The organism is Clostridium sp. OF09-36 (assembly GCF_003481985.1).
Taxonomy (GTDB): domain Bacteria; phylum Bacillota; class Clostridia; order Lachnospirales; family Lachnospiraceae; genus Brotaphodocola.
This window is the reverse complement of the sequence record NZ_QUMD01000008.1, coordinates 57,672-114,039: the sequence shown is the minus strand read 5'-3', so window position 1 is coordinate 114,039 and position 56,368 is coordinate 57,672. Positions and strand designations below refer to the sequence as shown.

Below are 56,368 nucleotides of genomic sequence, written 5' to 3'. Positions count from 1 at the left end.
CCGAAGGCAGCGACAAACCGTTAAAGGTTGTATACCTGTGCAACGGAAGCCTTGGTGATAAGGGCTTTAACGATTCTGCTGAGAGCGGCATGCAGATGTTAAAAGACAAGCTGGGTGCTGAAGTCAAAACCGTAGAGATGGGCCGTGACGAGACAAGCTACGAAGGCAACTATCTGGATGTATCCGAGCAGGATTGGGATATGATCGTTTCCGGTACCTGGTCTGTAAAAGAGCTGGCACAGGATATTGCTGCACAGTTCCCAGATAAAAACTACCTGATCTTCGATGCTTCTGTTGACCGTGATGTTGTAAAAGACAACAACATGATGGGCTTAAATTACTACTCAAACCAGGCTGCTTACCTTTCCGGTGTACTCGCAGCAAAGATGTTAGAGTCCGGCGATGCAAAGATCGATGCCTCCCAGAAGGTTCTCGGCTTTGTTGGTTCCATGGATACCGCAAACATCAACGATTTCCTGGTAGGTTATCTGGAGGGTATCCAGTATGTTGATCCGGAGATCAAGGTTATGACTTCCTATGTTGGTTCCTTCGAGGATGTTTCCAAATGTATGGAGATGACCACCCAGCTTTACAACCAGGGTGCACAGATCGTATACGCACCGGCATCCCAGTCTATCCTTGGTGCAGCAACCGCAGCACAGAATGCAGACAAATATCTGATCGCATGTGACCAGGATCTGTACTCCGAGCTGGCTGAGTCTGATAAGGACCTTGCAGCAAATGTTCTTTCCTCCAGCTTAAAGAATGTTGGTGAGTCGATCTACACCGCAATCGAAGGATGGCAGAATGGCGAGATGAGCCTGGATCAGGATTACACCCTTGGTCTTGACAGCGGAGCAGTAGGTCTTGCAAAGAACGAAAACTACAAAGCAATCGTTCCGGAAGATATCCAGAAATTTATCGATGAGACCGAGCAGAAAGTCATCGATGGTGAAATTACCGTTGGTACTGCATTTGATATGAGCACAGATGAAGTTGCAGCACTGCGTGACAGCATGAAACCGTGATGTAAATGATATTTACAGCCGGAGGGCCGGCCCCTCCGGCTTTTTTCTATTAAAAAATAAAAACACAGGGAAACTGGTTGCAGGTGAGGTGTTGAGAATGGCGGAAGAAGCTTTAAGAATGTCCCATATTGTCAAAGTCTATTCCAATGGCGTTATGGCAAACAAAGATGTGACATTGTCAGTAAACCGTGGTGAGATCCATGCTCTTTCCGGTGAGAACGGAGCCGGAAAATCCACGCTTATGAAAATCCTGTTTGGCGAAGAGCAGCTACATCAGGAGAAATTTATATCAATGGGAACAAAGTACATATGACATCCCCGCAGATGGCGATCAAGCTGGGCGTGGGCATGGTCCATCAGCACTTCATGCTGGTACCGTCCCTGACTGTAACAGAAAATATCATCATGGGAATGGAACCGGTAAAAGGAATTCGGGTTGACCTGGCGTATGCCAGAAAACAGGTAGAGGAGATGGGCAAAAAGTTTAACCTCTATGTGGATCCGGATAAAAAAGTAGAAGATCTGACGGTAGGACAGAAACAGCGTGTTGAGATCCTGAAGGCGCTTTTCCGTGGTGCGAAGATCCTGATCCTGGACGAGCCGACAGCCGTGCTGACACCTCAGGAAACGCAGGAACTTTTTGATGAACTGCTTCATCTGAAACAGAATGATTACACGATCATTTTCATTTCGCATAAGCTCCAGGAGGTCAAGCAGATCTGTGACCGCATTACCATCATCCGCCGCGGTGTCACCATGGGCGTGCATGAGGTTGCTTCCGTGACCGAGCAGGACATTTCCAGACTGATGGTAGGACGTGATGTCATCCTGAACACGGAAAAAGCTCCGTGCCATCCGGGAGAAACCCTGGTAAAGATCAAAGATCTGGTGATCCTTGGTGAAAATGGCAAACGGGCGGTGGACAGAATTTCTTTTTCGTTAAGGAAGGGGAGATCCTTGGCATTGCCGGTGTGGAAGGAAACGGTCAGACAGAACTGGTAGAAGCACTGACCGGAATGGGCGGTTATGCATCCGGTACGATCGAAATTGCCGGGAAAAATATTAAGGGAAGTTCCGTTGCTGCGATCCGCGGCATGAAGGTAGCCCATATTCCGGAAGACCGCATGACGATGGGAATTGCCCCGAAGCTGTCGCTGACAGAAAATATGATCGCGGATAAGTTGAACTGGAAAACGTTTTTCCGGCACGGGATCATCAACCGGAAAGCAGTTCGAAACTACGGAGATGAAATGGTAGAGCAGTATCAGGTACTGTGCAAATCCCAGGATGTTTCGATTGACAGTCTGTCCGGCGGTAATATCCAGAAAGTGGTGCTGGCAAGAGAACTGTCCGGTGATCCGCAGGTGATCATCGCAGATCAGCCGACCCGTGGTGTCGATGTCGGTGCAACCGAGTTTATCCGTAAACGGCTGGTGGAATCCAGGGATGCTGGAAACGGCGTCATTCTGGTAACCTCCGATCTAAATGAGGTCCTGGGACTCTCAGACAGTCTGCTGGTATTTTATGAAGGTAAGATCGCCGCTTATATCAAGGACACTGCCAGCATAACCGAGGAAGAGCTTGGAACCTATATGCTTGGTATCCAGAAACAGACAGAGGAAGAAATCCGGGAGGCGTGCCATGAACAGTAATAAAAAAATCAATTTGCTGGTAGATGCGGTCAAGCTGGCGCTGATCATTTTCATTGCCTGTGCGCTGGTTTCCCTGATCGTTCTGATCGTCAGCGATGATCCGATGACGGCCATCACCAGTTTCTTTATCGGACCATTTACTTCACTGCGAAGGATCGGAAATATCATAGAGGCAGCAGCACCGCTGATGTTCACGGCGCTTGCGGTTATCATCATTTTTGGTTCCGGTCAGTTTTCCATGATCGCAGAAGGCTCCTTCTTTATCGGAACCTCCGGAGCCATGATCGTTGCGATTGCCTGTAAGCTTCCGGGCGGGCTTCATCCGGCTGTGGCAATTTTGTTTGCCGGTTTTTGCGGAGCGATTGTTTCCATGATCCCGGCACTGTTGAAAATGAAATGGAATGTCAGTGAGCTGGTAACCTCGATTATGTTAAACTATGTTGTGCAGTTTTTTGCCATTTACCTGGTCAGTTACCATTTCCGCGAAGTGAGCAGCTCCAGCCTGGCTTCCTTAAAATTTGAAGAAACTGCAGGACTTCCGGTGGTGATTGCCGGTACCAGAATCCATGCGGGAATTGTTCTTGGAATCATTCTGTGTGTACTGGTGTGGTTTTTCCTGTACCGCACCTCATTTGGTACAAAGCTGCGTATTACCGGTGAGAATCCGCTTTTTGCAAAGTATTCCGGATTAAAAGTTACCGGTCTTATGGTTGCGGCCCAGGTTATCGCAGGTGCCATTGCCGGAATGGGTGGCGGTGCAGAGATCCTTGGCATGTATAACCGGTTTAAATGGACGACTTCCCCTGGTTATGGCTGGACGGGTATCGTTGTTGCACTGCTTGCAAGAAGCAATCCGCTTCTGGTTCCGCTTGCAGCAGCGTTCATTGGTTATCTGAATGTAGGCGCAGATATCATGGCCCGCAGCAGTGATGTGGGACGTGAGGTCGTGGATATTATCCAGGGTGTGATGATGTTTCTGATCGCGGCAGATGCCCTGTTAAAGGGCTGGAGACAGAGCCTGATCGTGAAAGCAGCAAAAGAAGAGGAAAAGGAGGCGGCAAAGCAATGAAAGTTTTAAGTTATATTGTCAGCCCGGAATTTATTTATATGTGGATTCGTGTGGCGACTCCGATCATCTTTTCTTCGCTTGGCGGCGTGATCTGTTCCAGAGCCGGAGTGGTAAACCTGGGATTGGAAGGCATTATGCTGATTTCCGCACTCGCCGGAGTGCTGGGAAGTGCCTTTGGCGGCAGTCTTTTCTGGGGCATCGTGGCAGGCATGGCAGCTGCCCTGGCTGTGAGCGCGCTGTTTGCGTATTTCCACCTGATCTTAAAGGCGAATAACGTACTTTGCGGTACGGCGGTCAATACCATGGCTTCCGGCTTAACTGTATTTGTACTGCAGCTGGCTACCGGTGAAAAGGGAAATTCCTCTTCTTTAAAGAGCTTCTCTTTCCCGCAGATCAACATTCCTGTGATCAAAGATATTCCGGTGATCGGAAGCATTCTTTCCGGTCACAATGCGTTAACGTATTTCGCGCTGATCATGGTTGTCGTGATCTGGTTTTTCCTTTACAAAACCCCGATGGGACTGCGGATGCGTGCGGTGGGCGAGAACCCGAATGCAGCGTCCAGTGTCGGACAGAATGTGACAGCGATCCGTTTCCTGGCTATTTTACTCTGCGGAGTGCTGACCGGACTTGGCGGCATGTACCTCTCCATGGGTTACTTAAATATGTTTGTGCGTGATATGACTGCAGGACGCGGTTTCATTGCCCTGGCAGCATGTTCCATGGGACAGTCAACGCCGGCAGGCGCATTGCTCTCTTCCATGATCTTCGCATTCTTTGATGGCATGTCGAATATCCTTCAGGTACTGAAAATCCCGTCTGAGTTCATCCAGATGCTTCCGTACCTGGCAACGATTGCAGGTTTGACCATTTATTCTATTCAGAAAACGATGGCTGCTGAGAAAAAACTGAAAAATATAGAGGAGGCATGATCATGGCACTTGATAAGGAAAGTAAGACACTTGGGAAAAAACAGTATCATATTCATCTGAAACCAGGTGATATCGGAAAATATGTCCTGCTCCCGGGCGATCCGGCGCGTTCTGACCGCGTGGCAAAGTATCTTGACCATGCAGAACTGGTGGCAAACAACCGGGAACACCGGACGTTTACCGGATATTATAAGGGCGTAAAAATCTCTGTTACCTCGACCGGCATGGGCTGCCCTTCCACTGCGATCGCAGCGGAAGAGCTGATGAACATCGGAGCAGAATGCCTGATCCGGATCGGAAGCAGTGCAGCATTGCAGGAGGGAATTAAGATCGGCGATCTGATGATTTCCACCGGTTCCATGAAGAATGAGGGAACCAGCCGGTTTTATGTGCCGGACTGTTTCCCGGCGGTACCGGATTTTGATCTGACCCGTACCATCATTGACACGGCAAGGGAGATGCAGCCGGAATTAACGGGCAAGGTTTACTATGGAATTAACGCATCCGATGATGCATTTTATGGAGAGACCCAGGAATGGATCGAGAAACTTTCTTCTTATGGATGCCTGAATGTAGAGATGGAGAGCTCTGCGCTTTACACGGTATGCACCCGCCGGAAGAAACGCGCTGCCATGATCAGTGCGGTATCCGGCAATCTGATCACGGGGGAAGTGATCTATGAAACCGCAAACGAAGGACTGGCAAACGGCTGGGACGAGGAGATCAAGGTGGTTCTGGAGGCCATTTACCGCTTTGAAAAAGAGCAGGGAGGGGAAAAAGAAGCTTAATCCGGCTTCGTGAAATGACAGACTGCGGATTGAAAACAACAATATGCAGCAGAAAGTGTGGAGGGTGTAATATGGCAGAAGCAAAAACTATGCATTTGGGGGTAACATCGGATCAGGTTGGAAAATATGTGTTCCTGCCCGGCAGTGTGGAGCGGGCAACCCTGATCGCAAACCATTTTGACAATCCGGTGAAGATTGCCCATCATCGGGAATATCTGACGTATACCGGGACTCTGGAAGGAGTTCCGGTTACGGTAACCAGTACCGGCATCGGCGGACCATCTGCCGGAATCGCGATCGAGGAGCTTTATTCCTGCGGAGCCCATACGATGATGCGGATCGGTTCTGCGGCTTCCACATCCCCGAAGGTGAAACTCGGAGATGTCGTGATCCCAAACGGTGCAGTGCGCATGGAAGGAACGGGCAATCATTATCTGCCGTTTGAATTTCCGGCAGTGCCGGATTATGAAATGTTAAAAGCACTGGAAGAAGCGGCAAAGAAGCTTGGCTATCCGTACAACATCGGCGTGACCATCACAAAAGATTCCTATTATACCGAAGCAGAGCCGGAAACGAAGCCGGTTTACCATGAACTGAAAGAAAAGTGGGATTCTTACTTAAAAGGCGGCGCCACGAATACCAGCATGGAATGCTCCATCCTGTTTTTGATCGGGGCATCATTAGGCATCCGTACTTCCAGCGTCATGATCAGCGCTACCAATTTTGGAGAGTACTCCAATGACGCCGATGATTATCCAAGCGGCTGGGAAGAGCGCGCCATTGAGGTAGGGATTGAGGCGATGAAGATCATGATCCGGAAAGACAGACAGGCCGCTGCTTCTGTATAGCTTCCGTATAGAAAGTTTCCCTGAGGGAGCGTTCTATCGGTGAACCGAAGGGTCTATGCCGATCCGGACCATGGACGTGAAAGTATCATCATTAAAGTAAACATCAAATTCGTCTTCGGGGCGGTTCAGGATGCGCTGGATACTCAGCATCCCGAGCCCCCCGTCTTTTTTACTGGAAAGGATTTTTCCGTTTTTCTCCTGAATTTTTCCGTTATATGCGTTTTCTACCAGCATCAGCAGATGATCTCCTTCCATGCGTGCCTGGATGCGGATGAAAGGATTTTCTGTCATTTTTTTCGAAGCCTCCATGGCGTTTTCCAGCAGATTCCCGATGACGATACACAGAGTCAGGTCATCAATCGGAATATGGGCGGACAGATCCAGCCGCGCGGTGAACGCAATTCCGGCTTTGTCTGCCCGGCCTGCGTATTCCTGGATTAGGCCGTTTACTGCCTGGTTTTCGCAGAAAATCTGCTGCTCGGCATTTTCCAGTTCTTTTTGGAGATTTTTCAAGTATTTTACCTGCTGTTCCTTGTCCATGTAGAGCAGGGCATGGATATGATGCCGGAAGTCATGCCGGATGATCCGCACCTGTTCGATGTATTCAAGGGTCTGGTTATAATGTTCGCGCTGTTTGTTGATCATCTGGCGGGCAAAGGTAAGTTCTTCCTCTGTCTGTTTGCGCTTTACGATCTGTGCGGTACTGTTTAACGTGAGCACATAGAGTAAGAGCAGGCTGACGCAGAGAATCAGGAAGAACAGAAGCAGGCTCTGGCTTTGACCGGATGGAATGCCATGCGGGAAGAGCGCACGCTCACCGGTGAACTGGATCAGCAAAAACAAAGCCGGGTAAGCAGCTAAGAGCAGGGAAAATCTTGGAGAAAGACTTCGGAATATTTCCCTGGCCCGTTTTTTCATCCAGAAGAATACAAAGGTACCGCAGAGCGTGGCATTGACCAGCGAAATGATGGTACAAAGCTGTTCCATAGACAAAGGAATCAGGCTTTTGAAATACCAGGCAGAAAAACGGTTTAAAAAGGAAGACAGATCTGCGAGCATCCAGCAGACAGATAGAAAAACAGTTTTTCCACTGCAGCGCCCTGAAAAAAGACCAGTAAAACCAGGAAAAACAGACACGAAAAAAATCCCTGGAAGAGCCAGAACGTCCGATCCGGGATGTGAAACAGAGACTGGGTGAAAATCATGATAGCCCACAGGTAGACAGAGCAGGCTGCAATGGTCTCCCGGTTTTTGTCTTTCGGTTCCAGGCAGAGAAAAATCGGCATCATGCGTACGGAAAGATTGATCAGATCCTGGAAAACATGGCAGGCTGTGTCATTCATAAGTAAAAATCTCCTTTGTTTCTGTGAGATGCAAGTGTATTGCTGTGCACATCGTGCGAACCGGGAATGCGGCTTGCACTAGCGCAGGCGGTAATGATAGTAAGCATTTTTGGCTTCTTTATAGAAAGCACGGGAAATTGGGATGGAAGTGCCGTCTTCCATCTGAAAGCAGGAGTCTTCCAAAGTGCGGACATGCGTCAGACTGACAATGTAGCTTTGATGGCATCGCAGAAATACCGGCTGCCCCGAAAGCTCCTCTAAAATTGTGGAGAGCTTCTGGCTTACGGCGATAACGCTGCCATCGGTCAGGGTGGCGTAGACCTTGTGGAGCCTGTTCTCAAAGCAGGAGATCCGGTCCAGGGAAAGCTGCACAGGAACCCGGTTCACGATAACCGAAAGGTATGCTGCAGGCGGTGTCAGTTTTTGTGCGGATACCCGGTCCATGGTTTCTTGAAAGTCCTCCCAGTGTACCGGTTTTAACAGGAAACCAGATGCGCAGACACGGTAGCTGTCCACCGCAGATTCCAGGGAGGATGTAATGAAAATGATAACTGGATCGGAATAAAGCTTCAGGAGGTCGGCGGCGCCTGAATCCCGCTTTTTCCCGGCATCAGGACATCTAAAAAATAAAGATCGTAAGCAATGCCGGAATCCAGAACAGCCTGCATGGAATCGTAAACGGAAAAGCGGACCGGACAGTTTTTTTCTTCAAAATAACGCCGGGCCAATGCGCATACCAGTTCCCGTTCTTCCGGTGTATCATCACATATGGCAATGTTCAGCATGGTATTATCCTCCAGGTTACAGATTTGGTTGTGTTTTTTCATATTTGGCAGTTTTGCACACACAAAACCTGTGCTAAACTTAAAACATAAACAATTTATACAACTTTTTCGCGAAGTTGTCAAACACGATAGGAGGGTATGTGTATGGGTACAAACATTATAGTTACAGCAATCGTTGTCGTGTATCTGCTGTTCATGCTGTGGATTGGCTGGTATTCTTCCACGAAGATTACCAATAACACGGATTTTATGGTAGCGGGCAGACGTTTGGGACCGGTATTAATGGCCGGTACACTGGCAGCAACTGAGATTGGCGGAGGAAGTTCCCTGGGCGTTGTTCAGAATGGTATGTCAGGTTATGGTTTAAGTGCAGCCTGGTATATCATCACCATGGGTATTGCATTTGTCATCTTAAGTTTTGTAGCACCGAAGTTCCGTGCGGCTACAGTTAAGACTGTTCCGGAATATTTCCGCAGACGTTACGGCAAAGAGTGTGGTCTGATCACTGCGATCATCATGCTGCTTCCGCTGATTGGTGTAACGGCTGGTCAGTTCATTGCATCGGCAGTTGTTCTTTCCACCATGTTAAACATTGATTATCAGGTGGCTGTTATTATTGTGGCAGTGGTTGTTACCGTTTACTCGATCATGGGCGGTCTGTGGAGCGTTACCCTGACCGACTTCGTACAGGTATTCTTAATTGTCATTGGTATGATCATCGCGGTTCCGTTTGCCATGAACTATGCAGGCGGCTGGGGCAATGTTGCAGCAAATGTTCCGGAAGGACCATGAATCTGTTCCAGGGTTACAGCCCGTTTGGTGTGATTTCTCTTGTTATTATGTATGTGGCTACTTTCTCTGTAGGACAGGAAGCAGTATCCCGTTTCTATGCAGCAAAGGATGAGAAAGCAGCAAAGGGCGGTGCATGGCTGGCAGCTCTGGTAAACTTTATTTATGCGTTTATCCCGACGGTTCTGGGTATCATCACCCTGGCTCTGATCAACATGGGCAAGTTCAGCTCCGACCAGTTCGCATCCGTAGGCGCACGTTATGCACTTCCGGTTCTGGCTATGAATACCATGCCGGCTCTGATCTGCGGACTGTTGTTTGCAGGCATCATTTCTGCAACCATGTCCAGTTCTGACTCTGACCTTCTGGGTGCAGGATCCATTTTCGCAAATGATATCTACAAAGCTGTATTAAAACCGGATGCATCCAGTGAGTCCGTTATGAAAGTCACCAAGATTGTTATGTGCCTGGTAGGTGTTTGCTCCATGTTCATTGCGCTGTTTAACACCCAGAGCATCGTAACCATCCTGATGTTCTGCTTTACCTTAAGAGCAGCAGGCTCCTTCTTCCCGTATGTCATGGGACATTACTGGAAGAAAGCGTCCACTGCAGGAACCATTGCTTCCCTGATCGCAGGAACCATCGTAGTGGTTTACTTAGAGCATGTTTCTAAAGGGGTACTGTTCGGAATCAAATTCAGCCAGTCCATTATCCCGGGTCTGGTTGCAGCATTCATTGCATTTATCGTATTCTCCAAGCTGATGCCGCCGAAGGTAGAGACTACCGAGCTGGCACCGGTGGAAGATGATTAGCAGTATAACAATATAAGTATATGACAAGGGCCGTGTGAGCTGCCGAAAGGCAACTCACACGGCCCTATTTCTTAGTGTTCTAATCCTTATAAGCAATCTTTCCACCGCAGATGGTGTATTTCACCTTGCCGTAAAGCTCTTCTCCGATGAACGGAGAGTTTGCAGCCTTGGATTTAAACTCTTTTACCGTCCATTTTTCTTCCGGGTCAAAGACGACCAGATCTGCATCTGCACCGGCGCTTAAATGCCCTTTGTTCTTTTCAAGATGATAAAGGATAGCCGGGTTTAAGCTCATTTTTTCCATGAGCTGCGGCAGAGTCAGGACATTTTCCCGGACCAGGTTGGTGACACCCAGTGCCAGAGCGGTTTCCAGGCCGATAATGCCGCTCGGTGCTTCGGTCAGCGGTTTTGCTTTTTCTTCTGCGCTGTGTGGTGCATGGTCGGTGGCGATGATGTCGATCACGCCTTCTTTTAATCCGCGCAGGATTTCTTCTTTATCTTCCAGAGTGCGCAGCGGCGGGTTCATCTTTGCCAAAGTGCCGTGCTTTAAGACAGCGGCTTCATCGAGACTGAAATGGTGCGGAGTCACCTCTGCCATGACATGGGCACCAAGCTGTTTGGCCAGTTCGACCATGCGGACAGAATGCCCGGAGCTGATATGCTGGATGTCGATGAGGGCACCGGTGTGCAGGGCCAGCATGCAGTCGCGTGCAACCAGAACATCTTCTGCAACAGCCGGAGAGCCGCCAATGCCGAAATGCTCGGAAACGGCGCCGCGGTTGATGCCGTTGTTCGTGATGAGGGCCGGATCTTCTTCATGAAAGCTTAACGGCACGTTTAAGCGGACAGATTCTTCCATTGCTTTTTTTACCAAAGCAGTATCTTTTAACGGGATGCCGTCATCGGTAAATCCGGCTGCACCATGAGCTTTTAACGCTTCCATGTCTGTGAGCACTTCACCTTTCATGCCGATGGTGATATTGGCAGCGCTTAAGACATTGATCGGAGTTTTTTTGCCTTCGGCGAGGACATATTCCAGAGTTTCCACGTTATCAATCGGCGGTTTCGTGTTGGCCATGCAGACTACCGTGGTGAAACCGCCAGCCGCAGCAGCGGCTGCGCCGGTATGAATATCTTCCTTATAAGTAAGTCCCGGATCGCGAAAATGCACATGTACATCAATAAGGCCCGGGGCAACAACAAGACCAGATGCGTCAATCCTATCTGCATCCGAATATTTTTCCGTTAAGTGTTCTCCGAGTTCCAGAATTTTTCCGTTGTCGGTCACCAGATCCATGACCTGGTCAAGATTGGATTTCGGGTCGATGACCCGTCCGTTGTGAAGTAACAGCATGGTAAATCCTCCTATTATTTTTTTCTGTATTGCATAACAAGAAAAATGTTTCTATACGTTTTGTTTGTTTCCAATCCGAAATGCAGCCTGCGGGATCTCGAAGACAAATACAATCCCAAGTACAATGGCAACGGCCATTTTTAAAGCATCAAAACCTGTCTGGGCCGCCAGATAAAGCTGGTCCGTAACGGCGTAATAAGCTGCCCGGTAGATTCCAGCACCCGGGACTAGCGGGATGATGCCGGAGATCAGAAAGATTGTGACCGGACAGCGTTTCCGCACCGCAAACCAGCGCGACATGAGAATCACAATGACCGTGGCAGCAAAGGTGGCAATGGTCACGGAACTGTAAGGAACAAGCACAAGATAAGCAAGCCAGCTGACTCCTCCGATCAAGGCACAGCTGGGGTAATAGCGCGGTGGAACGCCAAACAGCAGGGAAAAACCGACTGTGGCGATCGCAGCTGAAATGGTCTGTATCAGTAGATGAAGCATGAGAACCTCCATAAAGTATCTAAGTCGGGAAAACGATCCAGAAAGTCATGAGAAAATCTGGAGCGTTTCGAAATGATCAGGGCAGTTCAGAAGCAGTCCGGAAATCTTCGAAGTGATCAGGGCAGCAGTGGTGCACCTGCCAGAATCCCGTACAATGCAATGACAAAACCAACTCCGATCGCGATGCAGAAAAAGCCCAGCATGGCATCCATCATCCGGACGGACCCGGCAATGTAGTCACTGTCGGCCATATCGCGGATGGCGTTGGTAAAGGCAACTCCCGGTACCATAAGGATAATGCCGCCAATGATCATGGCATCAAAATTCTGCCCCGGACCGAACCGGTAGCAGAGAATGCACAAAAAGGTGATCCAGCACTGCCGAGGATGCTGCGCACGATCCGCCCAAAGTGCGGATTTCCCAAATACAAAGCATAAGCCTGGTAAAGGCTCCCGATGACAATGGAACAAAAAAAATCCCATGGAGTTCCGCCAAACATGACGCTGAAGCAGGCACCGGAGACTCCGGCAACTGCAATCTGCAGGGCCGCAGGAAAACCGGGCTGTTCCTCTATGCGCTTCAGTTCCCGGCGGACCGTTTCCAGATCAAGTCCATCATCTTCAATGCGGCGGGAAAGCTGGTTGACTTCTGCTACCCGGCGCAGATTGGTATTGTTTACCGGAATCTGCAGGACTTTGGCAAACTGTGGTTCGTCCTCATCACCGCAGCTTAGGAAAATACCATTGCTCAGGACAAAGGTATTAACAGAGTGCAGGCCATAAGCGCGGCAGATATGCATGATCGTATCTTCCACCCGGAAAATTTCAGCTCCGTTTTCCAGCTGGATCTGTCCCGCTTTCATGGCGAGCAGCAGGATTTCCTGTGCGGGATCGGCTCCTGCCCCGGAACTGGTATTCCAAGTCATCATGAAAGAACTCCTGTTTCATCATGGGACGGAGCCTCCGGATACCAGAAGCTTTCTCCTTCTTTGGAAAGGTTCACAATGCGGTCTCGGTAATCGGCACTGCATTCCATACCCTTCAATCTGTCAATCACACTGAAGTCTTCCCAGAAATGCATCGGAAGTACCATATCCGCTCCGACTGTGCGCATAAAATCATCGAGCCCCAGGTAAAACAGATTTTCCTGCCGGCCATCCAGCGGAACCATGGCGACATCCGGGTGGAACCCGGCTGCTTGATCTTTTCCAGTTCCCGCTGGTAATTGGTACTCATGTTGTTGTTCCAGGCAAGTGGTTCGCCATTCCAGCGCCAGTTGTTTAAGTCACCGGCGTGGTAAATGGTGAAGTGTTTCTGGTTTGTCAAAGCGATTTTTTGTTTCAGTCCAGAATCCGTGCTCGAATCGGCGCCGGAAGAAAAAATCCCGGTTTCCACAACAAAAGCAACCCCTTCATCGGTAGACTTAAATGCAGTAACGCGGATACCGCCGCCTTCTTTAAACTCCCGGACCTTTCCGGGATCCACAAACCAGGTCAGACCATGCAGATGCTCCGGAACCTTGTTCTGCCAGATGTCATCGGAAAGGATGAAGTGGATTTTGGGATGAGAAACTGCCAGATTGAAAATCTTTGGATTAAAATGATCTTCGTGGCGGTGGCTGACAAATACGAACAGGTCTTTCTCTGGAGCTAAGGGTGGCAGGGTACCTTTCCAGAAATCGAAAAGCAGCAGTGCCTGATCGCTTTCCAGAAGATAACCGCTGTGTTTTATGTATGTAATCTTCATCGCAGATTCCTCACTTTCTGAGTAACTTTTCAAGGGAAATGTAACTTGTGAATCTGCATTCATCATAACATAAGCAGAAGAAAAGTGGAAGCGCATTCACGCTTCCACCTCTCCGGTTTTCATATAGAAACTAATAAGATATAGTCCACAAAGACCGACGAGGGCATAGATGATCCGGGAAATCCAGGTCATGCTGCCAAACAAAAATGCAACCAGATTAAAATTGAAGAATCCGATCAGTCCCCAGTTAACGGCGCCGATGATGGTAAGTGTCAGCGCGGTGCAGTCCATAGCTTTGTTGTTCATGAGATTTCCTCCTTACAAGAGTAAGTTTGCGCAGGAAAAGAAAAATTATACCTAAAAAGTGTTGACAAACTGATGGACCTGTGCTAAATTAATATCAGTAACAATTACTAATATTAATGAAGAGACAAAAGTTAGAATATCACACATCAAATGAAGAAAAGGAGAACTGAGTTATGAAGAAATGGGTTTGTACTGTATGCGGATATGTTTACGAGGGAGAGGCTGCACCGGAGTTCTGCCCGGTTTGTAAGGCACCGGCTTCCAAATTCAAAGAGCAGGAAGGTGAGATGACCTGGGCTGCTGAGCATGTTGTAGGTGTTGCACAGGGTGTCAGCGAGGACATCTTAGCGGATCTTCGCGCAAACTTCGAGGGCGAGTGCTCTGAGGTTGGTATGTATCTGGCTATGGCAAGAGTTGCACACAGAGAAGGCTATCCGGAGATTGGTCTTTACTGGGAGAAGGCAGCATTCGAGGAAGCAGAGCATGCAGCAAAGTTTGCGGAGCTGTTAGGTGAGGTAGTTACCGACTCTACCAAGAAGAATCTGGAGATGAGAGTTGCTGCAGAGCACGGTGCAACCGAGGGCAAGTTTGACCTGGCTAAGCGCGCGAAAGCTGCAAATCTTGATGCAATCCATGACACCGTTCATGAGATGGCAAAAGACGAGGCAAGACACGGAAGAGCATTTGAGGGCCTGTTAAAGAGATATTTTGGCTAATTCATATAGCATGATGTGAAAAAGGTGGTTTCGTATTTCATTCTATGGAATACGAAACCACCTTTTTTGATAAGCGCATATCATTTTTCTACCGTTCTTTCACAAAGTTCAAAAACTTTTCCACACTTCCATTGATATATTTTCCTTTTTTCCACACAATACCGATTTCCTGCTGGATAACCGGGTCAATCGGAATTCCTTTTACCCCATTCATATGCTTCACCAGAGAAGAATAGAGGACAGCGCCACAGTTTCCACTATGTAAAAAGCGTTCGATCGTATAGAGCTGGCTGGCATGTAAAATGACGTTCGGGGTGATCCTGCATTTTCAAAGCGCGAATTCAGGGTAGTGTTCTGCACGGAATCTGTATTATACATGATGATGGGCTCGTCCCGCAGCATTTCTATTGTCACTTCTTTTTCTTTCGCCAGACGGTGTTCTTTGGAGACGCAGAATACCAGATGTTCGGTTTGGATGCGGAAGGTATTCATTTTATCGATATCATAAAAGTGCATATTGACCAGGGCCAGATCCAGCGTTTCCTCCTGCACCAGGGATGCAGCGCGGATGGAACCGTATTCAAACAGCTCTACCGGGATATCCGGGTACTGTTTCTGGAAATCCAGAAGCATTTCCGGGAAAAAGATCGTGCTTAAAAGCGGGGGAATGCCGATGCGGATCGGTGGAATCTGTTTTCCCAGATCGTAAAACTGCTGGGTAGTCTGTTTGATGGACGCAAGAAGTTCGCTTGCTTTTTGATAAAACAATTCGCCCTCGGTAGTCAGGGTCAGGTGATTTTTGGAGCGGACAAAAAGACTGACGGAAAATTCCTTCTCCAGCTCCTTGATGGCGTTGGAAATCGCAGGCTGTGTGACATAGAGCTTCTGTGCTGCCTGGGTAATACTGTGGTACTGGCTCACTGCGCAGAAGTATTCTAATTGGACAATTTTCATAAAGCGCCAGATTCTCCTTTTCACGAAATTTCCCGGGTAATTAGGAAAAATACACCAAAACCCGGTCTTAGATGACAAAAATTATACCATGAAATTAGGGGATTGTGCCGAAAAACCGAAAAAAGCCTTAACCTTTTTTTATGGGGGTATCATTTTTAGTAAATGTACAATCCGAAATACAATCGATATAATGATGCCATAAACAACAGGTAATAACGCGGCCGCCTCATTACGTTACTGTTTACGTGTTGCGCAAACAGCAACCTTATTACTCTTAGGTTTCACAAGGAGTGTAAGTTTCAAAAGAATATGTTTTGAGAGTATGGGAGGTAAGAATGAATCCAACAACAATCACATTACTGTTTCTTCTCTTTGCGGTAGTCATGTTCGTATTTGAGAAGATACCGCTTGGAGTGACATCCATGATCGTCTGTTGCGGACTGGTCGTGACTGGGGTTTTAGATGTAAAGTCGGCATTTGCCGGATTCATCGACAGCAACGTCATTTTGTTCGTTGCTATGTTTATTGTCGGAGGTGCGTTTTTCGAGACCGGCATGGCGAACAAGATCGGCGGGATCGTAACAAAGTTTGCAAAGACAGAGAAGATGCTGATCATTGCCATTATGGTGATCGTAGGACTGATGAGCGGTGTCCTTTCTAACACCGGAACTGCAGCAGTGCTGATCCCGGTTGTGATCGGAATCGCCGCAAAATCCGGATATTCCCGTTCCAGACTGCTGATGCCGCTGGTATTTGCGGCAGCCATGGGAGGCAACTTATCCCTGATCGGTGCGCCGGGAAACCTGATCGCACAGAGCGCCCTGGAGGAGATGAACCTGGGATTTGGCTTTTTTGAATATGCCATTGTCGGAATGCCGATCCTAATCTGCGGAATCCTCTTTTATGCGACGGTTGGTTACCGCTTGCTTCCGAATAAACAGGTAAGCGGCGATGCCGGAGTGTTTGATGACACAAAGAATTTCGATGATGTACCGAAGTGGAAGCAGACTCTGTCCCTGGTGATTCTGGTGCTGACCCTGCTTGCCATGATCTTTGAGAAGCAGATCGGCATCAAGCTTTGCATCTCAGGATGTGTGGGAGCGCTGGCACTGATCCTGACCGGAGTCATTTCCGAGAAAGATGCACTGAAATCGATTGACTTAAAAACGATCTTCCTGTTTGGCGGCACTTTATCTTTGGCGTCGGCCTTATCCCAGACAGGAGCGGGTGCCATGATCGCGGAAACCGTTATGGGAGCGCTGGGAGAAAATCCTTCCCCGTATGTGCTGACCTTTGTGGTATTTATCCTCTGCTGTGTGATGACAAACTTCATGTCCAACACAGCAACCACAGCCCTTATGGTTCCGATCTGTCTCTCTATTGCCCAGGGAATGGGCGCGGACCCGAGAGCAGTTCTGATGGCCTGTGTCATCGGCGGTTCCTGCGCTTACGCAACCCCGATCGGCATGCCGGCAAACACCATGGTAGTGGGAGCCGGAGGATATACCTTTATGGATTATGTCAAATCCGGATTACCGCTGATTGTTATTGCAACGATCGTCAGCATGATCATTTTGCCGATTGCATTTCCGTTTTTCCCGTAAACGGAATTGGAATAAATAAAATTATAAACACAACATATTCACATGAATTTATGTTTCACAAGAAAGGAGATCAAAACGATGAGCAGCAAAGAAAAACAGGTTGAGCAGCTTACCACATATATGGCGAATTTTGTATCCCATATCGGTAAGGTACTGCCGGACGACATCATTGCCAAGTTAGACGAACTGGCAGAGAAGGAGGACAGCCCGCTGTCCAAAGTAATTTATGAGACCATGAAGAAGAACCAGGTACTGGCAAAGACCTTAAACCGTCCGAGCTGCCAGGACACCGGTGTGCTGCAGTTCTGGGTAAAATGCGGAACAAAATTCCCGCTGATCGGTGAGCTGGAGGCGCTGTTAAAAGAGGCAGTGGTAAAGGCAACCTTCGAGGCACCGCTTCGTCACAACAGTGTAGAGACTTTTGATGAGTACAACACCGGAAAGAACGTAGGTAAGGGTACCCCGACCGTGTTCTGGGATATCGTTCCGGACAGCGACAAGTGCGAGATCTACACATACATGGCAGGCGGCGGCTGTACGCTTCCGGGTAAAGCTATGGTCCTGATGCCAGGTGCCGGTTATGAGGGCGTGACCCGTTTCGTTATGGATGTCATGACTTCCTATGGTTTAAATGCATGCCCGCCGCTTCTGGTTGGTGTCGGCGTTGCAACCTCTGTTGAGACTGCAGCACTGCTTTCCAAGAAAGCGCTGATGCGTCCGCTGGGAAGCCACAACGAGAACGAGCGTGCCGCTTCCATGGAGAAGCTTCTGGAAGATGGCATCAATGCGATTGGTCTTGGACCGCAGGGTATGGGCGGCAAGTACTCCGTTATGGGTGTACATATCGAGAACACCGCAAGACATCCATCTACCATTGGTGTGGCTGTCAATGTAGGATGCTGGTCCCACCGCCGCGGACACATCATCTTTGATAAGGATCTGAACTATACCATTACTACACATTCGGGGGTGACTTTATAATGTTAGAACTGAAAGATGGAAAGAAAATTTTGACGACTCCGATCTCTGAGGAGGATTTAAAGGATATTCATATTGGTGATATCGTATACTTAAATGGAAGCATGACAACTTGCCGTGACGTGGCACACCGCCGTCTGGTAGAGGGGGGCCGGGAGCTGCCGGTGGATGTACGCGACGCAGCAATCTTCCACGCAGCCCGATCATTCGTCCGCTGGAGAATGATAAGTTCGAGATGGTTTCTGTAGGCCCGACCACTTCCATGCGTATGGAAAAATTCGAGAAAGAATTTGTTGAGAAAACCGGTGTCAAGGTTATCATCGGTAAGGGCGGTATGGGTCCGAACACCGAGTATGCCTGCAAGAACTACAAAGCAATCCACTGTGTATTCCCGGCTGGAAATGCTGTTGTGGCAGCAACTGAGGTAGAAGAGATCGTCTGCGCAGAGTGGAGAGACTTAGGTATGCCGGAGACTCTGTGGAACTGCCGAGTGAAAGAGTTTGGCCCGCTGATCGTATCCATCGATACCGAGGGACGCAATCTCTTTGAAGAAAACAAAGTTGTTTTCAACGAGAGAAAAGAAAAAGCGATCGAAGAGATCTGCAAGCATGTAAGCTTCATTAAATAAGCTTTACCCGATCAAGAATTCATTTCAACCAAATGTAATGTCCAAATTTTGCCGAAAAAGAAAACAGGCGCTGCAAAACTCCCTTCTTTGCAGCGCCTGTTTTTGTGTTCCCTTTACCTGCGATTGACAAAAACCGATTTTTCAGTGTATATTAAAGTTTAGCAAATCACAGTGATAAAGATAATGAAAGATGGTAAGCTTGCCACTATAAAATACAGCTGTGAAGGTGTTAAATTCTTGTGGGAAAATGAGGTAAACGCATATGGAAAATCTGATGTTTAGTCTGAATGCGACCATGCCGGTCTTTTTGCTTATGGTACTTGGCATGGTGTTTCGGAGAACAGGAATCTTAAGAGAAAATATGATCGACGGACTCAACCAGTTTGTGTTTAAGGTGGCGTTGCCGGTGCTGCTTTTCGGAGATCTTGCAAAGCAGGATTTTGCAAGTGCCTGGGATGGGAAATTTGTAGCGTTCTGTTTCTCGGCTACTATTTTAAGTATCTTGATCGCAACACTGCTTTCCCTGACATTGAAGGACAAATCCCTGCGTGGCGAGTTTATTCAGGGCACATACCGCAGCAGCGCGGCAATTCTGGGCATTGCATTTATTACTAATATCTATGGGAATTCGGGCATGGCGCCACTCATGATCATCGGAAGTGTGCCGCTTTATAACATTATGGCAGTTGTTGTGCTCTCCTTTACAAAACCAGGACAGGATGGTATGAGTCCGGCACTGGTGAAAAAAACGCTGAAGGGGATCGTGACGAATCCGATCATTCTGGGTATCGTATTTGGTGCGCTGTGGTCAGTCCTTCATCTTCCTACACCAGCTATTTTTACGAAAACCGTATCGAACCTTGGAGGCATGGCAACCCCGCTTGGGTTAATGGCAATGGGTGCTGCCTTTAACTGGAAAGAGGCAAAAAACGGTATGGGACCGGCATTTCTGGCAAGTTTTATGAAGCTGTTTGGCTTGTGCACCATCTTTCTTCCGCTGGCCGTGCTTCTGGGCTTCCGGGAGGCGAAACTGATTGCGATTCTTGTCATGCTTGGTTCTAGCACAACGGTCAGCTGTTACGTTATGGCCCGCAATATGGGACATGCCGGAGTACTGACCTCCAGCATCGTGGCACTGACAACCTGTGCGAGCGCATTTTCATTGACCTTCTGGTTGTATGTGACAAGGACACTGGGGTTGATCTAGTCTGCAAAATCAAGTTGTAAAAATGCCTTTCCGCCATTCTGCTATGGTGGTGTCAAAAAGAAAGCGATTCGAAAAACTTTTCGTGTAAAGGAGATAAAACTATGGATAAAAAGGTGTTCAAAAAGGGGGAAGTGATCTTTTCCAAGGGCAGACCATCGGACTGCATGTACGGCACTCCGAAAGATTTTGATGACTATTTTAAGACAAAGCCGGCTAAGGTCATGCTGATCCTGCGGAATATGAGCTCCCGTCTGCGTGAGCAGACAGAAGAAGGCTGGAAATTGAGATTTACTTCAACACCACCGGGATTTGATGACTGGTGCCGGGAAGTTATGGTCCCTGTTCATGGATAGGGATTTCCTGAACGGAAAATTCCAATATGACATAGTTTTGGTAGCTGATTTGGAATGTAAACAATCAAAAAAGGAGCTTTGCACTGAGACTTATTCATCAGTGCGAAGCTCCTTTTTTTCATGGAACTGAGTTCCTGGGAAATCAAAATTGTTCCGCAGGATGCACAATTTTGGTCATGTCTGAAATGGAATTACTTAGATTTTACTTCCTTCCATGCTTCGTTGTAGATCTCGTCCACATCGTCGCCAAGGTACTTCAGAACCTCTGCATTCTTGATGGAGTCGATGTCCGGGAAGATTGCCTTGTTGTTCTGCATATCTTCGTCTAACAGCTCGAATGCGCCCTTGTTCGGGGTGGAGTAGGTGATGTACTCAAAGTTCTTCTTTGCGATGTCCGGTCTGCACAGGAAGTTGATCCACTTCTCTGCGTTTTCCTTGTTCTTTGCATTTTTCGGGATGACCCAGCAGTCGATGAAGAGGTCGGTGCCTTCTTCCGGGATCACGTACTGGAGATTGTCGGTGCCGTCCTCGCCCTGGATGTAAAGCATCTCACCGGAGTAGATGATGCCGACTGCAGCCTCGCCGCCGATCATCTTATCTCTTACCTGGTCTACAACGTAAGCCTGTACCAGCGGCTTCTGGTCGATCAGGTCCTGCTTTGCCTTGTTGATCTCATCCGGATTGGTGCTGTTTAAGGAGTAGCCGTTTTTCTTTAAGCCGGTCATGAAGGCACTGCGGATGCTGTCCTGCATGAGGATTTCACCGCTTAAGCGCTCATCCCACAGGTCGGACCATTTGGTCGGCGGCTCTACGCCAAGTTCCTGCAGGCGCTCTTTGTTGTAGAGGATGCCGATGGTGCCCCAGGTATACGGAACTGCGTATTTGTTTTCCGGGTCGAAGGATTTGGAAAGCTCCATGTAAAGCGGATCGATCTGGTCGATGTTCGGCACGTTGTCGAAGTTGATCTCGGCTAAGAGGTCATGCTCGCGCATCTTCTGGATCATGAAATCGGATGGGCATACCGCATCGTAAGCAATGCCGCCGGCTTCGATGACCGGATACATCTCCTCGTTGGTCTCGAATAAATCGTAGACAACCTTAATGCCGGTTTCTTCCTCGAATTCATCAATGACACTCTCGTCAATGTACTCGCCCCAGTTGTAAACGTAGAGCTCACCGGCATCGCCGGAGCCAGAGCCCTCAGCCGGAGCAGTGCCGGAAGCGGAAGCTCCGCAGCCGGTTACAGTAAGTGCCGCTGCGGATAAAGCCGCAGCAGATGCGATCCATCTTTTTTTCATTTTCTCAATCTCCTCTGTCTTTTATTTTTAGTTGGATTTTATTTCTTTCCACAGTTCGTTGTAGATATTGTCGGTCTCATCGCCGAGATACTCGTAAACCTCAGAATTGTTCAGGGAATCGATATCCGGGAAGACTGCCTTGTTGTTCTGCAGGTCTTCGTCTAACAGCTCGAACGCGCCCTTGTTCGGGGTCGGGTAGGTGATGTACTCAAAGTTTGCTTTTGCAATCTCCGGACGGCATAAGAAATCGATCCATTTCTCTGCGTTTTCTTTGTTCTTCGCGTTTTTCGGAATGACCCAGGAATCCAGCCACAGGTTGGTTCCCTCTTCCGGAATGACATATTCCAGTTCGTAATCCAGTCCCAGGTTTGCAACCTCGTCCTGGATGTAGAGCATCTCGCCGGAGTAAATGACACCGACTGCAGCCTCACCGCCGATCATCTTGTCTCTTACCTGGTCGATGACGTAAGCCTGAACGAGCGGTTTCTGGTCTACCAGATCCTGCTTCGCCTGCTGGAGCTCGTCCTCATTTGCACTGTTCATGGAGTAGCCATCTTTCTTTAAGGCAACCATGAAGGCGTCGCGGACACTGTCCTGCATGAGGATCTCGCCGCTTAAGCGCTCATCCCACAGATCTGCCCATTTGGTCGGAGCCGGTACGCCGAGCTCGTCTAACAGCTTGGTATTGTAAAGGATGCCTACGGTTCCCCAGCAGTAAGGAACGGAGTATTTGTTCTCCGGGTCAAAGGACTTGGACATTTCCATGTAAGCCGGGTCAATCTGGTCGATGTTCGGCACATTGTCGAAGTTGATCTCAGCAAGCAGGTCGTTCTCACGCATTTTCTGGATCATGTAATCGGACGGGCAGACAACATCATAGTTGACGCCGCCGGCCTCGATGACCGGGTACATCTCCTCGTTGGTCTCGAACATATCGTAAATAACCTTGATGCCGGTCTCATCCTCGAACTGGGAAATGACATCCTCGTCAATGTACTCGCCCCAGTTGTAAACATAAAGCTCGCCTGCGTCAGAACTGCCGGAATTGGCAGCAGAAGTGGAACCTCCTGCAGATCCGGATGCACCGCAGCCGGAAAGAAGAGTGGAAGCGGCAGTCAGACCTGCCATGGAAATTGCAAATACTCTTTTTTTCATAGTCATCTCCTCTTAGTGGTGTGGTTGTGTGCTGTCTATTTGACATTTCGCAGAGCAGCAAATGGTGTTTGGTGAATCAAAAAAGGTCAGACATCCTGCCTGTTTTGTTTGGTAAATCAAAACGTGTCAGGCTTCCTGCTTTTTCTTCGGTGCAAAATTGCTGATGAGCAGCAGTGCCAGTACCACCGCAAAGATCACGGTGGAGAGCGCGTACATAGACGGCTTGATGCCGCGGCGAACTTCGCTGTAGATCAGGGTGGACAGGGTGTTGATGCCTGCGCCTCTGGTAAAGTGGGTGATGATAAAATCATCCAGAGACATGGTGAAGGCCAGCAAAAAGCCGGACAGCACACCCGGTAAGATATCCGGGAACACGACTTTGAAGAAAGCGCGGATCGGGCTTGCGCCGAGGTCCAGGGCCGCTTCATAGGTGTAGCGGTTGGTCTGCTTGAGCTTTGGCATGACGCTTAGGATCACGTACGGGATATTAAAGGTGATGTGCGCGATCAGCACGGTCTTAAAGCCAAGGGAAATACCGAAAGCAAGGAAAGCCAGCATCAGGGAGATACCGGTTACGATATCGGCATTCAGCATCGGAATGTTGGTGATCCCCATGACGATGGTCTGGGGAATCTGTTTCATGCTGTTGATCGCGATGGATGCCGCGGTGCCGATGATGGTGGCGATCAGCGCGGACAAGAATGCGATCAGCAAAGTATTCTGCAGGGCAGCCATGATGTTGCGGCTTGCAAACATCTGGGTGTACCACTGCAGGGTGAACCCGCCCCACTGGGTACGGGATTTGGAACTGTTAAAGGATAATACCACCATGGTGGCAATCGGCGCGTACAAAAACACCATGATGATCACCAGGTAGAAGTCCTGCAGGATACGCCGGAAATTCTGTCGGATCTTACTCATTAGAATGTACTCCCTTCGCCGTTTTTATCGTATTTTGCGATCAGCGCCATGCTGATCAGAATGAAGACCATAAGGACCAGGGAGAGACCGGAGCCTAAGTTCCAGTTGCTGCCCTTGGTGAATTCCTGCTCGATGACATTACCGATCAGGAGGATCTTGCTGCCGCCCAGTAAGTTGGAAATTACGAAAGTGGTCAGGGACGGTACGAACACCATGGTAATGCCGCTGATGATGCCCGGCACGCTAAGCGGAAGCCATACCCACAGAAGTGTCTGGGTAAAGCTTGCGCCAAGGTCTCTTGCCGCGTTGATAGTGTTATCATCGATCTTGCAAAGCACGTTGTAGATCGGAAGGACCATAAACGGCAGGAAGTTATAAACCATACCAAGCACGATCGCGCCCGGGGTATTGATCAGGTTCTGGTTTGGCAGGTGCAGGGCACTTAAGATGCCGTTGATCACACCGCTCTTTTCCAGAAGAGTCTGCCATGCCAGGGTGCGCAGCAGAAAGTTCATCCACATCGGAAGAATGAAGATGAAGACGATAAAGCTTCCCTGGCCGATGCCACGGTTACGCAGGATCATGGCAAGCGGGTAAGCAAGTACGAGGCAGATCACCGTGCTCACCAGGGAAAGTCCCAGGGAGAGCCACAGGGCCTTCACATGCTCCGGGGTGGAGATGGAAAGCACATTGGTAAGGGTGAATGCTCCAGATTTATCGGTCAATCCGTAATACACGATAAGGATCAGCGGAATGACGATGAAACCAACCATCCAGACCAGATACGGTCCGGCTAACCATTTCTTATTCATTGACTCCTACGGCCTCCTCATCCTCTGATGCAGGTTTGTTCATGATCTGGATGTCAAACGGGTCCACCTTGATGCCGACCTGTTTGCCGACCGGGCACATATCGGTGCTGTGTACCAGCCACTCGAAGCCGTCCGGGGTGGTGACTTCCATTTCATAATGAACACCCTTGAAGATCAAGTGGGTGCAGGTGCCGACCAGCGTGCCCTCGGACGGGTCTACCAGGTCGATATCCTCCGGGCGGATGACAACATCGACCGGAGTGTTGTTGCCGAAGCCTTTATCCACGCAGGCAAATTTGGCACCGAAGATCTCAACCAGCTCGTCGCGAATCATAATGCCCGGGACAATGTTGCTTTCGCCGATGAAGTCTGCCACGAATGCGTTCTCCGGCTCGTTGTAGATCTGCTCCGGGGTACCCATCTGCTGGATGTAGCCCTGGTTCATGACAACGATGGTGTCGGACATGGTCAGCGCTTCTTCCTGGTCGTGGGTAACGTAGATGAAGGTGATGCCGAGCTCATTCTTTAAGCGGATCAGCTCATACTGCATGTCCTGGCGCAGCTTTAAGTCCAGGGCACCTAACGGCTCGTCTAAAAGCAGAAGACGCGGCTCGTTTACGATGGCGCGGGCAATGGCGATACGTTGCTGCTGGCCGCCGCTTAAGGAGTCTACGGTACGCTTCTCATAGCCGTCTAAGTTTACCAGCTTTAACGCGTACTTGATCTTGTCATCGATGTAGGCTTTGGATTTGCCTTTGATCTTTAAGCCGAATGCGATATTTTCCGCGATGTTCATGTGGGTGAACAGGGCGTATTTCTGGAATACGGTATTTAACTGGCGCTTATTCGGCGGAAGTTTGCTGATATCGGTTCCGTCGAAAATGACCTTTCCGGTGTCGGCCGTCTCAAATCCGCCGATGATGCGCAGGGTTGTGGTTTTGCCGCAGCCGCTGGGACCCAGTAATGTTACGAAAGAATTTTCCTTAACGGAAAGATTGAGGTCGTCTAAGACCATGGTGTTGTCAAAGCTTTTTGAAATGTTGACTAAGTCAATCAGGGGCTGAGCCATCGCATTATTCCTCCTAAAGTATGGTTACATTTGTTTTCATTTACATGTGATATTCAATCTCTGGGCTGACTGCATATGCAGCTGCCCTCTCAAAAGCGGGCTACCGGCCTTTGCGATGTTCGCTCCGGTCAGCTTTAGAAGCTTGGCGGCGTGCTGACCCAGATCAGCGATGCGCCGTGACGGCTCGTAAGGTAATGCTTTTTGTCCGGGGTAAAGTAAAAGGACTCGCCCTTCTTCGCCCGGTAGGTCTTGCTTCCGATGTGGATGTTGATGCTTCCCTGCAGTACATATCCGAATTCCTCACCCTCATGTGGGTTGTCCGGGTAGGTGGAGCCGCCGGCCTCTAAGGTAATGAGAATCGGTTCCATCATGTTTTTCTGTGCGTTCGGGATGATCCAGCGGATCTCATTTTTTAATTCCGCATCGTATTTTTCAAAATAATCTGCTTTTCCGAATACGACCTGCTCTTCCGGAGTTTCATTAAAAAACTCACCAAGCGTCGTGCCGAGGCACTGTAAGATGTCGGTGAGTGTTGCAATGGAAGGAGAGGTTAAATTTCGTTCCAGCTGGGAGATGAAGCCCTTGGAAAGCTCTGCCCGGTCTGCCAGTTCTTCCTGGGTCAGACCCTTTAGCGTCCGTATCTCCTTTAATTTTGATCCGATATCCATAACAGTCCTCCATGATAATACTATCCGAAAAGTTTAGAAATATTAAATGAATGTAAAATGCACTTTAAAGTTTAGCTTTAGTAAACACAAAGCAAGATTCATTATACTGGAAAATATCTGTATGTCAATAGATTCAGAATAGATTTTTTTGAGAATGTGTGGTATGCTGTTTACGATTGGAACGTTTGCGCATTTTATGCGCAGACCGGGTTAAAAAACGCAGAAACTTGAAGGCGTGACAGGAGGAAGAGCAATGGCTTTTGAAGGAAAGTATATGGCATATGTCGGTTCCTATTCGTACAACGGCAAAGCCAAGGGAATCACGGTTTACGATGTAGACGTGGAAAAAGGAACATTTACAGAGCGCTGCGAGGTGGAAGTGGACAATTCCTCCTATGTAACAGCATCCAATGATAATAAAACCCTGTATTCTGTTGCGGATGAGGGTGTTGTGGCATTCCGTATTCTGGAAACGGAAGTCTTTCCCGCTTAAACAGCGCAAAGACCAAAGGCATGAGAGCCTGCCACCTGTCCATGGATAAGGAAGACCGGTATGTATTCGTGTCTGGTTTCCATGATGGCAAGGCAACGGTACTGCGCCTGCGCAAGGATGGCGGTGTCGGTGAGATCGTGGACGGTGTGTTCCATAAGGGACTGGGCAGCGTAGCAGAGCGTAATTTTCGCCCGCATGTAACCTGCTGCAGACGTACTCCGGATAACAAATTTGTCATGATCGTAGATTCCGGTCTGGACCAGGTAAAGATCTACCGCTTCAGCGAGAAGGACGAGCATCTGGTTCAGGTAGACACCATCCCGTGTGAGATGGAATCTGCACCGAGAAACCTGCGCTTCAGCTCTGATGGCAAATTCTTCTATTTAATGTATGAGCAGAAGAATGTCATTGACGTATTTACCTACGAGACCGGAGACCGTGTCCCGAATGTGGAGAAGATCCAGACGATTTCTACCATGGGAGAAAAGCACAGCTCTTTGGCAGCAGCCTGCTCGTTACGCTTCTCCCCGGATGAGAAGCATATGTTCTGCAGCAATGCAGGCGACGAGAGTGTGGCCATGTACAGCAGAGATAAGAAGACCGGTCTTCTGACCCTGATGTGCTGTCTGCCGATCAGCGGAGAATATCCAAAGGATATCGCAGTCTTCCCGGATGATAAGCACATTGCGGCAATCAACCATGAAAGCAATACCATCACATTTTTCAAGATCGATTACGAGAAAAAACTGCTGATCATGAGCTCCAATGCGATCAAGTGCAACGAGCCGAACAGCTGCATCATTGTGAAAGTGGACGACTGATTAAGACGAAAAATCTGGCAGCACTGTGCAAGGCCGTCAGGCGTTTATACCTTTGTGTGAAAGAAAAATGGGAAAACAGCGGAGGAAACTATGGCAGGATCAACCTATGGAACCATCTTCCGTATCATGACATGGGGAGAGTCCCACGGCAAAGGCGTCGGTGTCACCATCGACGGCTGCCCGGCGGGACTTCCGCTTTGTGAGGAAGATGTACAGACTTATTTAAATAGGAGAAAACCGGGGCAGAGCAAATTTGCCACCGCAAGAAACGAAGGAGACCAGGTCGAGATCCTTTCCGGTGTGTTTGAGGGAAAGACGACCGGAACCCCGATCGCCATGATGGTGCGCAATACCGACCAGCGTTCCAAAGATTATAGTGCGATCATGGATGTGTACCGCCCGGGACATGCGGATTACTGCTTTGAGCAGAAGTATGGCTTCCGTGATTACCGGGGCGGCGGACGCTCTTCCGCGCGTGAGACCATTGCCCGGGTAGCAGCCGGGGCAGTTGCCTGCAAGTTGCTGGCACATTATGGCATTACGGTCACCGCTTATGTGAAAAGCATCGGCGAGTTTGAGATCGATCCGAAGCGCTTTGATCTTTCTGAGCGCGATAACAACAGCCTGAACATGCCGGATAAGGTGGCAGCAGAGGAAACTGCAGAATTTTTAGAGCGCATGATCGCTGCACAGGATTCCGTGGGCGGCGTGGTAGAATGTCTGGTAGATGGCATGCCGGTTGGTGTTGGCGAGCCGGTATTCGATAAGCTGGATGCAAGCCTGGCGAGGGCAATCATGTCCATCGGCGCCGTAAAAGGATTCGAGATTGGGGATGGCTTTGCAGCAGCAAAAGCGCTTGGATCCCAGAATAACGATGAGTTTTATGTCGATGCGTATGGTAAGGTTGTGAAAAAGACCAACCATGCAGGCGGTATTTTAGGCGGCATGAGCGATGGAAGCCAGATCGTGCTGCGTGCGGCTTTCAAACCGACTCCGTCAATCGCGCAGCCACAGAAAACAGCGAACAACCATGGCGAGAATGTAGAGATCGCCATCAAGGGACGCCATGATCCGGTGGTGGTGCCGAGAGCGGTTGTGGTAGTAGAGGCTATGACGGCGCTGACGATCCTTGATCTGTTATTAATGGGAAAGAATGCAAAATTAGATTAAGGTAGAGCGGAAAGCTGGAACGAGGAGAACAAAGAAAGGCAGGAAAGAGGAAAATTATGAAGAAGATTGCAATGGGAAATGATCACTCCGCAGTGGAAATGAAGGAAGCCATCAAGGCATATGTAGAGCAGAAGGGTTACGAGGTCATCGACTTCGGAACCAACTCCAGCGAAAGCTGCGATTACCCGGTATACGGCGAGAAGGTTGGACGCGCGGTAGCATCCGGTGAGGCGGATTACGGCATCGCAATCTGCGGAACCGGTATCGGTATCGGTCTGGCAGCAGGCAAGGTAAAAGGCGTTCTGGTCTGCACCTGCAGCGAGCCGTACAGCGCGAGAATGTCCCGCAGACACAACAATACCAACGTCCTGACCTTCGGTGCCCGCGTAGTGGGTGTCGAGATGGCGAAGATGATCGTAGATGAGTGGTTGGACAACGAATATGAGGGTGGACGCCACCAGAGAAGAGTCGACATGATCTTCGATATTGAGAATAAATAACAATTTGATTCACTTTAATAGGGCCGTGTGAGTTGCCTTTCGGCAACTCACACGGCTCTTATCATATACTTATATTGTTATTCCTTATTGCCCAGTTTGGCCTGCTTTTCGCAGTGAGTGTCTTGGTGTGCTGCACGGCCAGCTCGATGAAATACCTCCCTGCTTTCCTGGGCGGTTGCTCTTTGTGGTAGATCATACAGCTTTCCCAGGAGGGGTTATCCTCTAGGCGAAACCAGCAGAGGTTCGGGTAGAGTTTTGCCTGGGATTCTGGCAGAATGGTCAGGCAGATTCCTCTGGATACCATCAGTGCAATGACATGGTTGGTGCGGGCTTCAAACATGATATTCGGAACAAATCCGGCACGCTCAAAGCAGGGATCGATCACCTGACGGAAGGTGGAACCGGCAAACATCAGCGAAAAAGGCTCCTGCCTGCAGAGTGTTAAGTCAATCTCCGGGTAGTCGCCATCGGAAGTTGGCTGGTAAAAACGGGTCAGTGGATGGCCGGTTGGAACGCCGAGAAGAAAACGCTCGTTGGCTAAATGGATATATTCCAAATTCTCTATGTCATGGTTTTTAACCATGACCATGCCGATATCAAGCTTGCTTTCTGCAAGCAGCTTGTACTGGTCTGCGACGATATGGTCCTCAAGCTTTAGTTCTATCTGGGGATATTTTGCGTGGAATTCCGGGAAGATCTCGCAGAAGAGCTCGATTCCCTGCTCCATGGCCAGGTTGACCCGGATTTCGCCTACATTTCCGTCCATGACATCGCTGATCATGGCATGCATCTGTTTTTCACGGTTTAAGGTTTCCTGGGCGTAGCGCAGGAAGATCACCCCGGCTTCGGTCGTGGCAAGATGGTGGGTGTCCCGCTCAAAAAGCGGGATGCCCATTTCTTTTTCTATACGGATCAGCTGCTGGTTTAAGCCGGACTGGGAGATAAAAAGCTTATCTGCAGCCTTGGAAATGCTGCCGCATTCTGCAATGGTCAGAATGTATTTTAGCTGTCTTGTATCCATTGTAAGTTTCCCCTTTTATGTGTGTTGTTTTAGCCGGATCTTGTCTTCCGGCAGCAGAAGCTGTCGGAGGTGGATCTCTTTTGTTATTTTTGTGACTATTATACAAAAATCAGGCAGTTTTGTAAACCTAGAAAGAAGTTGAACTTCTAGCAATCATGGATTACTATAAGTTCAACTTTTATCCGTTTCATGCTAACATAAGGGCATACAAAACAAAGGAGGAGTTACAAAATGTTTGGTGTTTTAGGGTTGATCGTTGCAATCGTATGTGTCATTGCACTGATCTGGAAAAACTGGCACATGGCTATCGTATCACTGGCTGGTGCCCTGATCGTTATTGCATTCAATGCAATGGATCCTGTAACTACATTGTCTGAGAAATTTATGACCGGAATGTCCGGATTTGCCGGAAACTGGTTCCTGCTGTTTATGCTGGGTGCTATTTTCGGAAAAGTCATGGGTGACAGTGGTGCATCCGTTGGTATTGCAAACAAGATGCTCAAGCTTCTTGGCGAGAAGTCAGTAGTGCTTGTTGTTATGCTGACCGGCCTGGTTCTTTCCTATGGCGGAATCGGAACCTTCATCATCGCATTCTCCCTGTATCCGATCGCAGTAGCACTGTTCCAGAAGGCAGATATCCCGAAGAAGCTGATCGTTGCTACCATCATGGTATGCCCGGTTACTGTATGTATGGCAATGCTTCCGGGTTCCCCGTCTACCCAGAACCTGATTCCGACCCAGTATTTCGGAACCACTGCTTATGCAGGTGCTTCTATCGGTCTGATCTGTTCCGTGATCATGTTTGTGTCTGCTTACCTTTTCTTAAACTGGCAGATCAAAAAAGCAAAAGCAGCCGGTGAGCACTTCGTAGCAAGCCCGGGTGAGGATATCATGGATTTAAATGCAGTAGATGAAGGAAAGACACCTTCCATCGGCGCATGTTTCGCTCCGATCGTAGTGCTTCTGGTCCTGATGTTTGGTATCCAGTCTCTGACCAGCATCCCGTCTTCCTATGCAGTTGCAATTGCTATGACCTGCGCAATTATCGTAGGTTGCGTTCTGTACAGAGACCGTCTGAATGTGAAAGAGGCTGTTTCCAACGGTGCAGGCGGCGGCTTAAGCTCCCTGATCGCTACTTCTTCCATCATGGGCTTTGGTTCTGTAGTATCTGCTTCCCCGGCTTATGAGAGCATTACCACAGCTCTGGTAAACATGGATGCAAACCCGCTGATCACAGCACTGATCTCTATCAACGTGATCGCAGCGATCACCGGTTCTTCCGCAGGCGGACTGAACATCTTCTTAAGTTCCATGGGAGAATACCTGGCAGCATCCGGACTGAATATGGCTATGCTCCACCGTGTTGTATGTATCGCATCTTCTGGTTTCGATGCAATGCCACACGCATCCGGTATGGTTGTCTGCAACCAGATTGCTAAGACCTCCCAGAAGGATACCTACAAATATGTATTCATTACCTGTGCAATCATGCCGTTCTGCTGTGCAATTCTGGCATGCATCATCGGTACTTTAGGTATTGTGTAAGCACAAACTGAAAAAAATAACATGAGTAGACAGGGGCTGTCGCAAAATGTACATAACTTGATATATTGAAAGTTTTGGACTTCGTTTTGCGACAGCCCTATAATAAAAGGAGACTGGAATGAAAGTAGATTATATCATCCGGGGCGGACGTGTTGTGGATCCGTCAGCGGGCATCGACGAGATCAAGGATATTTACATTAAAAATATGCGCATCGCAGACGTAAAAGGAGAAACGGCAGAGTGCAATCCAGACTGCATCATCGATGCATCCGGCAAGCTGGTAACTCCGGGACTGATCGATTTTCATACCCACCTGTTCCATGAGGGAAGTTCCATTTGCATTCATCCGGATATGATGATTGCGCAGGGAACTACCTCTGCAGTGGATGCGGGAAGCGCGGGAACCTCTACCTATGAGGCATTTTACAAGTCCGTGATCGCGCAGTCCCAGGTCCGCGTAAAAGGATTTCTGACTGTGTATGGCGGTGGACAGCTCGATCCAAAGCTTTGCGAGGATTTTAACCCGGCACTCTACAACGTAGAAAAGATGGAGCGGGTGATCGAGGCAAACCGGGATAACATGCTGGGCTTAAAGATCCGTCTTTCCAAAGGTGTTGTGCCGGATGAGACCGGCACAGATTACCTGCGTGCTGTTGTAAAGCTGGCCGATGAGCTGAATGAACGTCTGGGTGCTTCCCTTCGCGTCTGTGTTCATACCACCAACTCTCCGGTTACGGCAGGGGAACTGGCTGAGTGCCTGCGCCCGGGCGATATTTTCTGCCATTGCTTCCAGGGGGCAGGAAACCCGATCGCGTCGGAAGATGGCAAGATCGATCCGCTGGTATTAAAAGCAAGAGAGCGCGGTGTAATCTTTGATGCAGCTAACGGCAAAGGAAACTTTGGCTTAAAGGCAGCGAAGCGGGCACTGGCAGCAGGCTTTTTGCCGGATGTGATCTCTACGGATCTTACGGTGGACAAGTTCAACATGCCGCCGTATGCAAAGAACCTTCCGCTTGTCATTTCCAAATATCTGGCACTGGGCGTAAGCTTAAATGACATCATCCGTGCCGTGACCGAAACCCCGGCAAAGCTGATGGGCATGGAAGGACAGATTGGAACCTTAAAGGCAGGAGCGGTCGCAGATATCGCAGTCTTTGACTTAAAGGAGCGCCAGTATATCCAGAAGGATTTCTGCGATGATGAGATCGTATGCAGCCAGATTCTGGTACCGCAGTTAACCATGATCGCAGGTGAGATCCAGTATTGCCAGTCGGATTTTTACCTCTAATATATTTCTGATTCAATTGAAAAAAACAAAAAGAAAGACCGGATCGTGCCTGCGCACTGTCCGGTCTTTCTTTTTGCGTGTATGCCGCGGAAGCGCCGGTGGCGCTTCCGCTGATTCGTATTACAGTAAAATAATTTTATGCTCTTTGCAGATCTTTCTCATATCGTCTGGCCACAGGCTTGCCTGTACCTCACCGACATGGGCGCGGTCTAAGAGCAGCATGCACAGACGGGACTGTCCGATACCACCGCCGATGGTGTACGGAAGCTCGCCGTTTAAGAGCATCTTGTGGTATGGAAGGTTCTTTCTTTCCTCGCAGCCGGCCTTCTTTAACTGCTCCTCTAAGGATTTTTCATCAACACGGATACCCATGCTGGAAACCTCCAGTGCGCAGTTTAACTGGTCATACCAGAAGAGAATATCACCGTTTAACTGCCAGTCATCGTAGTCCGGTGCACGACCGTCGTGCGGTTCGCCGCTTGCAAGTTTGTCACCGATTTTCATCAGGAAGACGCAGCCGTATTCCTTGGTGATGAGGTTCTCACGCTCCTTCGGCGTCTTGTCCGGATAGCGGTCTGCCAGTTCCTGGGTGGTGATGAAGGTGATGTGCTCCGGCAGATGCTTTACTGCCTGCGGATACTTGTACCATACCTCATGCTCCATGTGCTTGATGATCTTGAAGATGGTCTGAACGGTTGCCTCGAGGGTTTCAATGGTGCGCTCCTCTTTGGCGATGACTTTCTCCCAGTCCCACTGGTCTACATAGCAGGAGTGAAGGTTGTCGAGCTCCTCATCGCGGCGGATCGCGTTCATGTTGGTGTAAAGACCCTCGCCAGGCTCAAATCCATACTCTTTTAAAGCCATACGTTTCCACTTTGCCAGGGAATGTACGACCTCAACGGTCTCTCCCGGGATTGCAGCGATGTCGAACTGGACCGGACGCTCTACGCCGTTTAAGTTATCGTTCAAGCCGCTGGACTGGGTGACGAACAGCGGTGCGGAAATGCGCTCTAAGTGCATCTCTTTGCCAAATTCCTTCTGGAATGTGTCACGGATGTATTTGATCGCTTCCTGAGTCTCACGCACGGTGAGATGGGGATCATAGTTAGCTGGAATGATCAATGCCATGTTTCTTTCCTCCCTGTATTGCGTTAGGTTTTAAAAAAAGGAGTTTTGCCTGAGCAAAACTCCGCAAGATACTTAATGGTAGCATTTTTGGAATAAAATCACAAGTATTTTCTTATTTTATAGCAGTTTATTCAATTTCGAGAATCATATTGTTTCGATGTAAGACTCTGTAATATTTTTAAATCTTGGCAGCGCTAGTGCAACATAGCCATATTCTGGTGCAATGCACACCCCTTTGTTGATCAGGCGTTCCCGGTATTTGGAAAAGGTAGTGCCTTTCATTTCCAGCTTATCGCAAAGCTCTTTTACTTTTATTTTTGTACCCTGTTCTGGCATGGCCGAGACAATCTGTTTTTCCAGTGGAGATAAACTGCTCCAGATTTTCCGGTAAACAAAGTCTTCCAGAAGACCGTCCAGTTCCTTTAGAATCCAGTCAAGAGGTTTTTCATCGTGATACTCCCAGTATAGCATGCCAAGCGCCTGAAAAGCGAAAGCATAGCCCATGGTGATATTAGCCAGTTGCCGGGCTTTTTCGTCATCAATCTGGAAGATATTCTGATATTCGTTTTTGATCTGATTGATGCCTAACGGACCAAGAATGATCTTGGGAGCACGAAGCAAAAAGGTCAGAACCGGGTCATTCTGGATTTCGTAAATGTTTTCATAGAGTCCTGTCATGATCAGGAATACCGGATAGTTTTTTCGGATAAAGATCTGGAACTGACTGGCGAAAATCCGCATATTTTCGTTTGCGACAGCCTCGTCGATGGTAATCAGTACCTTTTTTCCTTTTTTATTGAGTCTGTCCAGAAGCGTTTCGATTTTGCTCACGCTGTCCCGCTCTTCTGTAATTCCATTGTATCCGATTCCGAAGCCTGCGACAGAAATCTCGAATCCTTTTTCAAAAATGTTTGGAATCTGTTTGCTGGCATCGAGCAGACGCATGGCAAACTCCTGCAGCAGAGGCTGGGTGGCATTCAGGTCGACTACGACCCATTCGTCAGAGTTCCGCAGCTGATTGGAAACAGAAGTCATAAGCACCGTTTTCCCGCTTCCGCGGATACCGCTGATCAGATAAGTCTGGCTGATCGGGTTATCTGCCTCAAAGGTGGAAAGGATATTATCGGTGCTTTCATAACGGTTAATGTATTTGATTGGCTGTTTTCCGAATGTGAGGGTGAAGGGATTGTCTCGTTTCATGCTCGGCCTCCTTGATGGATAACTCTTCATAACTTTGGATAACTTATATACTGATGGATAACTATTCATAACTCTGGATAACTTTATGATATGATATTAACATTTGTATTATTTTATGTCAAGAAACTCCTATGAACACAAAAAAATAGGAGCCGCTTTTCCCCCACAGAAAGCAGCTCCTGGTCACGATCAAAAACCGTTACACAATACAGTCTTCGCTTGGTATCCCCATACCAGTTAAGAAAATAAAAGGCGCCGGAGTGATGGCGCTCATGTCTTTCTTACAAAATACACTATATCATTGTTTTGTGGTAGCGTCAAGGATAATTGTGCAATTTTAAGAAGATTGTGCACTTTGGAGAGGGAAAACTGCTCAAATTGTATACACGTGTCCGCTGCACAAAGACGTTCGTGTGCATCTTAAAGAAAAACAAAAAATGTGACAGAAAAACTTTTTTTTAGGGCTTGAAACAGGAAATTCTTTGTGCAAGTTTCATGAGGCAGCGCCGGGTATAAGACAGGGGAATTCTGACATACTATACGGAAAATGGAATGATTCTATGCGTATTTCAGATATGCCATATGAGAAACAGAAAGAACAGAACGTGTTTCTTGAAAGAAAGGAGGAACTGCAGCATGCAGTTTTCAAAAAATCTGTCAGAAAATCTGGAACATTTAAAACAGACGCTGAGTCTGGAAAAAAATTTCGATGTAGTTTACCGGGCGATCACGATCGGAGGAAAGCAGGCGTGTCTGCTTTTTGTGGATGGGCTGACCAAGGATGAGGTCCTTTTAAAGGTATTACAGGCGTGGTGGAGCATTAAGCCGGAGGATATGCCAAAAGACGCGCACGGTTTTTCCAAAAAATATATGCCTTATGGAGAAGTAAGCCTGGTCGACAACGAAAAGGACATGATCGTACAGCTGCTGAGCGGAATCACGGCGGTTCTGGTTGACGGGTACGACAAATGCCTGATGCTGGACTGCCGTACTTACCCGGCGCGCGGTGTGGAGGAACCGGAAAAAGACAAGGTTCTGCGCGGTTCCCGGGACGGTTTTGTGGAGACGCTGATCTTTAATACGGCGCTGATTCGCCGCCGGATCCGGGACCCGAAGCTGATCATGGAGATCCTGACAGCCGGAAACAGTTCCCACACGGACATAGCGGTCTGCTATATGGATGGACGCATCGATGAAGAGCTTTTAAATAAGATCCGGAACCGCATCCAAAACCTGCGGGTGGATGCGCTGACGATGAACCAGGAGAGTCTGGCGGAGGGGATTTTCCCTCATAAATGGTTTAACCCGTTTCCGAAATTCAAGTTTTCGGAGCGCCCGGACACTGCGGCAGCGTGTATTCTGGAAGGAAATATCGTCATTCTGGTGGACAACTCTCCGGCGGCTATGGTGCTGCCATCCTCCGTGTTTGACATTATTGAGGAAGCAGATGATTACTATTTTCCACCTGTGACGGGGACGTATCTGCGGCTGTCCCGTATGGCAACAGCAGTATTATGTCTTTTACTGACGCCAACCTGGCTTCTTGCATGATGCATGCGGACGCACTGCCGCAGTGGCTGGCCTTTACCAAGCTTTCGGATGTGACTTATGTGCCGCTGATCTTTCAGCTTTTGATCCTGGAATTTGCGATTGACGGTCTGCGTCTGGCGGCGATCAACACGCCAAATATGCTGACAACGCCGCTCAGCGTCATTGCGGGTATCGTACTGGGAGAATATTCGGTGAAATCCGGCTGGTTCAACTCGGAGACTATGCTGTATATGGCATTTGTGACGATTGCAAATTACAGCCAGTCCAGCTTTGAACTGGGATATGCACTGAAATTTATGCGGATCATCATGCTGTTGTTTACCGCGGTGTTTGATGTGTGGGGTTATGTGATCGGCTTTGTGATCTCCGTCTGTGCGATCGTGTTTAACAAGACGATTGCCGGAAAGAGTTATATCTACCCAATCATTCCGTTCAGCTGGAAAGAATTAAAAAAGCGGTTCTTCCGCGGACGGCTTCCGGTAATACCGGAAAGCCAGAACGCGGATGAGAACCGCTGATGGTTCTTATGCTTTCCACTTCGTTGTATACAGAATATCCCGGTTGATGGTGCTGTAAAGCATTTCCCTTACCATATCCGGGTCGTGGGTCTGTCCAAGGATCCACATGAGTTTGGTGACGGTAGCTTCCAGGGTCATGTCGTAAGCTTCCAGGAGACCAAACTCTTTTTTGATGGTTTTGCCGATTTCGTAGACGGACATGTTGCTTCCCTCGTTGGTGACCTGCGTTGTCATGATGACAAACTTGCCGGCATTGACCCAGCGCTCGATCGCCCGGTGGAAACTGTCATCTTCATAGGAAGGAATACCGCCCACACCAAAGGATTCAATGATAACAGCATCGTAGTGCTTGAACAGATAGTCCAGGATGCCGCCGTTCATGGACGGGATCAGTTTTAACAGAGTCACCTTGCTGTCCAGCTTGTGATAGAAGGTGACCTCCTCAGTCAGGCGGTCTTTATCGTCGAGATAGAAGATAATGTGGTTGTCCTGGATCGTAGCAATGTAAGGAAAGTTAATGCTGGAAAAGGCATTGTAGCTTTTGGTGCGTTCCTTTTTGCCGCGGGTACCGGCAATGACTTTACCGTCAAAGACAATGTTGACACCGTGTGCTTTATCGCAGCTGGCAAAGAGAAAACTGTCGCTTAAGTTGGTCTTTGCATCGGTGATCTCCAGATCGATCGGCTTTTGCGCGCCGGTAATGACGATCGGTTTCGGTGAATTCTGGATCAGGTAGGAGAGGGCGGATGCCGTGTAGGCCATGGTATCGGTGCCATGGCAGACCACAAAGCCATCGAACTGATCGTAGTACTTTTCAATGGTAGAAGAAATTAACAGCCAGTGTTTTGGCTGGATATTGGTGCTGTCGATGTTGATGACCTGCATGGCGGTCACTTCACAAAATTCTTTTACGTCCGGGACATAGCCGAGAAGTTCTTCTGATGTAATCAGTGGCTTTAAGCCATCCTCACTGCGCTTGGAGGCGATGGTGCCGCCGGTGGCGATCATAAGGATACGTTTCAGGTTCTTCTTTGGGGGTTTCATATTTGGGTCTGGCCTCCTGTTGCAAAAAACTTGTGATCTTTGTCAATTCGTTCTATTATAATATTGTGCTGCAGCCCATGCATGGCAGGAGCTGCAACGGATTTGAACAATAACAATATTATAGCATTTTGCAAAAAGAAAGGAAATAAAAAATTATGGCAGCAATTCCAAAAGATCCGGTTATGCTGATGAGCTTTTTAAACACCCAATTGCGTGACAATTATGACAGCCTGGACGAACTGTGCGCGGTTTACGATCTGGACAAAGCAGAGATCAGCAGGAAACTGGATGCAATTGATTATCATTATGATTCGACACGGAATCAGTTTGTGTAATTGTATCAAAATGTTCCTGCAATTTACCACGCATGTAATCTGTACACAGAGCTATGAAATACTTTTCCGGTCGGGTAAAATAACAGCCTTTCAGGAAAGCAACGCTGCGCGACCAGCGCTGGTTTGGATTCACAGTAAAATAAGCGATCGGTGCAGCAGGATCTACATAGGATTGTGGGAAAAAGGCAGGGGCAATCTGTTCTTTTAACATGTTGATCACGGTATGGGTGCTCACAGACTCAAATAGAACTTTTGGGTGGAAACCGGCATGGGTAAAGGCCTGGTCGATCATGTCGCGCATGCGGGTTTCTTTACTTAAAAGGATAAAGCTATCATTCTTGAGCAATGTCAGGTCAAGCCGTGGAAGAGTTTCATGGCTGTTTTTCCCTGCAAGGTGTGCCAGTGGATGAGTGATGGGAAGACCGAGAATCATGTATTCGGTATCCATGTCGAGGTAATCCAGATCTGGATGTTTCATTCCTTCTGCATAAGTGATAAAGGCAAAATGTACTTCGTTTTTCAGAACCAGCTGCTCCATCTTTTTTACACGTTCTTCATAGATTCGAAATGTGATCTGCGGATATTTCCGGTGAAAAATGGGATAGACCTTGGAAAACATGGTGGCACCGGTTTCTGGTGTATACGCTACCGCAATCTCTCCAAGATTTTCCTCAGAAATATCAGAAATAATTTTATAGGTTTCTTTTTTCATATCGACCATCTTGTGGGCAGTTGTAAGGTAAATGCGCCCGGCGAAGGTCGGGATCATGCTGTGCTTGCGCCGCTCAAAAAGTGGTGTGCCGAGTTCTTTTTCCAATTTTAATAACTGCTGGTTTAGTGCTGACTGGGTCAGGAAAAGCTTTTCCGCAGCTCTGGAAATGCTTTGCTCCTGCTCGATGGCAATCATATTTTCAATCTGTTTTAAATCCATAATAAATCCTCCTCAATATAACTCTTAATTGAACTAAGAAAAAATATAAAATATGATAAGTTGAATTAAGACTATAAAGAAAGTATAATCAAAGCATACAAAAAAACAAGCATATCGATAAAAATATGTAAGTTTTTGAAACAAGTGAGAAGGAGAAAAAGGGTTATGAGAAAACAGTTATTAAGCGTAATGCTGGCAGGCGCAATGGCAATGGCATTAGCTGGTTGCGGAAGCAAACAGGCTGCACCGGCAGAAACTACTGCTGCAGCTGCAGAAACTCAGGCAGAGTCTAAAGAGGAAACTCAGGCAGAGTCCAAAGAAGAGGCAAAGGCTGAGGGTACTTCTACCGTAGCGGGAGATGCTTCCAAGAGCACCTGGCCGAACGGTACTGTACAGCTTTATGTACCGGCATCTGCAGGTGGTGGTACCGATATGATTGCAAGATTGTTCGCTAAGGGAATGAGCGATGCAACTGGTGCAAACTTCGTAGTTATCAACGATGCAACCGGCGGTGGTACCGTTGCACTGGAAACTGTAAGAAATGCAAAACCGGATGGTTTAAACCTGTATCTGGGTCATACCGGTCAGTGCGGTATGATGGCTACCGGTCAGTACGATCATACATATGAAGATTTCCAGATGCTTGGTACAATCACTGTTCCAGGTGCTGAGACCAACTGTATCGTTGTAAATAAGAATGTAGAAGCAAATACGCTTCAGGAACTGATTGACGCTGCGAAAGCAGAGCCAGGAAAATATCTGACTGGTGTACAGGCAAACGGAAACCGTCACTTCATGCAGATGTTATTCCAGCAGGCAACTGGTACCGAGTTCACGATTGTTGACTGTGGCGGTAACGCAGACACCATTACCAACCTGGTTGGCGGTATGGTAGATATGGCAATCCTTCCGATCGTAAATGCAAAACAGTATGTTGAGGCTGGCGACATGAAGCCACTGGCAATTACTGGTGATCAGAAGTCTGAGGCTATGCCAGATGTTCCGACTTTAAAAGAGCTTGGTATTGATAGCTGCGAGCTGTCCAGCATTTCTTTACTGTGTGGACCGCAGGGAATGTCTGCAGACGATGTTGCTAAGATCAGTGAGACCATGAAGACTGTTCTGGAAAATCAGGACATCATCGACCAGTATCATCAGATGCAGATGGAAGCTGGCTACAATACCCCGGATGATGCAGCATCTATCGTTGCTAACATGCAGGCTAAATACGGTGAAGCAGCAGCTTTAATGAAATAAGAATTAAGAATTTAACCAGTGTAACATGCAGGAGCCCCAAGAGGTCTGAGTCGCTTGGGGCTCTTTTTCGAAATGGATTTCAAAGGAGTATATTATGACAAGAGATCGTGTTACAGGTCTGATTGCAGTTGTTTTGGGTGTTTTGATTGCCTTCATGACATCTCAGCTTCCAGCATCTACCATGACTGGAGATATTGGTCCGCAGGCGTTTCCATATATCTCAGCTGGTATTATGATTATTTGCGGAATTGGTCTTCTGATAAACGGAAAGAAGCCATCTCCGGTATTTTACACTAGACCACAGTTTGGCAGATTATGTCTGATTTCTGCTGTAATGCTTGGCTTCATTGTTGCAATGCAGTTTTTAGGCTATGTGATCGCATGTTTTGCAGCACTTCTGGTTCTGTGCTCCATGTTTAGCCAGGGCAAGGGCATCGCAGTTTGGAAGCGCATTGTATTTGCAGCAGCCATGACCGCAGTGATGTATCTGATGTTTGTAAAAGTATTCAGCATTCCGCTTCCGAGCGGCGTACTGTTCTAAGGAGGATAAAGATGGCTGATTTTGTGAGCGCAATGGGGATTCTGCTTACCCCTTATTGTCTTATTATGATGGTGATCGGTGGATTCATCGGTCTGATCCTGGGTGCGATCCCGGGTCTGTCTGGAGCAATGGCAATTACCATTATCCTTCCACTTACCTTTGCGATGGATTCTAACGTAGCAATTGCAATGCTGATTGCAATCTGGGTAGGAAGCTGCTCAGGTGGTTTCATTGGTTCTATCCTTCTTGGTATTCCTGGAACCCCAAGTTCTCTGTCTACCTGTTATGATGGATACGCCATGACAAAGAAAGGCGAAGTTACCAAAGCATTATCTGCTGGTACCGTTGCAAACTTCATGGGTACTGTTCCGTCCATCCTGATCGCAATGATCGCATGCCCGGTTATTTCCAAATTTGCAGTTAAGATGGGACCGTGGGAGTATTTTGCACTTGGTCTGATGGCAATCACCCTGGTTGCAAGTATGTCCAAGGGACGTATGCTGAAAGGCTTCATCGGTGCAGCAATTGGTCTGTTCATTACCCAGATTGGTTATGCTCCGATTTCTTCTACTCCACGATTTACGTTTAATTCCTATTATCTGTCTGGCGGATTCAACATGGTATGCGTTCTGACTGGTCTTTTTGCAGGTGCTATGATCTTAAGCGACTATGCAAAAGGAGAGACTGGTGCAGCAGGTACTTTCAAAGGAAAAATCGGTAAATTCACCCTTCCGCTGGTTGACCTTACCAGAAACATTGGCAATATCATCCGTTCTTTCCTGGTAGGACTTGGTATCGGATTCCTTCCTGGTATGGGTGCAGCACTTTCAAACGTAGTTGCTTATACCATGGCAAAGAATTCTTCCAAACATCCTGAGGAATTTGGTGAAGGTTGTGTAGATGGTGTCATTGCTCCTGAGGTAGCAAACAATGCTTCTGTCGGTGGTGCTATCATCCCGATGATTGCACTTGGTATTCCTGGAGATGGAACCACGGCACTTCTGTTAGGTGGTCTGACCATTCATGGTATTGAGGCTGGTCCTCTGATGCAGAGAAACTACCCGGTATTCGTTTTCATGATTTTCCTGGCAGCAGTATTTGCAGCAGTGATCGCACTTGTTGTTGAGATTTTTGGTATCAAAGCATTCCCGCTTCTTCTGAAAGCACCGTATCACTATCTGTACCCGGCAATCCTGATCCTGGCATTTACAGGTGTTTACACCAATGCAAACAATATTTTTGCAGTTTATATGGCATTGATGTTTACCGGTATTGGTATCTGGATGGCTTATGCAGGAATTCCATCTACTCCGTTTATTCTTGCGTATGTACTTGGATCTACCCTGGAGACAAACTTCCGTAAGGCAGTCAGCTTCTCCAGAGGTGACATGCTGATGTTCTTCAAGAGACCGGCATCCTGCATTTTACTTTTGATCGCAATCTTTTCTGTCCTCTGGCCGTACATCGCACCAAAGCTTAAGAAAAAAGAAAAGTAATCGATTATAATAGTTTTTATCTGGCTCAGAATAGAGAATACATCAGATCTTATCTGAAAAACTCGTTCTGAGCCATACTTAAATAACAGCCAGTAAGACTGTATTGACCAGGAGGAATGGAAAAGATGATATATTCGATCAACGGTGAAGTAGATCAGCACATTTGCATGAAAATCAATGAGGACTTTGCTTTCCCGGAAAAAATTAAGCTTACCAGGGCTGTTTTATATACCTTTCAGCCGAAACCACGCAAGCAGGTATGGAAGGATGGAACTGGTAAAGTTCAGAAAACCTGGACATTTACTCCGTGGCTGAGAGTATACGATGAGGATGGAGACTGCGGTGAGGGGCCAGTGACGCCGGCTGTATGGCAGACCATTCTTCCGCTTATGCTGAAAGATCCGATGCCGAGAACCAATCTGGAGTGGAGAAAAATCTTCTACTGGATGGAACGTGCTAATTATAATTTTAGTGTTCCAATGTTTCAGATGGAAGTAATCCTGTTTGATCTGATTTCCAGAAAACGTGGCATTCCGATGTATCAGCTGCTTGGAGCTGAAAAAAATTACGCAGACATTTACAAAGGAGGCGGTTCTGTATTAAGAACAGATGAGGAACTGGTAGAAGAAATTCTGGCAATCAAGGAAGAGGGATTTGATACAACAAAGATTAAAATCTCTCTTGGCGATATGAAAAATGATCTTCGCCGCATCGAGAAAATCCGTCTGGCAGTAGGTCCGGATATGAAACTGGCAGTAGATTCCAATCAGGCATATGACGCCCAGACAGCTATGAAGTTTATCCGGGAAGCATACCAGTATGATATTGCATGGTATGAAGAGCCTATCGTACATACAGAGAGCGAAGAAATTGCAAAATTTATCCGTATGATGAAGGAAGAAGACCGCTATGTTCCGGTTGATTACGGTGAATCTGCACGTTATGCCCTGGAGTATAAGGCGTATATGGATGCAGGCGTGGAATATATTACCGTTATGCCATCCATCTACACAATGGGTGAGTTTTTGAAGATTACGGATATGGTCCGCAGCAGAGGCTGCCATGTATGTTCCGGTCAGAATGATCATCCGGGTGCACTGATGGGTGTCATGTTAAAAGATGGGGAAAAGGTGGAGTTCCATAAACCGAATACGGAATATATGGAGCAGTATTACCGCTTAAAGCCAACCCGCAAGGGAACCAGATTATATCTTCCGGATGAGCCTGGACTTCCAGTTCAGATAAATTTTGAAAAACTGGAAAAAGATGGATGTGTATCAAATATTCAGTATTTCTACAGATAAAAAAAGTGATATACTGAATGAAGTTGTAAAGAAAAGTTGAATGAAAAAGGAGAATCATTATGTCATTTCATTGTAGCCCGGCAATCCCACATCCGGTAGAAACTCTTGTACATGAGCCGTGGACACTGGCAATCAAGCCGTTTCAGGTATCTCCGAACACCTGGTATGTAGCAGGTCAGACCTGGGTTGGCTGCTATCTGATCGATACAGGCGATGGCCTGATCCTGATCGACAGCGCAATTCCGGAGAGCACGTATCTGATGGTAGATTCTATCTATGCACTGGGATACAAGCCGACTGATATTAAGAAAATCCTGATCAGCCATGCGCATTTCGATCACTGCGGAGCAGCAGCTGAAATGAAGGCGCTGACCGGAGCAAAGGTTTATATGTCCAAAGAGGACTATGTATTCATGAAGAGCTGCCCGGAGGAAACCATGATCCCGGATTCCGGCTCTCATGTACAGAACTTTGAACCGGATGAGTTTTATTCCGATGAGAAACCGGTAACCCTCGGAAATATCAGCGTCCAGACCATGCTGACCCCGGGACATACCATTGGCTGCACCAGCTTTTTCTGGAAAGAGAAAAATCCGGTAACCGGTGATGAGTATGTGGTTGCCATGCACGGTGGTGTCGGAGCGAATACCATGAATGATAAGTACTATGCGACCAGCAAGTATTTAACTCCGGCTCTTCGTGACCGCTTCTTTGAGGATGCAGAAAAATTAAAGAAGATTCATGTAGATATTGCACTGCCGAGTCATCCGAATCAGATTGAGATCGTAGACAGAGCAGGACAGTATACCCATGAAAGTCAGCCATATCTGGATGATACGGTATGGGCAGATTTTATCATGGAACGTGTACGTCAGGTGCGCGAACTGATGAAATAAGGAAGACGCGGCACAGGGAGATTTCTTTGTTGCCGCGTTTTTGGATTATAAGATGATAAGCAGAAGGTTTCGGTAAATCATTGCCGATGCAGCTTACAATAGAGAGAGGAGATTATCATGAGCATTGTAAAAGATTATGAAAACTATCTTGCAAAAAGAGCAGAATTTGAAAAGAATCCGATGTCCAAATACTGGACGAAGCAGGCAGAGCGTTATATGGAGCCGTTTCGTATGTTCGGAAATGTTTATTATGTAGGAGACAGCTGGGTCTGTGTACATCTGATCGATACCGGGGACGGACTTCTTTTGATCGATGCCGGAAACTGCGGCAATACCGCCATGCTGATCCATTCCATCTGGAAAGCTGGTTTTGATCCGGCTGATGTGAAGTGGATCCTGCTTTCCCACGGCCATGTCGATCATGTTGGCGGCGTAAAATTTATGCGCGATATGTTCGGCACGAAAATCTATATGGGTGAGCCGGATGCGATCATGTACCGGGAACATCCGGAGAAATCCTATATCCAGGACAGCCCGGATCTTATGGATGCTCCGTGTGAGCCGGATGGTGTGATCCGTGATGGAGATGAGATGACCTTTGGCAATGTCACCATGAAGTTTTACCTGGTACCGGGACACACTGAAGGATGCATCGCAATCTTCTTTGATGTGACAGAAGGAGACCGTACCGTGCGTGCAGGATATTATGGCGGTTTCGGCTTCAATACACTGGCAACCGATTATCTGACCGAGATCGGGGATCCGAAGTGCCATATGCGCGAGGTTTACCTGGAATCTCTCAAAAAAGTACGGAACGAGCATGTGGATTTCTTCTTAGGAAATCACTGCATCAACAACCATATGCCAGAAAAACTGGAAGCGATCAAAAACGGAGCGGACCGCACTGTATGGATCGATCCGGAAGAGTGGGGATGTTATCTGGATGAGAAGCGTGATGCACTGCTGAAATTCATGAAAGAAAACCCGGCCGCAGAATAAGAAATAAAAAACAGGAAATCTGAACGGGAATAAAATGCAGGGAAAAACGTTATATTAATTGTATGAACACATTAAAACGATTTCTATTTCATTTTTTCCTGTGTGGGGTTACCGGCTGGTGTCTGGAAGTAATCTTTACTTCCACAGAGTCCATCCTTGCCCATGACTGGCGGCTGATGGGGCAGACCTCGCTTCTGATGTTTCCGATTTACGGCTGTGGGGCTGTTCTGGCACCGATCGGCAGACTGGTTGACCGCTGGATCGGTGACGGACCGCTTAGTCCGAGGGACTGGATCATCCGGCATGGTCTGTTGTATATGGTACTTATTTTCACGGCAGAGTATCTGTCTGGTGCTTTTTTACAGTCGAAAGGAATCTGCCCCTGGGACTACACGGGGTATCAGACGAGTGTAAATGGTCTGATCCGTCTGGATTTTGCGCCGCTGTGGTTTCTGGCAGGACTTTTATTTGAACGGATTTCCATGATCCGAAGCAGATGTCTGCCCGGGCGGAAACAAAGGGAAAGCTGAGTCACCTGCCCGCCGGATGGCTGAGTGGACATGCCCGCGGAAATTGCGGCATACTTTTACAAAGCAATGAAAAAAGAGAGGCGAATGACTTGTTTTTGCCTCTCTTTTTTTATATACTGGAATCTACGGTATAAATCTAAAAAATGGAGCAGTTGAAAAATAAGCTGCGAGACAAATGAGGTGTGGGATGATACGAGTAATACTGATTCTTCTGGTAGTTGTGGTATTTCTCCTGGTGAGCGCACTGCCGCTTCTGATCGGAGAAAAATATGTTTGGAAGAACAACGAAAACCGCCAGAAAGAATATGCGTTAAAGGTAGTGAAGCAGATTTTTCATATGATTTTCCGGTTGACCGGTTCTACGTTAACGGTAAAAGGATTTGAAAACATTCCGGATAAGCCGGTGCTTTATGTGGGCAACCACAGAAGCTACTTTGATATTGTGAGCGGCTATATTGTTGTGCCGGGACAGACTGGCTTTGTGGCAAAAAAAGAAATGGAAAAAATTCCGCTTTTGCGTGACTGGATGCGCAATGTGAACTGCCTGTTTCTGGACCGCAAGGATATCAAGGCGGGACTCAAGACGATTCTGGAAGGAATTGAAAAAGTAAAAGGTGGTTCTTCCATGTGGATCTTCCCGGAGGGAACGCGCTGCAAGGCAGAGGACCCGGTAGAAATGCTGGGTTTCAAAGAAGGAAGCTTAAAGATCGCAGAAAAGTCCGGGTGCCCGGTTGTGCCGGTAGCCATTACCGGAACTGCCCAGATCCTGGAGCAGCACTTTCCGTTTATCCGCCCGTCCCATGTAACGATCGAGTTCGGGGAACCGTTTTACATCAAAGAGCTTCCGGCAGAGGACCGGAAACGTGCCGGTGCGTACACCGAAGCAAAAATCAAGGAAATGCTGGTGAGAGAGCAGGAAGAGCGGAAGCGGACCAAATAGAATCGTACCAAGCAGAACGGTATCAGGTAGAACCGTACCAGGTAGAATGTTTCTGGTTGCGGTTTGCGTACGCGTGTGGGTAGTAGCATTTCCTGGGCCAAACATTTGAAAGATACCGAGAAAAAGGAGAGAAACCGTGGATTTACTGGAATGCAGAAATAAATTAGATGTGATCGATAAACAGATCGTAAAGTTATTTGAGGAGCGCATGGACATCTGTGGCAAGGTGGCAGAGACCAAGATCGCTTCCGGAAAGGCTGTCTACGACGCGGAGCGCGAAAAGCAGAAGCTGGACGCGGTCAGTGCCATGGCAGACAGTGAATTTAACCAGGTTGCGGTGCGGGAGCTCTTTTCCCAGATGATGTCCATCAGCCGCAAATACCAGTACTCGATCCTGGCAGAGCATGGAAGAGCCTTGAAGCTGGGGTTTGAGCGTCTGGACAAGCTTCCTATGGATGGTGTGCGCGTGGTACACCAGGGTGTGGAGGGTGCTTACAGCCATGCAGCGGCGCTCCAGTATTTCGGGGAGAACGCAAGCATCTATCATGTGGCACATTTTGAGGATGCCATGAAGGAGGTACAGCTGGGAAATGCGGACTATGCGGTGATGCCGATCGAGAATTCCTCTGCAGGAGCGGTCATCGATATGTACGATCTTCTGACCCGCTACGATAATTATATTGTGGCAGAGACATTTCTTCCGGTTGAGCATGCGCTGCTTGGTGTGCCGGGAGCGAAGCTTCCGATATCAAGACTGTATTTTCCCACCCGCAGGCGCTCATGCAGTGTTCCCAGTTTTTAAACGATAACGGTTTCAAGCAGATCAGCGTGGAGAATACCGCGGTAGCTGCAAAGCGTGTGGTCGAGGAGGGGGACAAGACCCAGGCGGCAGTAGCCAGCGAGATTGCCGGAAAGCTGTACGGCCTGGAGCTGTTGAAGCCGGCTATCCAGAACAACCAGGGCAATACGACCCGCTTTATCATTCTGGCAAACCGCAAGGTCTACCAGAAGAATGCAGGAAAGATCAGCCTTTGCTTTGAGCTGCCGCATACCAGCGGTTCACTGTATAACATGCTGGGAAACTTCATCTTTAACCATGTCAACATGATGATGATCGAATCCCGGCCGATCCCGGGAAGAAACTGGGAATACCGGTTCTTTGTGGATATCGAAGGAAACCTGCAGGATGCCGGTGTGAAAAACGCACTGCGCGGCATCGGTGCGGAGGCATTGAATTTTAAGATCCTTGGCAATTATTAATGAATAACGGTTCGGTAAGCCCGCACGAGGCAGTGCGGATTTGCCGGGCCGTTCTGAGCATTTAACCCAAATTTTACATAGGACGCTCCGCTATTTTACATCCTGCGGGTAAAGTATATAGAAGTGTGTTGCGTGCGATTTTGCAGGGAGGGACAGATTATGGTACGTACATTTGCAGCAATCGATGTCGGCTCGTTTGAACTGGAGCTTGGCATTTATGAGATTACGGAAAAAGGGGTGGTCCGTTCAGTTGACCAGGTGAAGCATATGATCGCGCTGGGCAAGGACACCTACAATACAGGAAAGATCAGCTACCGGCTGGTGGAGGAAATGTGCCAGGTCCTTTGTGATTTTGTCCGGATCATGAAGGAATATCAGGTGAAGGAATACCGGGCCTATGCGACTAGTGCCATGCGTGAGGCCAGAAACAGCCAGATCGTGTTAGAGCAGCTCCGCGTGCGGACCGGTGTGGATGTAAAGATCATCAGCAACTCGGAGCAGCGTTTTATCAGCTACAAGGCGATCGCTGCGAAGGATGCGGAATTCCAGAAAAACATCCAGCGCGGAACCGCGATCGTGGACGTGGGCTTTGGAAGCATGCAGGCATCCCTGTTCGATAAGGATGCACTGGTTTCCACCCAGAACCTGCCGCTTGGCGTGCTCCGCCTGCGGGAGCTGATCGCGCATGAGAAGCTGACGCAGCAGGGAGCACAGAACCTGATCGCTGAGCTGATCGATAATGAGCTGGTCACTTACCGGAAAATGTATTTAAAAGACCGCGAGGTGAAGAACCTGATCGCGATTGGTGAGCCGATCCTTACACTTTATTATAAGATGGATGAGGGCAGGCGATCTGAACAGATCACGATCCAGGATTTTAACCGGTTTTATGAGCACTTAAAGGGCATGACGCTTGCCCAGACCGAGGACTTCTTTGATGTAAACGAGGAGTATGCAAGCCTTCTGTTCCCGGCGGCAGCCATGTACAAGCGGATGCTGGAGATTACCGGAGCAGAGGTGATCTGGGTGCCGGGCATCCACATGACCGATGGCATGGCAGCAGAGTACGCAGAGGATAAAAAGCTGATCCGTTTCCACCACAGCTTTGAGAACGACATCATTGTGACTTCCCGCAACATGGCAAAGCGCTATAAGTGCCATATGCCGCACATCCAGAATGTGGAGGAGGCAGCCCTTAAGGTATTTGACAGCTTAAAGAAATACCACGGGCTGGGACAGCGGGAACGCCTGCTTTTACAGATCGCGGCAAACCTGCATTCCTGCGGCAAGTTCGTGACCATGCGCGGGTCCACGGACTGCGGCTACAACATCATCATGGCTACGGAGATCATCGGACTTTCCCATGTAGAGCGTGAGATCGTGGCAAATGTGGTGAAGTATCACCAGCAGAAATTCCGCTATAATGAGGTAGAGGTGTCGGAGAAGCCGTCTAAGGACAACCGCCTAGCATCCACGGAGGACCTTTCCATTGTGATCGCCAAGCTGACAGCCATTCTCAGACTGGCCAATTCCATGGACCGGGGACATGCAGGAAAGCTGAAGGACTGCCGCTTAAGTATAAAAGAGAACCAGCTGGTCATTCAGACAGACTGTGCGTCTGACGTAACGCTGGAATCCATATCGATCGCGGACAAGGGAGATTTCTTTGAGGAAATCTTCGGGATCCGTCCGGTTTTAAGACAAAAAAGGAGAGTGTAGGCCATGGCAGAGATTGATGAAAAATATCTGAAACATGAAAATTATGTAAACCGTGAGCTGAGCTGGCTGGAATTCGATTTCCGGATCATGGGCGAGGCAAGAGATAAGACCATTCCGCTGTTTGAGCGGTTAAAGTTTTTGAGTATCACAGCATCGAACCTGGATGAGTTTTTCATGGTTCGTGTGGCATCCTTAAAGGATATGGTCCATGCGAAATATAAGAAAGCCGATATTGCGGGCCTCAAGGCAGAGCAGCAGCTGGAGCTGATCGGGGCCAAAACCCACGAGCTGGTAAATCTCCAGTATTCCACCTATAACCGGTCTCTGCTGACGGCCTTAAAACAGCAGGGCCTGCAGATCATCTGTGAGCATGAGGAGCTTTCTGAGGAGGATGGTGCCTTTGTAGACCAGTTCTTCCATGATGATGTCTACCCGGTGCTGACCCCTATGGCGGTGGATTCCTCCCGGCCATTCCCGCTGATCCGCAATAAATCCTTAAATATTGCGGCGCTGGTACAGAAAAAAGACAGTGAAGACGGGGAACTGGAATTTGCCATGGTGCAGGTTCCGTCTGTGCTGCCGCGTATCGTAGAGCTTCCGGCAGGACCGGATGGGGAGCGCCGCGTCATTCTCCTGGAGGAGATCATCGAGCGCAACATGAAGGATCTGTTCTTAAACTACAACATTGTCAGTGCCCATCCGTTCCGTATCATGAGAAACGCGGACTTTACATTAGATGAAGAAGAAGCAGAAGACCTGTTAGAGGAGATCCAGAAGCAGTTAAAGAAGCGCCAGTGGGGCGAGGTCATCCGTCTGGAGGTAGAAGAAAAGGTAGACAAGCGCCTGTTAAAGATCTTAAAGCGGGAGCTTGCAGTCAGCAATGAGGACATTTACGAGATCAGCGGCCCGCTGGATCTGACCTTCCTTATGAAAATGTACGGTATGAGCGGTTTTGACAGCTTAAAAGCACCGTCCTATACCCCGCAGCCGGTCCCGGCATTTATGAATGACGATGATATTTTTACCAACATCCGCAAGGGCGATATCCTCCTGCATCATCCATACCAGACCTTTGACCCGGTCGTAGAGCTGGTGCAGAAGGCAGCAAAGGATCCGGATGTTTTGGCGATCAAGCAGACACTGTACCGTGTCAGCGGACATTCCCCGATCGTTGCAGCCCTGGCTGAGGCAGCAGAAAACGGCAAGCAGGTATCGGTTCTGGTGGAGTTAAAGGCGCGGTTTGATGAGGAAAACAACATTAACTGGGCAAAGAAGTTAGAGAAGGCCGGCTGCCATGTGATCTACGGTCTGGTTGGCTTAAAAACACACTGTAAGATCACACTGGTGGTGCGCCGCGAGGAAGACGGCATCCGCCGCTATGTACATCTGGGAACCGGAAACTACAATGATTCCACGGCAAAGCTTTACACGGACTGCGGTCTTATAACCTGCCACCCGCTGATGGGGGAGGATGCAACGGCAGTCTTTAACATGCTTTCCGGCTATTCTGAGCCGCCGACCTGGAACCGCCTGATCCTGGCACCGTTGTGGCTGCGCAACCGCTGCGTCCGCATGATCCGCAGGGAGACTGCCCGCGCAAGGGAAGGAAAACCAGCCCACATCATGGCGAAGATGAATTCCCTCTGCGACCGCGAGATCATTGCCTGCCTGTATGAGGCATCCTGCGCCGGTGTAAAGATCGAGCTGGTGGTCCGTGGCATCTGCTGCCTGAAGGCAGGTGTGCCGGGCTTAAGCGAAAATATTACGGTGCATTCCATTGTGGGAAATTTCCTGGAGCATGCCCGGATCTTCTATTTTGAGAATGGTGGAAGCCCGGAGGTTTACATGGGAAGTGCCGACTGGATGCCGCGTAACTTAGATAAGCGTGTCGAGATCATGTTCCCGGTCGAGGATCCGGCCTTAAAGGAGCAGGTGATCCATATCCTCAAGGTGCAGTTGGCCGATAATGTGAAGGCTCATATTTTGCAGCCTGACGGCACCTACGAAAAGATCGACAAGCGCGGCAAGGTGCTTGTGACAGCGCAGGAGCAGTTCTGCGAAGAGGCTGTGGCTATGGCAAAGGCAGCTACTGCCCGGGATGATGTGCACAATACCCGTGTGTTTGTGCCGTCGGAGGGCCAGGGGCTGTAGCCTGAAGGCTGGATATAAGTGTGAATAGGAAAAGGATGTGCCCATAGCCCGGGTGCATCCTTTTTGCATTCACCCATTGTGCAGATAGACATATCCTTTTCCTGTTTTACCCGGAAATGTAATAAAAAAGTAAGGCAGGAAGGGCTGTTTTATGGTACACTGAAGGTAACTGTGAGGGACAGGCCAGAAACCGGATCGGGTGAATGTCTGTTGCTGCCTGCGCAGTATGCGAATAAAAAGAACGGGGCCTGCATAGCTGCACGGTTTCCCGAATAACGATAGATACACGAGGAGGAATGAGTCATGGCAGAAACCAATATTCTGGTAGTAGACGATGAACAGGAGATCGCGGATCTGGTAGAAATCTATCTGGTAAGCGACGGATATAAAGTATTTAAGGCATCCAATGCACAGGATGGCCTGGACATTTTGGAGAAGGAGGACATCCAGTTATGCCTCCTTGATATCATGATGCCGGGCATGAACGGCTTAGAAATGTGCAAAAAGATCCGGGAGACCAATAACATCCCGATCATCATGCTGAGCGCAAAATCGACCGATCTGGATAAGATCCTGGGACTGGGCACAGGTGCCGATGATTATGTAGTAAAGCCCTTCAACCCGCTGGAACTGACTGCCCGGGTGAAATCCCAGCTGCGCCGCTATACCCAGTTAAATCCGAGCAGCAACGTGCATGAGACCTTGAAGAACGAGATCAGCATCCGCGGACTCACCATCAACAAGGACAATCATAAGGTAACCGTTTATGACGAAGAGGTGAAGCTGACCCCGATCGAGTTCGATATTTTATATCTCCTGGCCTCCAATCCGGGCAAGGTATTCAGCACGGACGAGATCTTTGAGAAGGTCTGGAATGAGAAGGTGTATGAGGCAAACAACACCGTTATGGTACATATCCGCCGTCTGCGCGGCAAAATGAAGGAAGACGAGCGCCAGGACAAGATCATCACCACAGTGTGGGGGGTAGGATACAAAATTGAAAAATAACAGCAGAAAAAGCGATCTGAGCCACCGCTACCATACGCGGGTCATCGTGAACATCATTTACAGTACACTGGTGGCCTGCCTGATCGACATCTTTCTGGTGACAAACCTGACGATGCTGGCAGAATACGCAAAGCGCTCTGAGCAGTCGAGTGCCCTTCTCAATATGGTGGGGCAGTCAGATGTGGTAGTGGTCCTGGGCTATGTGCTGATCGGCATTCTGGCATTTTCGGTGACCTTTCTGCTTTTGCAGGAAAAGTCGGCAGCCTATATCGGGCGGATCTCCGATGTAGTAGAACGGATTTCTGACGGGGATTTAAACACCAAGGTGGAGGTGGTGGGAGACGATGAATTTTCCTCCATGGCCTCCAATCTGAACAAGATGGTGGAGGATATCCGCCGTCTGATGGATAAGGAGCGGGAGTCGGAGCGCACCAAAAATGAGCTGATCACGAATGTAGCCCATGACCTGCGCACGCCGCTGACCTCCATCATCGGGTATCTGGAGCTTTTGTCTGGTCAGGTGGTGCTGCCGCCGGAAATGCAGAAAAAGTATATCGATATCGCCTACAGCAAGGCCAAACGTCTGGAAAAGCTGATCGAGGACTTGTTTGGCTTTACCAAGATGAATTACGGAAAGCTTGCCATGCATGTGTCCAAGGTGGACATTGTAAAGCTTTTAGGACAGCTTTTGGAGGAATCCTATCCGAACTTTGCGAATAAAGGACTTTCCTATGAGCTGCAGAGCAATGTGCCTGCCAAGATCATTACGGCAGACGGCAACCTGCTGGCCCGCCTGTTCGATAACCTCATAGGCAACGCCATCAAATATGGCGCGGAGGGTAAGCGGATCACGGTTAAGGTAATGGCTGCGGCGGACACCGTTCAGGTTTCGGTCACCAACTACGGCTATGTGATCCCGGCGGAGGAGCTTCCGCTGATCTTTGACAAGTTCTACCGGGTCGAGCAGTCCCGCTCTACCCACACCGGGGGAACCGGACTGGGACTTGCCATCGTAAAAAATATCGTCGATATGCATGGCGGGACCATTACGGTAAAGAGTGATTTAAACGGCACAGTGTTTACCGTAACCCTTCAGGTAGATTTCGATGTGGACAAGGAACATTTTGGAGAGCTGGGCACGCATGCGTGAACAGTGAATGATTTGGAGAACTCTGATGTGGATGAATAGAAATGAACGTTCAGGGATCCAGAGAGCCAGAACCATAAAGCAGGCTGCAGTCTTTCTGGCTGCGGCTTGCTTTTTCGGTAATCTGGCTTTTCTGGTTCCGGCCCGGGCTGAGGAAGACCCGGTGAGCATGGAGATAAGCTATGGCTATGAGGACAGTGCAAAGGGCGGGCGGTACCTGCCGGTGCATGTCACGGTAGGGAATAACCAGGAAACCCCGGTTAAGGGAACACTGGAGATCAAGACCCGGGAGTCCGATGAAACGGTTTACCGTTATGACTACCCGGTTGAGGTAGAGGCAAACGGGAGCAGGACTTCTTGTTATTATATTCCGCTCGGTACAGCGGCCGATGAGCTGGTGCTTTCCCTGGTGGATGAATCGGAAGCTGTGCTGCTGAACCGGAAAGTGAAGCTGAATGTAAGCCGGGATGTGCCGGAGCTGTTTGTCGGGATCTTATCGGATGCCCCGTGGGAGCTCCACTACCTGAATGGAGTGGGAATCAATTACAGCACCCTGCGCACCCGGACCTTTGAGCTGGACGGCAGTGAATTTCCGGAGGAAGAGGTAGGACTGAGCCAGTTCGATGTGCTGGTGGTAAACGATTATAAGCTGAGGGAGCTTTCCGGAATGCAGACAGCGGCGATCATGAACTGGGTCCAGAATGGCGGTGTGCTGATCTTAGGAACCGGTGACCGGGTCGATGACACGCTGGGCCGGTTTGCGCCGGAGCTTTTGGACGATTCCTACGGAACGCCGAACATCACCCATATTAACCTGGCAGAGGATTTTACGGCAGTGAACGAGCCGGGTGCCGGTATGCTGGCGATATCCTGTGTGGATGTGCCGCTGCACGGCGGTAATGTGATCCTTTCCAGCAATGGTTTCCCGCTTCTGACCGCAGCGGCCAAGGAGCAGGGAATGGTTGCGGTGGCAGCCTTCGACCTGGGCGATATCGCGCAGTTTTGTGAAAAGCAGACCTCGTATGTAGATTACCTGTTTACGAGCCTGCTTGGTGAGGAACGCATCAACCAGCTGGCAGAGGTGGTTTACAGCGGCAATTCCAGCCGCTTCTGGGCCGTACAGGGCCTTATCAACACCGGCGATGTGGATAAGCTTCCGAACCTCTGGCTGTATGTGGGGATAACCGGCCTTTACCTGCTCATTTTAGGGCCGGGTCTTTACCTGTTTTTGCGCGGGCGTGGTCTTCAGAACCTGTACCGCAAGGG

General features: G+C 48.6%; 58 protein-coding genes and 4 pseudogenes (2 of these 62 only partly in view). 39 read left to right on the top strand and 23 right to left on the bottom strand.

Annotated features, from left to right (window positions below; all coding sequences use genetic code 11):
* From DXA97_RS21545 to DXA97_RS08645, 9 genes are all read left to right on the top strand, one after another.
* On the top strand, window positions 1-24 hold the final stretch of the coding sequence (locus tag DXA97_RS21545) for a hypothetical protein (protein WP_279221144.1). 168 nt of this gene lie to the left of the window's left edge; the window shows 24 of its 192 coding nt (coding positions 169-192); the start codon falls outside the window, past its left edge; the stop codon is at window positions 22-24.
* A gap of 11 nt (window positions 25-35) precedes the next feature.
* A complete protein-coding gene (locus DXA97_RS08670; RefSeq protein WP_279221147.1) occupies window positions 36-1,028 on the top strand; it encodes a BMP family ABC transporter substrate-binding protein in 993 nt (330 codons plus the stop codon).
* A gap of 97 nt (window positions 1,029-1,125) precedes the next feature.
* Window positions 1,126-1,341: an ATP-binding cassette domain-containing protein gene (locus DXA97_RS22100; RefSeq protein WP_347561532.1), complete on the top strand. Its 216-nt coding sequence runs from the start codon at window positions 1,126-1,128 to the stop codon at window positions 1,339-1,341.
* Complete coding sequence (locus DXA97_RS22095) at window positions 1,338-2,030, top strand: ATP-binding cassette domain-containing protein (protein WP_347561531.1); 693 nt, start codon at window positions 1,338-1,340, stop codon at window positions 2,028-2,030. Before DXA97_RS22100 ends, DXA97_RS22095 begins: the two co-directional genes overlap by 4 nt.
* Window positions 2,000-2,680 carry an ATP-binding cassette domain-containing protein gene (locus tag DXA97_RS22090; RefSeq protein ID WP_347561529.1) on the top strand — a complete coding sequence of 227 codons (681 nt, stop codon included), beginning with the start codon at window positions 2,000-2,002 and terminating at the stop codon, window positions 2,678-2,680. The genes DXA97_RS22095 and DXA97_RS22090 overlap by 31 nt, the downstream gene beginning before the upstream one ends.
* Window positions 2,670-3,749, top strand: coding sequence for an ABC transporter permease (locus DXA97_RS08660; RefSeq protein WP_118719535.1), 1,080 nt, complete (start codon window positions 2,670-2,672; stop codon window positions 3,747-3,749). Before DXA97_RS22090 ends, DXA97_RS08660 begins: the two co-directional genes overlap by 11 nt.
* Window positions 3,746-4,681, top strand: coding sequence for an ABC transporter permease (locus DXA97_RS08655; protein WP_118719533.1), 936 nt, complete (start codon window positions 3,746-3,748; stop codon window positions 4,679-4,681). The genes DXA97_RS08660 and DXA97_RS08655 overlap by 4 nt, the downstream gene beginning before the upstream one ends.
* Window positions 4,682-4,683: 2 nt before the next feature.
* Complete coding sequence (locus DXA97_RS08650) at window positions 4,684-5,469, top strand: nucleoside phosphorylase (protein ID WP_118719531.1); 786 nt, start codon at window positions 4,684-4,686, stop codon at window positions 5,467-5,469.
* A gap of 71 nt (window positions 5,470-5,540) precedes the next feature.
* Window positions 5,541-6,317 (top strand): nucleoside phosphorylase, encoded by a 777-nt coding sequence (locus DXA97_RS08645; RefSeq protein WP_118719529.1) that lies wholly within the window; start codon window positions 5,541-5,543, stop codon window positions 6,315-6,317.
* Between the two features lie 33 nt (window positions 6,318-6,350).
* On the opposite strand, the gene DXA97_RS08640 is transcribed toward DXA97_RS08645, so the two are convergent.
* The 4 genes from DXA97_RS08640 to DXA97_RS22075 form a co-directional block, all read right to left on the bottom strand.
* Window positions 6,351-7,304: a GHKL domain-containing protein gene (locus DXA97_RS08640; protein ID WP_347561528.1), complete on the bottom strand. Its 954-nt coding sequence runs from the start codon at window positions 7,302-7,304 to the stop codon at window positions 6,351-6,353.
* Window positions 7,305-7,348: 44 nt separating this feature from the next.
* Window positions 7,349-7,660, bottom strand: coding sequence for a hypothetical protein (locus DXA97_RS22085; protein WP_347561527.1), 312 nt, complete (start codon window positions 7,658-7,660; stop codon window positions 7,349-7,351).
* Window positions 7,661-7,738: 78 nt separating this feature from the next.
* On the bottom strand, window positions 7,739-8,176 hold the full coding sequence (locus tag DXA97_RS22080) for a LytTR family DNA-binding domain-containing protein (protein WP_347561526.1): 438 nt from the start codon (window positions 8,174-8,176) through the stop codon (window positions 7,739-7,741).
* A 53-nt stretch (window positions 8,177-8,229) separates the two neighbouring features.
* Entirely contained in the window at window positions 8,230-8,445 is a 216-nt protein-coding gene (locus DXA97_RS22075; protein WP_347561525.1) for a hypothetical protein, read from the bottom strand.
* 144 nt (window positions 8,446-8,589) lie between these two features.
* Here DXA97_RS22075 and DXA97_RS22070 point away from each other — a divergent pair, with 144 nt between their 5' ends.
* Both DXA97_RS22070 and DXA97_RS22065 read left to right on the top strand, forming a co-directional pair.
* On the top strand, window positions 8,590-9,237 hold the full coding sequence (locus DXA97_RS22070; protein WP_347561524.1) for a hypothetical protein: 648 nt from the start codon (window positions 8,590-8,592) through the stop codon (window positions 9,235-9,237).
* Window positions 9,234-10,046, top strand: a complete 813-nt coding sequence (locus tag DXA97_RS22065; RefSeq protein ID WP_347561522.1) for a hypothetical protein — start codon at window positions 9,234-9,236, stop codon at window positions 10,044-10,046. The genes DXA97_RS22070 and DXA97_RS22065 overlap by 4 nt, the downstream gene beginning before the upstream one ends.
* A 79-nt stretch (window positions 10,047-10,125) precedes the next feature.
* Here DXA97_RS22065 and DXA97_RS08625 read toward each other — a convergent pair whose 3' ends face one another.
* The 7 genes from DXA97_RS08625 to DXA97_RS08605 all read right to left on the bottom strand — a co-directional run bounded on the left by DXA97_RS08625 (window position 10,126) and on the right by DXA97_RS08605 (window position 13,946).
* Window positions 10,126-11,400, bottom strand: coding sequence for a dihydroorotase (locus DXA97_RS08625; protein WP_182436839.1), 1,275 nt, complete (start codon window positions 11,398-11,400; stop codon window positions 10,126-10,128).
* Between the two features lie 51 nt (window positions 11,401-11,451).
* Window positions 11,452-11,895 (bottom strand): threonine/serine exporter family protein, encoded by a 444-nt coding sequence (locus DXA97_RS08620; RefSeq protein WP_243107597.1) that lies wholly within the window; start codon window positions 11,893-11,895, stop codon window positions 11,452-11,454.
* A gap of 116 nt (window positions 11,896-12,011) precedes the next feature.
* Window positions 12,012-12,209, bottom strand: coding sequence for a threonine/serine exporter family protein (locus tag DXA97_RS20830; RefSeq protein WP_243107596.1), 198 nt, complete (start codon window positions 12,207-12,209; stop codon window positions 12,012-12,014).
* Window positions 12,206-12,823, bottom strand: coding sequence for a threonine/serine exporter family protein (locus DXA97_RS08615; RefSeq protein ID WP_243107595.1), 618 nt, complete (start codon window positions 12,821-12,823; stop codon window positions 12,206-12,208). The genes DXA97_RS20830 and DXA97_RS08615 overlap by 4 nt, the downstream gene beginning before the upstream one ends.
* Complete coding sequence (locus DXA97_RS22060) at window positions 12,820-12,951, bottom strand: hypothetical protein (protein WP_347561521.1); 132 nt, start codon at window positions 12,949-12,951, stop codon at window positions 12,820-12,822. The genes DXA97_RS08615 and DXA97_RS22060 overlap by 4 nt, the downstream gene beginning before the upstream one ends.
* Entirely contained in the window at window positions 12,948-13,640 is a 693-nt protein-coding gene (locus DXA97_RS08610; RefSeq protein WP_347561520.1) for an MBL fold metallo-hydrolase, read from the bottom strand. The genes DXA97_RS22060 and DXA97_RS08610 overlap by 4 nt, the downstream gene beginning before the upstream one ends.
* 96 nt (window positions 13,641-13,736) lie before the next feature.
* Window positions 13,737-13,946: a DUF378 domain-containing protein gene (locus DXA97_RS08605; protein ID WP_118540369.1), complete on the bottom strand. Its 210-nt coding sequence runs from the start codon at window positions 13,944-13,946 to the stop codon at window positions 13,737-13,739.
* A gap of 173 nt (window positions 13,947-14,119) precedes the next feature.
* Here DXA97_RS08605 and DXA97_RS08600 point away from each other — a divergent pair, with 173 nt between their 5' ends.
* Window positions 14,120-14,662, top strand: a complete 543-nt coding sequence (locus DXA97_RS08600) for an NADH peroxidase (RefSeq protein ID WP_118540368.1) — start codon at window positions 14,120-14,122, stop codon at window positions 14,660-14,662.
* An 88-nt stretch (window positions 14,663-14,750) separates the two neighbouring features.
* Here the strand turns inward: DXA97_RS08600 and DXA97_RS08595 are convergent.
* A pseudogene (locus DXA97_RS08595) lies at window positions 14,751-15,616 on the bottom strand (LysR family transcriptional regulator).
* Window positions 15,617-15,951: 335 nt separating this feature from the next.
* Between DXA97_RS08595 and DXA97_RS08590 the strand changes: the two are divergent.
* From DXA97_RS08590 to DXA97_RS08570, 5 genes and pseudogenes are all read left to right on the top strand, one after another.
* Entirely contained in the window at window positions 15,952-17,220 is a 1,269-nt protein-coding gene (locus tag DXA97_RS08590; protein ID WP_118719525.1) for an SLC13 family permease, read from the top strand.
* Between the two features lie 78 nt (window positions 17,221-17,298).
* Window positions 17,299-18,201 carry a L(+)-tartrate dehydratase subunit alpha gene (gene ttdA / locus DXA97_RS08585; RefSeq protein ID WP_118719523.1) on the top strand — a complete coding sequence of 301 codons (903 nt, stop codon included), beginning with the start codon at window positions 17,299-17,301 and terminating at the stop codon, window positions 18,199-18,201.
* A pseudogene (gene ttdB / locus DXA97_RS08580) lies at window positions 18,201-18,826 on the top strand (L(+)-tartrate dehydratase subunit beta). The gene ttdA and the pseudogene ttdB overlap by 1 nt, the downstream one beginning before the upstream one ends.
* A 262-nt stretch (window positions 18,827-19,088) precedes the next feature.
* Window positions 19,089-20,033 (top strand): AEC family transporter, encoded by a 945-nt coding sequence (locus DXA97_RS08575; protein WP_118719521.1) that lies wholly within the window; start codon window positions 19,089-19,091, stop codon window positions 20,031-20,033.
* A gap of 101 nt (window positions 20,034-20,134) precedes the next feature.
* Complete coding sequence (locus tag DXA97_RS08570; RefSeq protein ID WP_118719519.1) at window positions 20,135-20,386, top strand: hypothetical protein; 252 nt, start codon at window positions 20,135-20,137, stop codon at window positions 20,384-20,386.
* Between the two features lie 191 nt (window positions 20,387-20,577).
* On the opposite strand, the gene DXA97_RS08565 is transcribed toward DXA97_RS08570, so the two are convergent.
* The 6 genes from DXA97_RS08565 to DXA97_RS08540 form a co-directional block, all read right to left on the bottom strand.
* On the bottom strand, window positions 20,578-21,684 hold the full coding sequence (locus tag DXA97_RS08565) for an ABC transporter substrate-binding protein (RefSeq protein ID WP_118706335.1): 1,107 nt from the start codon (window positions 21,682-21,684) through the stop codon (window positions 20,578-20,580).
* A gap of 27 nt (window positions 21,685-21,711) precedes the next feature.
* A complete protein-coding gene (locus DXA97_RS08560; RefSeq protein WP_118719517.1) occupies window positions 21,712-22,839 on the bottom strand; it encodes an ABC transporter substrate-binding protein in 1,128 nt (375 codons plus the stop codon).
* Window positions 22,840-22,965: 126 nt separating this feature from the next.
* The gene (locus DXA97_RS08555; protein WP_118719515.1) at window positions 22,966-23,760 is read right to left on the bottom strand and encodes an ABC transporter permease; all 795 of its coding nucleotides are present in this window, start codon (window positions 23,758-23,760) and stop codon (window positions 22,966-22,968) included.
* A complete protein-coding gene (locus DXA97_RS08550; RefSeq protein WP_118719513.1) occupies window positions 23,760-24,572 on the bottom strand; it encodes an ABC transporter permease in 813 nt (270 codons plus the stop codon). Before DXA97_RS08550 ends, DXA97_RS08555 begins: the two co-directional genes overlap by 1 nt.
* Entirely contained in the window at window positions 24,565-25,641 is a 1,077-nt protein-coding gene (locus tag DXA97_RS08545; RefSeq protein ID WP_118540344.1) for an ABC transporter ATP-binding protein, read from the bottom strand. Before DXA97_RS08545 ends, DXA97_RS08550 begins: the two co-directional genes overlap by 8 nt.
* A gap of 134 nt (window positions 25,642-25,775) precedes the next feature.
* Window positions 25,776-26,309, bottom strand: a complete 534-nt coding sequence (locus DXA97_RS08540; protein WP_118540343.1) for a cupin domain-containing protein — start codon at window positions 26,307-26,309, stop codon at window positions 25,776-25,778.
* 253 nt (window positions 26,310-26,562) lie between these two features.
* On the opposite strand from DXA97_RS08540, the gene DXA97_RS22055 reads away from it, so the two are divergent.
* The 4 genes from DXA97_RS22055 (at window position 26,563) to rpiB (ending at window position 29,293) form a co-directional block, all read left to right on the top strand.
* Window positions 26,563-26,802, top strand: coding sequence for a beta-propeller fold lactonase family protein (locus tag DXA97_RS22055; protein WP_347561519.1), 240 nt, complete (start codon window positions 26,563-26,565; stop codon window positions 26,800-26,802).
* A gap of 20 nt (window positions 26,803-26,822) precedes the next feature.
* Window positions 26,823-27,623: a beta-propeller fold lactonase family protein gene (locus DXA97_RS08535; protein ID WP_347561518.1), complete on the top strand. Its 801-nt coding sequence runs from the start codon at window positions 26,823-26,825 to the stop codon at window positions 27,621-27,623.
* A gap of 90 nt (window positions 27,624-27,713) precedes the next feature.
* Window positions 27,714-28,793, top strand: a complete 1,080-nt coding sequence (gene aroC / locus DXA97_RS08530; protein ID WP_118706337.1) for a chorismate synthase — start codon at window positions 27,714-27,716, stop codon at window positions 28,791-28,793.
* Window positions 28,794-28,849: 56 nt separating this feature from the next.
* Entirely contained in the window at window positions 28,850-29,293 is a 444-nt protein-coding gene (gene rpiB / locus DXA97_RS08525; RefSeq protein WP_118706339.1) for a ribose 5-phosphate isomerase B, read from the top strand.
* A 61-nt stretch (window positions 29,294-29,354) separates the two neighbouring features.
* On the opposite strand, the gene DXA97_RS08520 is transcribed toward rpiB, so the two are convergent.
* A complete protein-coding gene (locus DXA97_RS08520) occupies window positions 29,355-30,314 on the bottom strand; it encodes a LysR family transcriptional regulator (protein ID WP_118719511.1) in 960 nt (319 codons plus the stop codon).
* A 231-nt stretch (window positions 30,315-30,545) separates the two neighbouring features.
* Here DXA97_RS08520 and DXA97_RS08515 point away from each other — a divergent pair, with 231 nt between their 5' ends.
* Both DXA97_RS08515 and DXA97_RS08510 read left to right on the top strand, forming a co-directional pair.
* Window positions 30,546-31,859 carry an SLC13 family permease gene (locus DXA97_RS08515; RefSeq protein WP_118540338.1) on the top strand — a complete coding sequence of 438 codons (1,314 nt, stop codon included), beginning with the start codon at window positions 30,546-30,548 and terminating at the stop codon, window positions 31,857-31,859.
* 118 nt (window positions 31,860-31,977) lie between these two features.
* Window positions 31,978-33,147: an amidohydrolase family protein gene (locus tag DXA97_RS08510; RefSeq protein WP_118719509.1), complete on the top strand. Its 1,170-nt coding sequence runs from the start codon at window positions 31,978-31,980 to the stop codon at window positions 33,145-33,147.
* 120 nt (window positions 33,148-33,267) lie between these two features.
* On the opposite strand, the gene asnA is transcribed toward DXA97_RS08510, so the two are convergent.
* Together asnA and DXA97_RS08500 are read right to left on the bottom strand one after the other, a co-directional pair.
* Entirely contained in the window at window positions 33,268-34,275 is a 1,008-nt protein-coding gene (asnA, locus tag DXA97_RS08505) for an aspartate--ammonia ligase (RefSeq protein ID WP_118719507.1), read from the bottom strand.
* Window positions 34,276-34,419: 144 nt separating this feature from the next.
* A complete protein-coding gene (locus tag DXA97_RS08500; RefSeq protein WP_118719505.1) occupies window positions 34,420-35,475 on the bottom strand; it encodes an ATP-binding protein in 1,056 nt (351 codons plus the stop codon).
* A 636-nt stretch (window positions 35,476-36,111) separates the two neighbouring features.
* On the opposite strand from DXA97_RS08500, the pseudogene DXA97_RS08495 reads away from it, so the two are divergent.
* A pseudogene (locus DXA97_RS08495) lies at window positions 36,112-37,544 on the top strand (spore germination protein).
* A gap of 6 nt (window positions 37,545-37,550) precedes the next feature.
* Here the strand turns inward: DXA97_RS08495 and DXA97_RS08490 are convergent.
* Window positions 37,551-38,567, bottom strand: a complete 1,017-nt coding sequence (locus DXA97_RS08490) for an asparaginase (protein WP_118719591.1) — start codon at window positions 38,565-38,567, stop codon at window positions 37,551-37,553.
* A 176-nt stretch (window positions 38,568-38,743) separates the two neighbouring features.
* Between DXA97_RS08490 and DXA97_RS08485 the strand changes: the two genes are divergently transcribed.
* Window positions 38,744-38,923 (top strand): DUF4250 domain-containing protein, encoded by a 180-nt coding sequence (locus DXA97_RS08485; RefSeq protein WP_118719503.1) that lies wholly within the window; start codon window positions 38,744-38,746, stop codon window positions 38,921-38,923.
* Here DXA97_RS08485 and DXA97_RS08480 read toward each other — a convergent pair.
* A complete protein-coding gene (locus tag DXA97_RS08480) occupies window positions 38,862-39,854 on the bottom strand; it encodes a LysR family transcriptional regulator (protein WP_118719501.1) in 993 nt (330 codons plus the stop codon). The two genes, DXA97_RS08485 and DXA97_RS08480, sit on opposite strands and share 62 nt — an antisense overlap.
* 165 nt (window positions 39,855-40,019) lie before the next feature.
* Here DXA97_RS08480 and DXA97_RS08475 point away from each other — a divergent pair, with 165 nt between their 5' ends.
* From DXA97_RS08475 to DXA97_RS08410, 14 genes and pseudogenes are all read left to right on the top strand, one after another.
* Entirely contained in the window at window positions 40,020-41,111 is a 1,092-nt protein-coding gene (locus tag DXA97_RS08475; RefSeq protein ID WP_118719499.1) for a tripartite tricarboxylate transporter substrate binding protein, read from the top strand.
* A 94-nt stretch (window positions 41,112-41,205) separates the two neighbouring features.
* Window positions 41,206-41,652: a tripartite tricarboxylate transporter TctB family protein gene (locus DXA97_RS08470; protein ID WP_118719498.1), complete on the top strand. Its 447-nt coding sequence runs from the start codon at window positions 41,206-41,208 to the stop codon at window positions 41,650-41,652.
* Window positions 41,653-41,663: 11 nt separating this feature from the next.
* Complete coding sequence (locus DXA97_RS08465) at window positions 41,664-43,148, top strand: tripartite tricarboxylate transporter permease (RefSeq protein ID WP_118719496.1); 1,485 nt, start codon at window positions 41,664-41,666, stop codon at window positions 43,146-43,148.
* 116 nt (window positions 43,149-43,264) lie between these two features.
* Window positions 43,265-44,452, top strand: a complete 1,188-nt coding sequence (locus tag DXA97_RS08460; RefSeq protein WP_118719494.1) for an enolase C-terminal domain-like protein — start codon at window positions 43,265-43,267, stop codon at window positions 44,450-44,452.
* Between the two features lie 59 nt (window positions 44,453-44,511).
* Window positions 44,512-45,348, top strand: coding sequence for an MBL fold metallo-hydrolase (locus DXA97_RS08455; RefSeq protein WP_118719492.1), 837 nt, complete (start codon window positions 44,512-44,514; stop codon window positions 45,346-45,348).
* 117 nt (window positions 45,349-45,465) lie between these two features.
* Window positions 45,466-46,347, top strand: a complete 882-nt coding sequence (locus DXA97_RS08450) for an MBL fold metallo-hydrolase (protein WP_118719490.1) — start codon at window positions 45,466-45,468, stop codon at window positions 46,345-46,347.
* A gap of 62 nt (window positions 46,348-46,409) precedes the next feature.
* Entirely contained in the window at window positions 46,410-46,877 is a 468-nt protein-coding gene (locus DXA97_RS08445; protein WP_118719488.1) for a hypothetical protein, read from the top strand.
* 187 nt (window positions 46,878-47,064) lie between these two features.
* On the top strand, window positions 47,065-47,817 hold the full coding sequence (locus DXA97_RS08440) for a lysophospholipid acyltransferase family protein (protein WP_118719486.1): 753 nt from the start codon (window positions 47,065-47,067) through the stop codon (window positions 47,815-47,817).
* Between the two features lie 136 nt (window positions 47,818-47,953).
* Window positions 47,954-49,077, top strand: a pseudogene (locus DXA97_RS08435) (prephenate dehydratase domain-containing protein).
* Window positions 49,078-49,236: 159 nt separating this feature from the next.
* Window positions 49,237-50,796, top strand: coding sequence for an exopolyphosphatase (locus DXA97_RS08430; RefSeq protein WP_347561517.1), 1,560 nt, complete (start codon window positions 49,237-49,239; stop codon window positions 50,794-50,796).
* A 3-nt stretch (window positions 50,797-50,799) separates the two neighbouring features.
* A complete protein-coding gene (locus tag DXA97_RS08425) occupies window positions 50,800-52,947 on the top strand; it encodes an RNA degradosome polyphosphate kinase (RefSeq protein ID WP_118719484.1) in 2,148 nt (715 codons plus the stop codon).
* 303 nt (window positions 52,948-53,250) lie between these two features.
* Window positions 53,251-53,955, top strand: a complete 705-nt coding sequence (locus DXA97_RS08420; protein ID WP_118719482.1) for a response regulator transcription factor — start codon at window positions 53,251-53,253, stop codon at window positions 53,953-53,955.
* The gene (locus DXA97_RS08415) at window positions 53,945-55,105 is read left to right on the top strand and encodes a HAMP domain-containing sensor histidine kinase (RefSeq protein ID WP_347561516.1); all 1,161 of its coding nucleotides are present in this window, start codon (window positions 53,945-53,947) and stop codon (window positions 55,103-55,105) included. Before DXA97_RS08420 ends, DXA97_RS08415 begins: the two co-directional genes overlap by 11 nt.
* Before the next feature lie 31 nt (window positions 55,106-55,136).
* Window positions 55,137-56,368, top strand: the 5' portion of a protein-coding gene (locus DXA97_RS08410; protein ID WP_147355552.1) for a hypothetical protein. Its footprint extends 1,228 nt past the window's final position; the window shows 1,232 of its 2,460 coding nt (coding positions 1-1,232); it begins with the start codon at window positions 55,137-55,139; its stop codon lies beyond the right edge, outside the window.

Bases quoted from the DNA above. Each gene is read 5' to 3' on its own strand.
- DXA97_RS08455 (WP_118719492.1), top strand. From the start codon at position 44,512: ATGTCATTTCATTGTAGCCCGGCAATCCCACATCCGGTAGAAACTCTT.
- DXA97_RS08540 (WP_118540343.1), bottom strand. From the start codon at position 26,309: ATGGATATCGGATCAAAATTAAAGGAGATACGGACGCTAAAGGGTCTG.
- DXA97_RS08640 (WP_347561528.1), bottom strand. From the start codon at position 7,304: ATGGAACAGCTTTGTACCATCATTTCGCTGGTCAATGCCACGCTCTGC.
- DXA97_RS08560 (WP_118719517.1), bottom strand. From the start codon at position 22,839: ATGAAAAAAAGAGTATTTGCAATTTCCATGGCAGGTCTGACTGCCGCT.
- DXA97_RS08660 (WP_118719535.1), top strand. From the start codon at position 2,670: ATGAACAGTAATAAAAAAATCAATTTGCTGGTAGATGCGGTCAAGCTG.
- DXA97_RS08590 (WP_118719525.1), top strand. From the start codon at position 15,952: ATGAATCCAACAACAATCACATTACTGTTTCTTCTCTTTGCGGTAGTC.
- aroC (WP_118706337.1), top strand. From the start codon at position 27,714: ATGGCAGGATCAACCTATGGAACCATCTTCCGTATCATGACATGGGGA.
- DXA97_RS20830 (WP_243107596.1), bottom strand. From the start codon at position 12,209: ATGATCATTGGCGGCATTATCCTTATGGTACCGGGAGTTGCCTTTACC.
- DXA97_RS08570 (WP_118719519.1), top strand. From the start codon at position 20,135: ATGGATAAAAAGGTGTTCAAAAAGGGGGAAGTGATCTTTTCCAAGGGC.
- DXA97_RS08420 (WP_118719482.1), top strand. From the start codon at position 53,251: ATGGCAGAAACCAATATTCTGGTAGTAGACGATGAACAGGAGATCGCG.
- DXA97_RS08480 (WP_118719501.1), bottom strand. From the start codon at position 39,854: ATGGATTTAAAACAGATTGAAAATATGATTGCCATCGAGCAGGAGCAA.
- DXA97_RS22055 (WP_347561519.1), top strand. From the start codon at position 26,563: ATGGCTTTTGAAGGAAAGTATATGGCATATGTCGGTTCCTATTCGTAC.
- DXA97_RS08555 (WP_118719515.1), bottom strand. From the start codon at position 23,760: ATGAGTAAGATCCGACAGAATTTCCGGCGTATCCTGCAGGACTTCTAC.
- DXA97_RS08535 (WP_347561518.1), top strand. From the start codon at position 26,823: ATGAGAGCCTGCCACCTGTCCATGGATAAGGAAGACCGGTATGTATTC.
- DXA97_RS08650 (WP_118719531.1), top strand. From the start codon at position 4,684: ATGGCACTTGATAAGGAAAGTAAGACACTTGGGAAAAAACAGTATCAT.
- DXA97_RS08545 (WP_118540344.1), bottom strand. From the start codon at position 25,641: ATGGCTCAGCCCCTGATTGACTTAGTCAACATTTCAAAAAGCTTTGAC.
- DXA97_RS08575 (WP_118719521.1), top strand. From the start codon at position 19,089: ATGGAAAATCTGATGTTTAGTCTGAATGCGACCATGCCGGTCTTTTTG.
- DXA97_RS08620 (WP_243107597.1), bottom strand. From the start codon at position 11,895: ATGCTTCATCTACTGATACAGACCATTTCAGCTGCGATCGCCACAGTC.
- DXA97_RS08465 (WP_118719496.1), top strand. From the start codon at position 41,664: ATGGCTGATTTTGTGAGCGCAATGGGGATTCTGCTTACCCCTTATTGT.
- DXA97_RS08440 (WP_118719486.1), top strand. From the start codon at position 47,065: ATGATACGAGTAATACTGATTCTTCTGGTAGTTGTGGTATTTCTCCTG.
- DXA97_RS08485 (WP_118719503.1), top strand. From the start codon at position 38,744: ATGGCAGCAATTCCAAAAGATCCGGTTATGCTGATGAGCTTTTTAAAC.
- DXA97_RS08515 (WP_118540338.1), top strand. From the start codon at position 30,546: ATGTTTGGTGTTTTAGGGTTGATCGTTGCAATCGTATGTGTCATTGCA.
- DXA97_RS08565 (WP_118706335.1), bottom strand. From the start codon at position 21,684: ATGAAAAAAAGATGGATCGCATCTGCTGCGGCTTTATCCGCAGCGGCA.
- asnA (WP_118719507.1), bottom strand. From the start codon at position 34,275: ATGGCATTGATCATTCCAGCTAACTATGATCCCCATCTCACCGTGCGT.
- DXA97_RS08430 (WP_347561517.1), top strand. From the start codon at position 49,237: ATGGTACGTACATTTGCAGCAATCGATGTCGGCTCGTTTGAACTGGAG.
- DXA97_RS08550 (WP_118719513.1), bottom strand. From the start codon at position 24,572: ATGAATAAGAAATGGTTAGCCGGACCGTATCTGGTCTGGATGGTTGGT.
- DXA97_RS08645 (WP_118719529.1), top strand. From the start codon at position 5,541: ATGGCAGAAGCAAAAACTATGCATTTGGGGGTAACATCGGATCAGGTT.
- DXA97_RS08450 (WP_118719490.1), top strand. From the start codon at position 45,466: ATGAGCATTGTAAAAGATTATGAAAACTATCTTGCAAAAAGAGCAGAA.
- DXA97_RS22075 (WP_347561525.1), bottom strand. From the start codon at position 8,445: ATGCTGAACATTGCCATATGTGATGATACACCGGAAGAACGGGAACTG.
- DXA97_RS08610 (WP_347561520.1), bottom strand. From the start codon at position 13,640: ATGAAGATTACATACATAAAACACAGCGGTTATCTTCTGGAAAGCGAT.
- DXA97_RS08445 (WP_118719488.1), top strand. From the start codon at position 46,410: ATGAACACATTAAAACGATTTCTATTTCATTTTTTCCTGTGTGGGGTT.
- DXA97_RS08425 (WP_118719484.1), top strand. From the start codon at position 50,800: ATGGCAGAGATTGATGAAAAATATCTGAAACATGAAAATTATGTAAAC.
- DXA97_RS08475 (WP_118719499.1), top strand. From the start codon at position 40,020: ATGAGAAAACAGTTATTAAGCGTAATGCTGGCAGGCGCAATGGCAATG.
- rpiB (WP_118706339.1), top strand. From the start codon at position 28,850: ATGAAGAAGATTGCAATGGGAAATGATCACTCCGCAGTGGAAATGAAG.
- DXA97_RS08605 (WP_118540369.1), bottom strand. From the start codon at position 13,946: ATGAACAACAAAGCTATGGACTGCACCGCGCTGACACTTACCATCATC.
- DXA97_RS08615 (WP_243107595.1), bottom strand. From the start codon at position 12,823: ATGATGACTTGGAATACCAGTTCCGGGGCAGGAGCCGATCCCGCACAG.
- DXA97_RS08510 (WP_118719509.1), top strand. From the start codon at position 31,978: ATGAAAGTAGATTATATCATCCGGGGCGGACGTGTTGTGGATCCGTCA.
- DXA97_RS08460 (WP_118719494.1), top strand. From the start codon at position 43,265: ATGGAAAAGATGATATATTCGATCAACGGTGAAGTAGATCAGCACATT.
- DXA97_RS22085 (WP_347561527.1), bottom strand. From the start codon at position 7,660: ATGAATGACACAGCCTGCCATGTTTTCCAGGATCTGATCAATCTTTCC.
- DXA97_RS08625 (WP_182436839.1), bottom strand. From the start codon at position 11,400: ATGCTGTTACTTCACAACGGACGGGTCATCGACCCGAAATCCAATCTT.
- DXA97_RS22070 (WP_347561524.1), top strand. From the start codon at position 8,590: ATGGGTACAAACATTATAGTTACAGCAATCGTTGTCGTGTATCTGCTG.
- DXA97_RS08600 (WP_118540368.1), top strand. From the start codon at position 14,120: ATGAAGAAATGGGTTTGTACTGTATGCGGATATGTTTACGAGGGAGAG.
- DXA97_RS08470 (WP_118719498.1), top strand. From the start codon at position 41,206: ATGACAAGAGATCGTGTTACAGGTCTGATTGCAGTTGTTTTGGGTGTT.
- ttdA (WP_118719523.1), top strand. From the start codon at position 17,299: ATGAGCAGCAAAGAAAAACAGGTTGAGCAGCTTACCACATATATGGCG.
- DXA97_RS08655 (WP_118719533.1), top strand. From the start codon at position 3,746: ATGAAAGTTTTAAGTTATATTGTCAGCCCGGAATTTATTTATATGTGG.
- DXA97_RS22095 (WP_347561531.1), top strand. From the start codon at position 1,338: ATGACATCCCCGCAGATGGCGATCAAGCTGGGCGTGGGCATGGTCCAT.
- DXA97_RS08500 (WP_118719505.1), bottom strand. From the start codon at position 35,475: ATGAAACGAGACAATCCCTTCACCCTCACATTCGGAAAACAGCCAATC.
- DXA97_RS08520 (WP_118719511.1), bottom strand. From the start codon at position 30,314: ATGGATACAAGACAGCTAAAATACATTCTGACCATTGCAGAATGCGGC.
- DXA97_RS22100 (WP_347561532.1), top strand. From the start codon at position 1,126: ATGGCGGAAGAAGCTTTAAGAATGTCCCATATTGTCAAAGTCTATTCC.
- DXA97_RS22065 (WP_347561522.1), top strand. From the start codon at position 9,234: ATGAATCTGTTCCAGGGTTACAGCCCGTTTGGTGTGATTTCTCTTGTT.